Source organism: Novosphingobium sp. (genome assembly GCF_027486195.1).
GTDB lineage: Bacteria > Pseudomonadota > Alphaproteobacteria > Sphingomonadales > Sphingomonadaceae > Novosphingobium.
Window position 1 is genome coordinate 1 of record NZ_JAIXPP010000041.1, and the last position, 55,230, is coordinate 55,230.

Here is a 55,230-nt window from a genome sequence, read left to right on the forward strand (position 1 = left end):
GATGCGGTCAGCACCGCGAACACGGTCTCGACCAACAACTTTCAGGTCCTTACCGCGCAGCTTGCAAATGCCAACAGCGAGCTCTCTGCTGCCCAGGCTGCCTTGAGCCAGGCGAAGTCTGCTGCTGCGGCACAGCGGCTTTATCTGACCACATATGTGCGTCCGTCGCTTCCGGAAAGCCCGGTTGGCCCCGATCGCTGGATGGCCCTTCTGCTGCTGGTTGCGGGCGCAGGCATGGTCTGGGTGGTCGGTCTGCTGGTGCGCAACTCGATCCTGGAGCATAGGCTTTGACCCAGACCTACCCGAGTGGTCGGATGTACGCCGCGGGGCCGCGGCGGCTGGCGCTGCGCGCTCAATTCAATGTCCTTTCTGCGTTGCTGTTCCGCGAAGCCGGCATGCGGCACGGGCAGAACTTCACGCTTGGCTATCTGGCCTCAGGGGTTGAGCCGCTGGTCATAGTTGCCACGATCGGCTTGTTGTTTTCTGCGCTCTCACGAACCCCGCCGTATGGTTCGAGCCTGATGCTGTTTATCGGCACGGGTGTTTTCCCGATCTATCTCTTCATCCATACCTCGCTGCGACTGCGCCAGCCGTTGAACGCGGTGGCGCAGCGCCAGCGATTTCCGATCGAGCGGCCGTTTGACCATATTCTGGTGCATGCGGTTCTGCACCTGTTGAGCAGCGCACTGGTCGCGGTTTTGTTCTTTGGCAGCTTGTACCTGTTTTTCGGCGTCAACGCGGCCATTCCGAGCGACCCGGTCACAGCGGTTGTCTCACTGCTGGTGGTGCTTATGCTCGGCATTGCCACGGGCATCTGCAATTCAGTCATCGCGCGGATCATTCCGGCGTGGGATTTGCTGTGGCCGGCGATTGCTCGAGCATCACTCCATTTTTCCGGTCCTTACTTTGTCGCCGCTTATCTGCCGCCAGATAGCCGTTGGTACTTTGCGCTAAACCCGGTCATTCACGGTGTGAATTGGTTCCGACATGCATTTTATCCGTTTTATCCCAATCAGTTGACTGACCACAGCTACATCCTGGCTTTCACGGCGGTGTTGCTGTTCTTCGGGGTTTTGCTCGAAGCCGGCACACGCCGCTATCTTGAAGAGAAGGACTGAGCGATGATCAGGCTCGACAATGTCAGTTTCGCCTATCAGCGTGGTCGGAACGAACTTGATCGCGTGTCGATCGAGTTGCCTTCGCATCGCCGGATGGCAATTCTGGGCGGGCAGGAAACCGGCAAGACTACGCTGATCGGGCTTCTCGCCGGTGTCATCGATCCAACTGGCGGGCGCATTGAACGGCTGGCTCATCTGTCGTTTCCGGCGGGCTACAATCGTGCCTTTCGCCTTGCCAATACAGTCAGACAGAATGTCATCTTTGCCGCTCGTGTCTATGATGCCGATCCCGGTGAAGTGGTCGATTTCATTTGCGGGATCCTAGATCTGAATGACTGGATTGATCGTCCAATGCGCGATCTCCCGGTTCAGACCCGCCGTTCGGTCGCATATGCGCTGACCTATGCGCTCCCGTTCGATACCTATCTTTTCGACAATATCATCGGTCCCGGCGATCCGGCAACGCGCGATCTCTGGCGCGTGTTGTATGAGGCACGGACGGCGACGGCGGGGGCAGTGCTCGCGACCCGGCAGCCCCGCGTGGCGGAGACCTACTGCGATTGCGCACTCGTGCTGCGGCGCGACGCCCATCCCGTCTTTTTCGAGAATCTGCGTGAAGCGACGGCCCTGTTTGAAGCGGAAGCCGCTGCCGACCAGCGGGCGAACGCCGTCGGCCACGACCAACCCGCGGTTGATACGCCGACATTCGATGAAGGCAGTGTTGGAAATCAAGCCTTGGCCAAAGTCGCAGACTGATGCGGTTTCCACCATCTTTTCCATCCCTGCCAAAGAACCTGAGGCACGCCGTGACAGATCATGAACTTTTGCCGACCGTCGCTGTAATGGGCCGACTTTCGCGTGCAGGTCTTGCCCGATATCTTTTGTCCGGTGCCCTGATGGTTTCGCTTTCGGCCTGCGCGTCGATGCCGATTACCGGTCCGCTTTCAAAGCAGATTTTGGCAGAAGGCAGCAGCGAGGCGCCGCCTTACCTGCTGGTTCCCGTTGATCGGATCACCCTCACGGCACTGTCGCATGCCACCCTTGACGGGCTCAGCCCGCTGGCCAGTCCTGCGCCGCCGCCGGTCGTTACGATCCATGTCGGTGATGCCGTTTCGGTCACGCTTTGGGAGTTCGGGAGCGGCCTGCTCGGCCCGGTCAACGCGGCCACGGCGTCACAGCCGGGTCTGGTCGGCGCGCAGAGTGCGACGGTGCCGGTCCAGACGGTTGATCAGTCGGGTACCATCATGGTGCCCTTCGCGGGTGAAATCCGTGCAGCGGGCCTCACCACGCGCCAGGTTCAGCAGGCGATCATCGCTGCTCTTCGCGGGAAGGCCAACCAGACCCAGGCACTCGTCCAGGTCGTGCAGACGACCGACAATGCCGCGACCATCAGTGGCGACGTCAATCGTCCCGGTCGGGTTCCGTTGATGTGGGCCGGGACGCGCCTGCTTGATGCAATCTCGCAGGCGGGTGGAACCACAGGCAAGGCGCGCGACATGATCGTGCAGCTGACGCGCGGCGGGGTGGTGCGCTCCGTGCGGCTTGTCGAGTTGCAGACCATCCCGACCGAAAACATCTATCTGGTGCCGGGCGATCTCGTCACGTTGTCGCAGGAGCCACAGACCCTGGTCGTGCTTGGCGCGACAAACCGCAATCAGGAGGTGACCTTTGCCAAGGCGAAGGTGAACCTTGCGGAGGCGCTGGGCAATGGCGGCGGGCTCAATGATAGTCTCGCTGATCCCTACGGTGTCTATGTGCTTCGGTACGAACCAGTGGAGGTGGCGAAGTCGTTGCGGACCGAACCCTTGCCTGACTATCTGGCGGCCAATTCGACGGTGCCGGTGGTATATCAGGTCAATCTCAGATCTGCGGACGGCCTGCTCCTGGCGCAAAGCTTCTCGATGCATGACCGGGACGTTGTTTATGTTGCGACTTCGCAGTCGGTGCAGGTGGGCAAGCTGGCGGAGCTGTTCAACCAGATCGCCAACATAGGCAAGAGCCGTTCGACCCAACGCTTTACGTACTGACCGTTATTCGCATGGCAGCACCCCGGTAGCTGGAAACAGACCATGGTGAGCCGGGGAAACTGCCGAATGATGCGGTCACCCGCCTCGGGGGGAAGCATCCAGCGCCAGTGTGCCTGTGGGGCCCTCCGCGGCCTTGATTCGATGGGCACCAGCAAGTCGAGGTTACAAGCTGTGGTAAGCAACGATGCATGATGTTGTGAAAAGGAGTTCGGTGATGGTCAAGGACGGTCCGGCCGCAACGGGATTGGGCGCGGCGGAGCCACATCCTGACGTGGAACCGATGCGCATGGTGCGGTTCAACCCGGCGTTTTCGCGTTTGCTCGGGAATATCAGCCCGACTGCGATGAGAGTTCCATCGATGATGTCCATGCTCGAACGACGTGTGCTGTTCACACTCGCGCGCGAGCGTTATTCAGGGACCGGGGTGATCGTCGATGCGGGCATATTCCTTGGCGCGTCGACGGTGTGTCTCGGCGAGGGGCTTCGGCTGAACAAGGATTTCAAGACGATCTCCAAGCTCTGGAAGAAGCCGATCATTTCGTTCGAACGAGGAATCATCAACCCCGGTATGCCGGCGTTTTTCAAACGCAATAATGTCGAAGGCATGGCAGAGGCGGGCGAGTCGTTTGCTGAAGCGGTCCAGGCCAACATCCGGCCGGTAAGCGATCTGGTCGATCTTCGGTTGGGTGATATTCTCGAGACCGGGCAAGGCATCACCGATCCGATTGAAATTCTGTTTCTCGATGTGCTGAAGCTTCCGGAAATCAGCCGCTTTGTTGTCCGTAATTTCTTTCCGCGATTGATTCCCGGTGTCTCGATCATTGCGCAGCAGGATTATTTTTACGATCGACTGCCCTTCATCAAGACGGATCAGGAGTTTTTCGCAGACTACTTCACCTACATCGGCGAAGTCTGCTCGACCGCGCTGTTCCTTTGCACCAAGGCCATCCCGGAATCTGCGATCAACGCGCTTGAGCAGGGACTTCCTGCGCGTGAGCAGGAACGTTTGGCCAGCGTTGCCATGCAACGTTCATGCGATCCAGCACGCCGGTATATGATGGCGCTTTCCAAGGTACGGCTGGTCAAGCAACTGTACGGCAGCGAGAGCGCGCAAGACTATCTGCAGTTAGTCAGGAACGACTTTCCTGAACAGGTCGCATCCGATCTGCCGCGCCTGAAAGACGCGCTGGTGGCTGTTGAACGCGCGTGCTCAGGTTTGGATGAGTAATTTGATCGTTTGGTGAGGCTATCGGCGGGCTTGACCGGAGCGGACCTTACCGGCCTGGTGCTGGGGACCGAGCCCGCCCAGCCTTACTTCCGGCGTCGCCGTGATCAGATCCTGTCGCTGATTGCGTCAGACTGATCCGGCAATCGGTCAGCGCTCGTTCCCGGCCTCGTCGCCAAACGCGATCGCTGCGATGCGTTGGTTGACCGGCGTTGCGCATGCGCCGCCCTGCTTGGCATAATTGCGCCAGAACATCACCCCGGAGAGGCGATCGCGGATGATCGCCTGACGCACGAAGCGTGCATCATCAAGCGTCGTCCCCGCCAATTCGAAATCGATCAGCAGACGCCGGGTGTCCACCGGTCCGCCCGCTTTGACGATGGCCAGCTGCGCTGCGTAACTTGCGGGGAGCGAGCTTTGCGCATTCCTGCTCCACAAGACCAGCGTGGTCCGGTCGAACAGCGCCACGATCCGGTTCGCGTTCTCGGCGGTGACGCCGGTGAACCGCTGTTGCCCAGGGGAATCAAGCGGATTGATCAGCAGGATGACCTGCTTGCCCGCAGCATGGACCAGCTTGGCATAGGAGGCCAGAAACCGCTCGGTCGTCGGCGGGTCGCGACCGTCCTGCACCTCATAGTCTAGGACAATCCCGCTCGCTTGGGGAGGCAGTTGGCCCGATGCCAGCACGCAGGTATCAGCCGGTGATCGAGGGGCCGTATCGGGCAGCGCTTCTTCGCTGGTCAGCGTGATCCCCGCATCCTGGGCATAGCGACGCGCGCGGGCATTTTTCCCCAGCAGGCTGGACGCCTGCGCCAGAGTGCAGGCATTGGCCCGGTCGATCGAGCTGAACGCCGAGCGATGGCGTCGGTTGCCCGTCCATGACGGTTCGATGTTCAATTTCCGAATGATCTGCCGCCCGTCAGCGCCGACCAGCGGTGTCGCGGCGCGATTGGCCCAGTGGTAGTACCAGGTCCGGATGCCGCTGGGTGCCGATGCGAGGCGGCCCAATTGCCCCGATGCCGCCGCGGACAGAGGATAGTATGGATAAGACCCGTGGCCGCTTGGCGGCGGTGCCTGTTGATAGACTTCGAACCGCAACCGGGCATTGTCCGCTGCTGAGAAACAGTCGGGGCCGGGAACTGTGGCAGCCACTCTCGGGAATGTCACCAGAGCCAGCCCGACAGAGGCAAGTGCGACCATGCCAATCATGCGCGGCCTTCGCATAGCCATCAGAGACCTACCCCTATCAATCCGACCTGGAGCTCAGCTCAGTCAGGCCACAGACTTGCCGGTTCCGGATGCCACGAACCGGACCTTGCATTCGCCCTGATAGACATGATTGGTCTGAAAGCGCGTGAGCTCCGCCGCGCGGGTCATGAAGAAGTTCGCGGTCTGCGTCGCTGGATCATACTTGTTGATCACGATGACGTTGAGCAGGTCTCCCGCAATGACGGCAGAGAGTTCGGTCCGCTCAGGCCAGTAATCGATCGCCCGGTCGAACGTTCCGTTGTTGGTGGGCGCGATGTTGCCGGGATCCGCGAGGATCCGGGTGCGCGGATCGACCGGCTCCGGCTCGTCCTGCGGTTCGGGCGGCGGCGCGGTCCGAACCGGGATGCCGGGCAGTGCAAGCGTCAGCGGGTAGACGGCATCATACTGCAGTTCGGCCGAAGTCTGGAGCTTCTCCGGATCGAAGTTGGTGATGTGCCGCACCGAACAGGTCAGCTGCCGATCGGGCAAGCGCGCCTTCATGTCGTGACCCTCCGTGCCGGAAGCTGGCCGAGGGGCAGCCAGCAGCGGCGACAGGGCCGGGCCTGAGCCCAGCATCGCGACGAGGAGAGCGGTTTTGATCAGCGGTGAAAGGGCATGCTTCATGGTGCGAATGCAACGATTCCTGCCGGGGGCGATAAGCCACCCATCAAGGGAAATTGTGTCAATCAAATGAAACAAAAACTGTTCAGGACCATTGGTCATGGTCTCCGCAAAACTCTCGGTCTTTCCTTGTCATGTTGCGGCACGCGGGTGGGCGGTCCTTGCGCTGCTCGCGGCGGCAGCCGTGCCGCAAGGCGCGCTTGCCGAGGACGGGTTGGAGCAGGCTGGCACGGGCGTACCGGCGCTGACGATTGGCGCCACTCCTGCGCGGATCGGACCGGCCAGCACTCCGTTGTTCGTCCGCAGCGCTCCGGAGCCGGACGCTGCTGCCGCCTACAATCCTCTTTCGTCGTATGCGCCCCCGGCTGTTAGCCAACTTGATGTCGGCAGCCTTCCTGCTGCCGTGACCGCACAGAGCCGCGCGCTCGATTGCCTGACCATGGCCATCGCCTATGAAGCGGGCCGCGAGCCGCTGGCCGGCCAGCAGGCTGTGGCGCAGGTGATCCTCAATCGCACCCGCGTCGCCCGCTTCCCGAGTTCGGTCTGCGGGGTGGTGTTCGATGGGTCCCAGCGCACAACCGGCTGCCAGTTCACGTTCACGTGTGACGGTTCGATCCGCCGCCGCTTGCGCGAAACCACTCTGGAAAGCGCGCGGATGGCCGCGTTGTCGGTGCTGTCCGGTCAGGCGCCCGACCGCGTGAACGGGGCAACCCATTATCATGCCAACTACGTGAATCCCTATTGGGCCTATACCGGCATGCGCGTAGCGCAGATCGGCGCTCATATCTTCTACCGGATGCCAGGCGAAGCGGCCGGGGCCGCTGCCGCGTCGCTCGCCGGCGAAGAGCCCGAGCTTGCAGCGCTTGCGGCTTCGCGCCTGCGGGGGCGACCTGCGCTGCGAACACGCGCGCGCGTGGCACCGGGCGCGACGCAGCGGTTGTTCGCGCCGTGGGGCGTGCCGATCGCCGCCGCAGGCGATGCCAGCCCTGCGCCCGTTGGACAGAACTAGGTGGCTATTCGATTGCGGTACGGCGTCGCTGTGCCCGCTGAGGGACTTTAGATCACCCGCCGCATGACGTAAGGATGGTCGGGCTTCCCGGTCAATTCGACAATCGCCTGAAGGCGGTACCGCCCGCGACCGGGTGTCGTCGCTTCTACCGCTATGGTTATGGGCCGCCCCGTCCACGACACCTGATCGGAAAAGCCGATTGCCGTGCGCTGCCCGTTCAGTTCGCGCTGGCGTTCGATGCCCGCGATGGCACCGCGACTGTCGCCGATTGCCGCAAGGGCCTGGGGCCCGGCATAGCGCGGGGAGAAGGGTACGGCATCGCGCTCCACGGTGACGAAGGAGCGGAGGCGGTCAACGACCGCAGGCGTGAAGCCGCGGATCATGCCCAGTTCGTCGATGCTTTGCACGCCGCCGTTGGGCGGGGTGACCTTCTGCTGCTCGTAGTACGAGGCCTCGGCTCCGTCCGGCAGGGCTTCATCGTCGGAATCCTGCCAATCCAGCAACGAATCGCGCGCAACGTTGCGCGCGTGGCCCTCGAGACCCGCTTCGGTCAGCATGCGCTCGATGACGGGTGCCTCGATCGCATTGATGTTCACCTTGCCGCGCTCATCGATCAGTGTGATGGCGATGTGGGCACCGCCGAAGTCGAGTTCCTGCGCGCGACCATCGAGCAGCGCCAGTGTGGTGGCGTCGCGGTTGATCAGCCCGTGCAGGGCGATCGCCAGCCCGCTTTCCGCTGCCAGCCGCGCCTGCGCGCTCGACAATTCGCCTTGCCCCTTGGCCAGATCGATGCGGGTCGCGCTGATCACGACGAGCGCGATTGCGGCAAAGACGGCCAGGCTGGCGACCGCGGCAATCAGGGCAAAGCCGCGCTCGTGCGCGTCTTGCGGCATGGCTATCATGGCAGCGTGCCGGCGCCCTTGAAGGGTTCGAGCATGCGGATCTTCTGCCGCAGGGAATTGGTCGCAGCCCGGGCATCGTCGGCGTTGGCCAGAACCTTGAGCTTGAGCAGCACGATCAATTCGGTGCGCCTTTCGGTGTTACGGTGCGTTCCGAACAGCCCCCCGATAACCGGGATCTGCGAGATCAGCGGAATGCCGTTCTTGCCGAAGCTTTTGGTGGTGCTGAACAGGCCGCCCAGCGCGATCACTTCGCCGTCGCGCACGGATACTGTCGAGGCGATGCGGCGGGTCGAGATCGTCGGCGATTGGCGCTGGGTGGCTGATGAGCCGGCCGCAGAAGTGCTGATCTGGCTGACTTCCTGCGATACATCGAGCTGAACCAATCCGCTGGCGTTGATTCGCGGGGTGATTTTCAGGATGACGCCGGTATCCTTGTATTCGATCGTGTTGATCACGGCGTTGGTGTTGCCGATCAGATTGGTGGCAGACCCGGTCGAGATCGGCACCTGATCGCCCACCTGCAACGCCGCGCTCTGGTTGTTGAGTACGAGCAGCTTCGGCGCCGAGACGACCTTGACGTTGGTGCGTTCCTGCAGCGCGTTGAGCGTGGCGGTGATGCTGTTGCCGCCGTAGAAATAGGAGAATCCGGGATAGGTCTGCGTCGGCACGGCTGTCGTGCCTTCGGAATAGCCGACCTGGTTCGAGCCGCTGAGGTAGTTCCACTGCACGCCGTAGCGCAGATCGTCGTTCAGGCTTACTTCGGTGATGGCCGCCTCGATCAATACCTGGCGCGGGGCGATATCAAGCTTGCGCAAGGCTGCCTCGATGGTGGCATATTCGCGCTGGGTGCCGAACACGATGATTGCGCTGTTGACCTCGTCCGCAGTGATCCGGATGGCGTTCGCGCCATTCCCGTTGCCCTGTGTGGTGCCATCGGAGGCCGGGGCCTGCCCGAAAGCGGGGCGGGGGAGGTTGCTGCCCGAAACGGTTCCGCCCTGACCCAGCCCGCCCTGACCCAGCCCGCCCTGACCCAGCCCGCCCTGACCGAGTCCGCCCTGACCCAGCCCGGCCGCGCCGCCGCGTGGGCCGCCGGTCTGGTTCGGATCGCCCTGATCGCCAAAGGCATTGTTGCCATTGCCGGCCTGGCCGCCGGTGTCGTTGCTGCCAGTTCCGAAGGCGTTGTTGATGGTCCGCACCAGATCGCGGGCGCGCCCGTTCTGCACCTCGTATACGAACAGCCTGCGCTCATTGTTTTCGCCCTCGCGATCAAGGATCTCGATCCAGCGCTTCACGTCGGTGAGATATTGCGGCTGCATGCTGATCGCGAGAATGCCGTTGAGCTCTTCCATCGAGATCAGCCGCACCAGCCCGCGCGTCGGCGAATCCGGCGCATTGATGAGCTTGTCGATCGACGGAACAATCAGCCGCGCATCGGTGCGATCTGGCACGAAAAGCGCGAAGCTGGTGTTGCGCAGCCAATCGACATCGAACTGCTTCAGCAGATCGCGGGCACTGGCACGCTGGCCGGTGGTTCCGGCAATCGTGATGGTGCCGGTCTGGGGGGCGGTCGCGCTCACCACGCCGGGCAGTATCGAATCGAGCACCTTGCGGACTTCATCGGCATTGATGAAACGCAGCGTGACGACCTCGCTGCCAAAGCCGGTCGCGTTCGCGGCAATGACCGCGCGCGCAGCGGCAGAGTTCTGGATCTCGAAGCCGCCGGCAACCGGCACCATCGCCAGATTGCTTTGCCGCAGGGCCCGCTCGAACAGTTCGAGCAGCGACGACTTTGATACCGGACCCGGTGTGACGAGGCTGACCCGGCCGGTCACGCCGCGAGCGATCGTGTAGTTTCGCCCGAGTATGTCGCGCAGCACCGCCTGGGCAACCACGGCGACATCCGCGTCGGGGAAATTGACCGCAATGTCGCCCGGCTTCGTTTTCGGATCGGCCCATTTCGGGATCACCGGCTGCGGCTCGGTACCCGGGACGAGGGTCGCGCGGACCTTGTAATCAGGGTCGGCAGACGGCGGGAGCAGGGGGAGGGCCTTGGGATCAGCGGGGGCGGTCGTGTTCTGGACGGCACCGGGATCGTCGATCTGCGCCAGTTCCGGAGTTGCCGGAATGGGGAGCGGCGGTGGAGCGGCGGCAAACGCCGTGGTGCCAGTCAGGGCGATGATGAGGCTGGGCTTGAAGCGCACGTGGCGAGAGATCATTGGCCGTCTTCCGGGTCTTCTGGGGCGGGGGCGGCGGGTCCTGTGGGGATGGCGCCATAGGCTGCGTTGAACTGTTCGGAGCCGCGCGTCAGGCGGGCGCTGCTGGGGGTCAGCCCGGAAATGCGCCATCCGGCCACCGTGCCGCCCGGGGCGACATGGCGGATCCGGCCGCCGCGTTCCTGGACGACCGCGTAGAGCCTGCGTCCGTGCATCACGGTTCCGGCGATCACTGCGCCGTCAAGGACATTGGTCGGCGCAGCGGCGCCGGCGGCCGATGTGGCGGCGGGAGCGAACACGCGGCGCCCTTCGAGCGCTGTCGGCACCAGCACGCGCGGCACATCGGGCGGCGGCGCGACCTGCTTCTGGCGCAAGGGTGCGCCGCCGGCTGGCAGCTCATCGCCAAAGGGCAGCGCCAGCTGCAGCAGGGCTGCAGCGACCAGCACCGGCAGGATCAGCGCGGGCAGGCGGGCGCTGCTACCGCTTGGCGGCAGGGCGATAGGGAATCGATGCTTCAATCTGAACATCCAATGCGGAGGCCTGACCGGTCACCAGCGCTTCGTCAGCGCCGACGACCACGGAGGTGATGGTGAGATAGGGTTTGGAATTTTGAACGCTTGCAAGGAGTTGACTGAGCTGGCCCTCCGAAAGCCGCGCGGTGATCCGCACTGCGGCCTCACCGCCCGCTGCCGGGGCGATGTCTTCGCCGCCGCGGAATTCGCCTCCCAGCGCGATGATGCTCGCCTGCAACCGCTGCCGCAGCGCTTCGCCGGCGGTGGCGGCATCGGGCGCTTCGAGCAGAAAGTCGCCCAGCAGTTGCTCGTGCGCGCCCGCCATGCGGCGCAACCGCGGGATGGCGGCGATGTTGCGCACGTTGGCGCTGTATTGCAGGGCGAGCTGCTCGCGCTGTGCTGCGCGCTCCTGGAAGCCCGCGATCAGTGGTCCCACGATCAGGAACGCCACAACAACCAGCATGACGAGTAGGATGAGCACCGCAGCGGTCTGCGATTGCCGGGGGGTGAGGCTGCGCGCGCTCATGGCTTTGTCATCCGCACTGTGACTTCGAAGGGCTGACCCAGCGGGTTCTGCGCCGCCGTTGAGGCATCGCTGTAGCGCTGCACGCTGAGACCGGCGCGGCGAAAGCCCCCCGCTACGTCGGCCTGCTGCGGGCGATAGCCACTGATCCGCAGCGCATCGCCCTGCCACGTATAGCGTTGCACCCAGGCCCCTTGCGGCAAAGCGGCCGCGACGCGCGACAGCAACGCCAGCGGCTCGGCGGTCTTGCGCGCCTCCACCGTGGCGGCCGCAAACTGGTCCGCTTTCGCGATCCGCGCGTTGATCCGACGGACTGCGTTCACCGCTGGCTGCTGCTCGGCGATACGCGCTTCGAGCATGGCTGTGGCGGCCGCGTCACGCCAGACCAGCAGGCCGAGGTTGATGGCAAACAGGGCGCCGACCGCGATCCACAGCGGAATGGCACCCCGGCTTTCGTCTCGCACCAGACCGGACCGCCGGAAAGCGGGGAGAAAGTCGATCGGATCCTCCGCCTGCGACTCCGGCGCGGCAGTGAGGATGGCGACACAGGGCTTCTCGAGCCGTGCCAGGGCCGTCCCAAGGGCCTCAGCTGCGGCGCGCGGCATCGCGGCCACTTCGATCTGCATCCGGACGCTGCCCTCGGTGCGCGCCGCGATCCGGGCAGCGAGCAGCATGCCCTCGGTTCCCATCGGCATGATCCGTGCGGCATCGAGCTGGATCATGCTCGCCGTATCGCGGGGGCTCATGACCGGCCGTTCGATCGTCCGGCTCAGGCAGAACGCGGGGGGAAGGATGATCGTGACCGGGCCGGAGCGTCGGGGATGGGCGCCGTAGCCATCGGGGCGCAGCAGCAATGCGCCGGTTTCGGGATCATAGTCCGCCAGGATCCGCCGTGCATCGCGCCAGAGCTGCAGGCGCTTCGGCGCCAGCGTGGCGAGCTGGTCCAGCCACCACCGCAGGCCATCGGTGATCCAATGCCCGACCGTGTGCATGTCTGCCTGCAAGATGGTGCGTCCGTTCATGGGATAACCCTGCACTCGTCCGTGCGCAGATCGCGCGCGCACGTATCGCCATTTGCGACGCGCAGCCGCACCACGAGATCGGGCCATGCGCGCCTGTCGCCGGGGGGAAACTCGATCCGCAGGCTGACGAGCGAGGGGAGCACGTCCCGGCTGGACCACTGCAGCTGCCATTGCGGCGGCAAGCCTGCGCCTGCAAAACGGCCGTCCGGCGAGCCAAGGTAGCGGACGGACAAGCTTGATACGCCCGAAAGCAGTCGGGTCGCGGTCCAGCCGGTCACGTCAGGCTGGCGCCGGTCGACCGTCTCGTCGAGCGTGCTGATGCGGTAGAGCATGAGATCGCCGCCGCGCTCGAGCCTGAGCCGGTAGCGCTGAAGGGCGTCGGGTGAGGCATTGCCAGGCGGCTTGCCATCGAATTCAAGGCCGAACTGGTTGCCGACGAATTCCACGGTGTTGCCAGTCTGGGGACTGATCGAGGGATGAATGTTGGCGATCAGGTGGCGCAGCGTGAACTGCGCCTGCGCGATCTCGTCGATCTGCGCATCCTTCTGGCCGATCATCCGCTGGCGCAGGTCCATCCTGCCAATCCCCGTGACGAGCACGGCCGAAACCATGCCGAGGATGGCGAGGCAGACCAGCATTTCCACGAGCGTGAATCCGGCGGCAGATTGCGGGCGGTTCATGGCTTGATCCGCACCGTACTGAGCTGAATGAGCTCGCCGCGTCCCGCGCCTGCAAGATCGACGGCGACCGTGATCTGCTCGAGCGGATGGCGATCAAGCGGATCGGCGAGCTGGAAGGGTTGCCGCAGGACCCGCCAGCCATAGCCGCGCCACTGGCCCTCGACCGGGGTGCTGCCATCCGCCATCTGGTCCAGCACTGATTGCGCCACCAGCAGGGCCTCGCGGCGTTGCTGCACGGCAAGCCGCGTCCGCGCATCCTGTCCCACAGTGCCCACCAGCGCGGTGGTCATCGCGGCCACGATGGCCAGCGCGATCAAGAGCTCGATCAGCGTGAAGCCCAGCTCGCTGGCGTCGCATGGCGCCCCCGCCGGGGAATCGGCAGCGGACCTCACGGCGTAAACACGAAGCGCGAGGTGGCAGGGTCGACTGAAAACCGGCTGGCTCGGCCGGCGGCGAGGATGGCGCCGTCGCCGCCGTTGGCGGTGCCATCGGGAAAGAAGGCAAACCCCTCGGCAGGCCATTCGAGATCAGCCGCTTCCGGCAGCGTTTGGGCCGGGCGGCCTGAAGACGATTGCAGCATCCGGCGCGAAGCGGACCATGACACAAGGACGGGGTCAGCCCCGGCGATGGCATCGGCGCGGGCCTGGGTGAGCACCAGCGCCGTGGTCATCCGTGCTTCGGTCTGCGCACTTTGCCCAAGCCGATGCTGCAGTGCCGGAAAGGCGATCCCGGCGACAAGGGCCGCGATGGCCAGCGCCAACAGGAGTTCGATCAACGTAAATCCGTCGTCGCGGCGGGAGCCGCGCCGTCGCTCACCAATTGCTGACATCTTTGGCCTCACCGGTACCGCCAGCGGCACCATCCGAGCCGAAGCTGTAGATATCGACCTCGCCATGATCGCCCGGAGACTTGTAGAGGTAGGGCTTGCCCCATGGGTCGTTGAGGGCGGCAGGATCGGCGATGTAGGGGCCGTTCCAGTTCGGATCGTTGGTCGGCGCCTTGACGAGCGCGGTGAGACCTTCCGTGCCGGAGGGGTAGCGCCCGGCATCGAGCTTGAACAGTTCGAGCGCAGCGGCGATGTTCTTGGTCTGGATCTGGGCAGTCTGTGTGCGCGAGCTGCCGAGATACTTGATCACCTGCGGTCCGACGATGGCGGCAAGCAGGCCGAGTACGGCCAGCACGACCAGCAGCTCGATCAGGGTAAAGCCCCGTTCATTCGGGTTGTTCTTGTTCATCGGGATACCGCCAGTTCATTGAAGCCGAGAATTGCCGACATCACCGCGGCGATGATGACCGCCACCGCAGTGCCCAGCACTATCGTGATGGCCGGCGTCAGAATGGCGACAAGCCGCTCCAGCCGGGTGCGAACATCGCGATCGAGCACCACAGCCAGCCGCGAAAGCATGAGGGCGAGTTGCGAGGTTTCCTCGCCGGTGCGGATGAAACCGATGGCGAGGTGCGGCAGCATGCCGGTCGCGGCGAGCGGCGCGGAAAGACTGCCGCCTTCGCGCACGCCCTCGGCAATCTTGGCAATCGCGCTGGCCATCGCGGAGTTGCTAACGGTGTGTTGGGACAGGGCCAGCGCGCTGGGCAGCGGAACCCCGCCTTCAAGCAATGCGCCCAGCGTATGGGCAAACCGCGCGGTCTCGATGCGCCGCACCAGGTCCCCGATCAGCGGCAGGCCCAGCATGATCTGGTCTAACCGTATGCGGCTGGCAGGGCGGGCGAGCAGGTTGCGTGCGACAAGGCCGATCACTACCAGTCCGCCCAGCAGCCATAGCCCATAGGCGCGCAGGAACTGGCTCGCCGCAATGACGGCCATCGAGGCGAATGGCAGTTCTACCTGATTGTTGTCGAGAAGCCGTTCGAACTGCGGCACGACAAACAGCAGCATCATCAGAATCACGGCAACAGCAATCACCGACAGCGCGATCGGGTAGATCATCGAGGTGATCACCAGCCGCCGCAGCTCGGCAGCTTGTTCGAGCATCTGGGACAATCGCTCCATCGCCTCGCCCAGCTTGCCGTTGGCCTCGCCGGCTTCTGCCATTGCTGCCTCACCGGGGCTGAACAGCGCCGGATTATCGCGCATCGCGCGCGAGATCGGCGCGCCCTCGCGGACTGCGCTCAAGAGCATGCCCATCGCTTCCGCCGCGGCGGGATCATCGATGTTGCCGACCGCCAGCGCGAGCGCCCGGTCCAGCGGGAGGCCCGCCTTGAGCAGGACCGCCAGTTCGGCGATCACGGCGCGGCTGATGGCGGAGTTGCGGCGGGATATGCTCTCGCCGGTTGCGGCAGCCGGGGTGCCGGCGGTGATCAGGCGCAGTTCTACCGGCGTGTTGCCGCTGCGCCGGATCTGGGCCAGCGCATCGCTTTCATTGGCCGCATCAAGCTGTCCGGCGACAATCCGGCCATCCGTGCGCATCGCGCGATAGCGAAAGGCGGGTGCCGCGCTCATTCGCCGCTCGCAACCCTAAGCACTTCCTCGATGGTCGTAAGCCCTTGGGCGGCCTTGGCGAAGCCTTCCTGAAGCAGCGAACGATGACCGGCCGCGTTGGCGCATTCCTCGATCTGACGGGCATCGGCACGCTTCAGGATCAGACGCGCAATCGCCTCATCGACCGGCAGGAAATCGAACAGCGCGATACGTCCACTGTAGCCGGTGCCGTGACAGGCCGCGCAGCCGGCGGCGCGGTGGAAGTGGCTTTCGTCGCCCGCAGCGGCATCGAAGTCGAGCGATGTCAGCAGCGCCTCATCCGGCACAAACGGAACGCGGCATTGCAGGCACAGGCGCCGGACCAGCCGCTGCGCCAGCACCCCGGCCAGCACCGAGCTCAACAGGAAGGGTTCCACTTCCATGTCGATCAGCCGGGTGATTGCGCCCGCGGCCGTGTTGGTGTGGAGCGTCGAGAGGATCATATGGCCGGTCAGCGCGGCCTGCACCGCGATCTGCGCGGTTTCGACATCGCGGATCTCGCCGACCATGATTGCGTCGGGATCCTGCCGCAGAAACGAGCGCAAGGCGGTGGCGAACGTGAAGCCGATCCCGGGCTGCACCTGCGTCTGGACAATTCCGGGCAGGCGGTACTCGATCGGATCTTCCACCGTCAGCAGCTTGCGCTCGACCTGGTTAAGCTCGGCGAGCGCGGCGTAGAGCGTGGTGGTCTTGCCGCTGCCGGTGGGGCCGGTCACCAGCATGATCCCGTAGGGCCGGTGGATTGCCTCGCGGAACTGTTCCACCAACTGGTCATCAAGACCCAGCGCCGCAAACTCGAGCTTGAGGTTGGATCTATCGAGAATGCGCAGCACTGCGCTTTCGCCGTGGATCGAAGGCGCGGTGGCTACGCGCAGATCGATCTCGTGCCCGCGAACCGCCAGCCGGAGACGGCCATCCTGCGGAATACGGCGCTCGGCGATGTCGAGCCCGGCCATGACCTTGATGCGGGCCACGACCGACGCGCGCATGGCCTGCGGCAACCGGGTGACAAGGCGCAGCATGCCATCGATGCGGAACCGCACGACGAGGCTGTCGTCGCTCGGCTCCAGGTGAATGTCAGAAGCGTTCGCATCGACTGCCTCGGCAATCAGGCGGTTGACCGCGCGGATAGCTGGCGCGTCGCTCGTCAGGTCGCGCATCCGGTCGATGTCATCGGACTCGACGGCATCCTCGATCACCGCCGCCTCGGCCCCTTCATGGCAGAGGCGCTCGATCGCCGCTTCGATGTCGCTGGCGCGGGCGATGACCTGATCGACCCGCCGCCTGAACATGAAGCGGAAGGCGTTCTCGATGAAAGGGTCGAAGGGATCACCAACCGCAACGCAGACCCGCTCGTCATCAACCGCAATCGGGACAGCGCGGATATCGCGGAGGAATTCGGCCGTGATCGGTTGTTCGAGGGTGACCGGTTCGCGCAGCAGTTCGGCCGGCGCCATGGGCATCCCGCTGGCATCGGACAGATGTTCGCACAGCGATTGTTCCGACATCAGGCCGAGCCGCGTGACCACCGATTCAATGCGCTCGCCGCTTTCCTGCTGGACGAGGCGTGCGCGGGAGAGGGCTTCGCGCGAGAGCAGGGCGCGGTCTTCCAGCACGGCGGCGATCGAGCCTTGGTCATGTTGCGCTTTCCTGCCGTCGGATGCGCCGGGCATGGTTGAAGCCAGAGACTTTGAAGCAGTGGCTACTGCCTGATCGATGCGCGATACCTGCGGAGAGGCACCAGCCATTGTTGAGAGTTTTGCGTTACCGAGCACGTTAACCCTCGCGGTCAGACCAGAAGCGGCATGGCCCTCGCTTATAATGGCCCAAAACAGCCAACGCTGGATCAACCACCACCCCGTTCCGTCGCCATATGTTGGCAATGCTGCATTTGTGTGACGGGACCGGATCGGTGCGCCGGGGACCGGAAGCCGCTCTCCACAGAGTTTCGCGCCGGGCGATGCGGGCATGGGGAGCCGCGTGGCAGCCCGGAAAACTTCTGCTTTCCCGAGAGCTTTCAGAGCCGGGCATTGGCCCCGCGCAGAACCGAAGCCCGGGGTTGGATGATATTCGGCGACTGCAATAAAAGAATCACGTTGTTGTCATTTGCCGAGTCTATTGACCCTCTCACCAACCATGGATTGGGTTGGGAATCGGGGGCTCAGGAGACAAATTCCACAAATCTGCAGATGTACTTGCTCGACCAGCGCGCTGTTCGAGGCGATCTATTATGCATTCGCCGCGAATCAGTTTTGAATATGTGTCGAGAAATAGAGTCTCAATAATGGGATTTATTTTGAACAATCTGCAGATTTTTTGATTTTGAATCGGCCTAATTATTCTGGTTCAGTATCATTACTGGTTACGATTTCCTTCAGGAGGAATTAACAGATGGTTAACTTGAAGTCTCTGCTCCTTGCCGCGACGGTTGTCGCTGGCTCGGTAGCATCGCCAGCCTTCGCGCAGCAGATCCCGCTGCCGGCTCCTTCGACCTCCGACGGCGCGCTGCGCGGTGCGGGCGCTTCTTCGGTCCAGAACGTCGTCGCACGCAGCTTCAACTGCCTCAGCGCGGTCGACAACCAGCGCGGTACTTCGTCGAGCGCGACCTCGCTGACCACCCTGACCCAGGGCGTGTTCAACGGCGTCCCTGCCGTTAACTGCGCCGTTAACACGGATGCTGTCCAGACCAACGTCCAGGGCAAGTATGTTGCGACCGGTTCGGGCTTTGGCCGTCAGGTGTGGCGCAACTTCCGCAATGATTTCGTCGGCGGCGCGACTGCGACGGCTGGCGTGTTCAACCCCTTCGGGACCTGGAGCAACGTGCAGTACGGCTTCTCCGACGCCGGCATCTCGACTTCGGATCTGACCACCTATAACGCTGGTCTGGCGGCCACGAACGGCGGTGCGGCGATTTCTTTCCCGCTCTACCTGCTCCCCATCGCGGTGGCCTACAGCTCGACCTACGGCACCAATGCTGCTGGCAACCCGATGGTCTTCAATGCGAAGGGCCGCGGCATCGCGCCCGCCGGTGGTACGCCGGCTGCGGTTCTGAAGCTGTCGAAGGCAGCCTATTGCGGCATCTTCAATGGCACGATCACGAACTGGAACAATCCTGCGCTGAAGACGCTCAACAGCAACATCTCGCTGCACGATCCGGTCAACGACACGCAGACCCGCTGGGATGCTGACGGTGCGCCGATCCGTCTCGTCGGCCGTCTCGACCGCTCGGGCACGACCGATCTCTTCACACGCCACCTCGCGGCTGTCTGCAACCCCACCAATGCGCCGGGCGTTCCGGCGAGGACGTCGGCGACCGGCAAGGTGCTCGCTGCTGCCGTACCGGCTTTCACCGGCACGAACCGCTTCAGCAACGCGGCGGAAACGCTGCCTTATGCGACTTCGACCGGCATCGACTTCCGCAGCATCCGTTCGGATACCGGCTACCGTGTCAACAACACTGCCTCGAACCTCGCCGGCACCACGAACTCGATCTCGGGCGACTACTTCGACGGCACCTCGATCGTGAACATCGGTTCGGGTTCGGTCGCCTTCCCGAGCAACCCGGGGCCTTCGTCGACGCCGAGCGGCAATCAGGGCACCGGCTTCTTCATCCTCGCGGATGGCAGCTCGCGCGTTGCTGGTGCGCTTACGCTGGCACCGGATTACCAGCTGGGTACCGTCAAGATCAACGGCAAGGTCGGCTACATCTCGGCCGACTTCGTCAATCCTTCGGTTGACGCGCTCGCCGGTCTGTCTGCAGCCACGCTGCAGGTGGGCGTTTCGACGACTCTCTATGCCAACCCGACCGCCGCCGCCGCCAGGACCGCGATGGGCACCATCCTGCCCCCGCAGTCGGACACGACTGGTCTCTTCAGCACGGCCACCGCGGACAGCCGTCTGGTTCGCCCGACCAGCGGCACCACGCTCGTTGCTGCGACGCGTGACAACCCCCTCGCCTGGACCGACGTCCTCTATGCGGACAGCAGCCAGACGCTGGCAAACCCGACTGTCGGTTATCCGATGACCGGCACAACCCAGGTGCTGCTGTACACCTGCTACGCCGGTGCGAACCGCGAAGCCATGGTGTCCTTCCTTGGCTGGACGCTTGGCCAGTACACGAAGAATGGCAGCGGTGCGGTCGCTCCCAAGGGCCTGCTGAACGGTACGGTTCCGGCCACCCCGGGCGTGCTCTTCCAGAACAACATCGGCGTCGTGCCGGCGAACTGGACGCGCGCGATCGTCAACACCTTCCTTTCGAACCCGACTGCCGAGCCTGCGCTCGGTGCGCTGAACCTGTGGATCCAGGACAAGACGATCCCGGCCTATCAGACGGCGACAGCGGACATCTACTACGGTGAGACAACGAAGGGTGCGCCGGCGGCAACTGCTACCAACCCGGCGACCAAGATCTGGCGGGCTGCCAAGCCGAACATCCGGATCGCGACCAACCCGAACCCGACCTGCTCTGGCAAGACGGGCGCCTGATCTTCCGATCACGGCGTAAGCTGAACGAGAAGGGCTCCGGAGTAATCCGGGGCCCTTTTTGTTTACCTTGTGCCGCACCGGGAATCCGCCAGCCAGCTCATCAACAGACTGTCACACAGATTAAACACTGGCCCGCCAGAGACCATCGAGACAGGTGTCGGGGGAATCAGATTGCGATGGGCGGGCTTACTGCACCTGTTTTACGTGCGTGCTTGCCGCTGGCGTGGTTGCTGACGCCTGGCTCTGCAGCTTGGGCTGCGCAATCGTCTCCGGTCGAGCAAGCTGCTCCCGCCGGGCAAGCTGCTCCTGCTGCTTCCGCAACGCCCGCCGGTGCCGAGCGCGCACCCGACAAGTTCTTTGTCCAGGCCTATGATATCTCAGGCGTGACGGTCTTGCCGGCGAGCGAGATCGAGCGTCTGGTCTATGCGTACTCGGGTCCTGATCGCACCGATGCCGATGTCGAAGCGGCGCGCAAGGCCTTGCAGGATGCCTATGCCGCCCGCGGCTATGGCGCGGCGGTGGTCGAAGTTCCGCTGCAGGAGCGGGAAGCCTTCGCGCAAGGCGTGATCCGAATCGCGGTTAACGAAGTGCCGGTCGGGCAAGTGCGGGTCACCGACAGCCGCTATCACTCGCTATGGGTAGCCCGCAGGCAGGTCCCTTCGCTCGTCGAGGGCAAGCCGCTCAATATTCCGGCCCTGCAGGCTGACATGACTCAGGCGAACCGGTTTCCCGATCGCACGCTCAATCCGATTTTCAAGCCGGGCAGGGCTCCCGGGACGATCGACGTTGACATCAATGTCGACGACCAGCGGCCGCTTCACGCCAGCCTCGACCTGAACAACGACGCCAGCCCGGCCACAACCCAGCTGCGCGCGATCGGCACCGTCAGGTACACCAACCTGTTCCAGACGGGCCATGCTGCAACGTTCACGTACATCGTATCGCCGCTCAAGCGCACGGAAACGGAAGTCTTCTCGGGCTCGTATACCTTTCCGCTGCTGCGCACGCCCTGGAGCTTCGCGATTTCAGGGTACTACTCGAACAGCAATATTGCGGCGCTGGGCGGGACCAACGTTCTGGGCAACGGCTATCAGATCGGCGCACGCGCCATCTATCACCTTGCTTCCTCCGGCAGTCAGCAGCAGTTCAGCTTCGGGTTCGATTACAAGAACTTCAAGCAAAACATCCTTGTCGCCGGCGTTCCCACCAGCACTGCGCCGATCCGGTATCTTCCGATTGAGCTTGAATACACGGTTGCCGGTGGCAGCGAGAAGGTCAATTACGCAGTCACCCTGGGGACGACTATCGGTCTTCGTGCGATCAGGCCCAAGGTTTGCGCCAGCCTTACCGGGCCTTGCGTGCTGGTCGATGCCTTCCGCAACCGGGAGCAGTTCAGCAACGAGAACTTCGTCCGCGGCGATCTCTCGGTCGATCTGTCCTATGCCTTCAAGAACGACATCGTCGCGGCGTTCCGGCTGAATGCGCAGCTGGCGGATTCGCATCTCATCACCAACGAGCAGTTTTCCGCCGGCGGCCTGCGCAGCGTGCGCGGATACTATTCGTCCGAGGCTGTCGGCGACAACGGGATCGGGCCAAGCCTTGAACTGCGCTCGCCGTCGCTGGCGGGAAGCTTCGGCAAATGGCTGACCGAGGCTCGCTTCTTCGCGTTCGGCGATGCGTCTTTCCTGCGCGTGCTCAACCCCCTGCCCGAGCAGACTTCGAGCTTCACGCTCGTCGGTCTTGGCGGCGGGCTGAGAGTGCGGTTGTTCGACCGGATTTCCGGTGAGGTGCTGGGCGCGGTCGCGATGACCAGCGGCCCGGTGACGAAGCGGGGATCGCCCCGAGTAAGCTTCGATGTGAAGGGGGAATTCTGAGTGTATCAGGCAACCGTTAAAACAGCGATCCTGCGCCTGTTGCTGGCGCTCGTCCTGTCCCTGGGGCTCGCCTCTCCGGCTGCCGCTGAGGGTGAGACCGCCGGCTGGTGGAACAAGGAATGGAGCTATCGCAAGGCGGTAACGATCGACACCTCGCCGACCGGTGTCAACGTCAGCGGCGCGATCGGCCGCACGGTGGCGCTTGTGCGGCTGCACAACGGCAACTTCACCTTCACCGATGCGATGGACAACGGTGCGGACATCCGCTTCGTCGATAGCGACGACAAGACCCCGCTGCCCTACCATATCGAGCAGTACGATGCGGCGACGGGCATCGCCACCGTGTGGGTTTCGGTGCCCAATCTGACCGGCGGCGAGAAGAAGAAGATCTGGATCTATTTCGGCAACAAGTCGGCACCGGTTGGCGCGGACGTACCCGGCACGTTCGATCCGGATTACACCGCCGTCTATCATTTTAGCGAAAAGCCGGGCCAGCCGGCCACCGATTCCACCGCCAATGCGAATTCTGCCAAGGCGGCCCCTCCGGGAGTGGACGAGAGCGGGATCGTGGGCCGCGCGGCGCAGTTTCCGGGGCAGGGCGCTCTGACGATCGATGCCAGCGGTTCGCTGGCGATGACCGCAGGCGCGCCGTTCACGTTCACGGCTTGGATCAAGCCGCAGCAACTGGGAGGCCAGCAGGCCATCTTTGCGCGGGGTGGGCTGGTGATCGGGCTGAACGCAGGCGTTCCCTACGCCTCAGGACCGGGGATCTCGGTCGCGGGAAGCACCGCGGTTAAGCAGGGTGAGTGGAGCCACATCGCGTTCGTTTCCGATGGCAAGGCGTTCTTCATCTACGTCAACGGCACCGAGCAGGGCACGGCGGCCGGCGCGATGCCGGCGCTTGACGGCCCGATCAGCATCGGCGGCGAGACCAGCCAGCCCTATACCGGCGCGCTGGATGAAGTGCGCCTTTCGAAGACGGCACGGCCCGCGGCGATGCTTCTGGCGATGGCCCAGGCGGAAGGCCCGGGCGGAAAGCTCGTCTCAGTTTCGGAAACTGCAGAAAAGCAGAGCTCAGGCAGCGGCGTAATCTCGTTCATCATCAGCAAGCTGGAGCCGGTCGATACGGTCATCATCGGGCTGTGCATGCTGCTGCTGGCGGCCGCGATCGCACTGATGACCGCAAAGGTGCGCTACCTCAATGCGGCCGACAAGGCCAACAAGCGCTTCCTCCGCCACTTCGAGGCGATGCGCGACGCGTTCGTGCCGCTGGATGAAGCCGAAGGGGTGGCCCCGCAGGAAGCGGCCCATCTCAACCGCGCTTCCCCGCTGGCCCGGCTCTATGCTGTCGGCTTCGACGAACTCTACGAACGCGTGGTCGCCTCGGGGAGCCGGCCGCTCTCGAGCCAGGCGATCAACTCGATGCGGGCGGCGGTGGATTCGCAGTTCGTCAAGGAAAACCAGAAGCTCGACCATCTCGTCGTGATCCTCACCATCGCGATTTCGGGCGGTCCGTTCATCGGCCTCCTCGGCACAGTGGTCGGCGTCATGACCGTGTTCGGCGGCGTGGCGATGGCTGGCGATGTGAACGTGAACGCGATCGCACCGGGCATCGCGGCCGCGCTGCTCGCCACGATCGCAGGCCTAGCTTGCGCCATCCCCTCGCTGTTCGGATACAACTATCTGAACGGACGCATCAGCGCGCTGGCGGATCAGATGCGCGTGTTCATCGAGCAGCTGATTACCCGCATGGCCGAGGTCCAGGCCAATGCCGCGCTCGCCCTTGAAGAATCGAAATAAGGAAACCGTCCGATGCAGGTAGGTGGCGGCCGCAAGGCCTATGACGACATCAATATCACCCCGATGCTGGACCTCGCTTACGTCCTCCTGGTGATCTTCATCCTGATGGCGACGGCTTCGGTGCAGGGCATCAAGGTCGATCTGCCCAAGGCAAGTTCGGCCAAGAGCCTGGTCCAACCCAAGACCATCGCCATAACGGTGAACAATCAGGGCCAGATCTTCATGGACGCGTTCCCGGTCACGCTCGCCGATCTGGAAACACGCCTGCGCAATGCCAAGGCGTCGAACCCCGACGTGCCGATCGTGCTGAAGGGCGATCAGACCGCGCAATATGGCAAGATCACTGAAGTGCTGGATCTGTGCCGCCAGCTCGACCTGAACAAGGTCGGCCTGGTCACCGGCAAGCCGACCGCCTCCTGATCGCCGGACCGGACCCAGAGCAGACTGCGCCGTGGCCAGACAACCATCCTTTCCGGATCCTGAAGAGCAGGGGGCGCGCCGCGGACTGCTGATCGCAGTCGGCGCGGTGATGGTCATTGCCCTGCTGTGGTTTGCCTATCAGTCGCTGACCGCCACCAAAGGCGTAAAGGTCGAAGCGCCGCCACCGGCCGTCATCTCGATGCTGCCACCCCCGCCTCCGCCCCCGCCGCCGCCGCCACCGCAGCCCAAGCCGCCCGAGCCGCAGGAAAGGGCGGCACCGGTGCCAAGCGTCGAGCCGCCCAAGGCGCCCGCACCGGCCGCGGTTTCTATCAATGGCCCGGCGCAGGCCGGCGGTGATGCTTTTGGCCTGCAATCGGGCAATGGCGGCGGCATCGGCGGCGGCGGCTCCACCGGTGCCTGCGTCGGGCCCAACTGCGGCGGCAGTACGGGCATGAGCGAAGTGTTCTACCGCCGCTATCTGAGCGCCGTCCTGCAGGAGAAGGTGCAGCGCGACGACCGCGTCAACCGGCTGGTTTTCAGCGCCGATTTTGCGATCACCATTTCGCCTTCGGGCCGGGTCACTTCGGTGAGCGTGCTCAAGACAAGCGGGCGCGAGGACCGGGATGCCTCGCTCAAGGCCATCCTGCTTGCCATTTCCAATCTCGATCCGCCGCCCAGTGCGGTCCGGTTTCCGCAGCGGATCACGGTTCGAGGAAGGCGCTCGCTGTGAGCAGCGCCTGTACGCATTCCAGGGGAAGTTTGATGAGACGGTTGAGGTCTTCTTTTGCATCGGCACCGCTGCTCGCAGCGTCGATCTGCGCGGCACTGGCAGCGACGCCTGCGTATGCCGACCAGCAGGCCGGATCGGCGCTTGACGCACCGCCGGCGGCAAAGCCTGCGCCGTCGAGCAACGCGATGATCAATCTCGTCCGGCTGCTTGTCGCACAGGGCACGATCACGCGAGAGAACGGCGACAAGCTGATCGAGGAAGCGGAACGCGAAGCCGCCGAGGCGCGGCTTGCGGCGGCGCAGCCGCCGGCAGCAGCAGCAGCCCAGAGCGCAACCGGCAACCCCGCAGCGGTGGCCGCCGGGCAGTATGCAGCGGGCAATCTTCCCCCACCGGCGCAGGGCACCATCCGTGTGCCCTATATTCCGCAAGTGGTGCGCGATCAGATCCGCGACGAGCTCAGGGACGAAGTGCTGAAGCAGGCCAAGGCGCAAGGCTGGGCTTCGCCGGGCAAGGCCGCCCCGGAATGGGTGAACAACCTCAATGTCTATGGCGATATGCGCATCCGCTCGCAGTCGCACTTCTACAGCAAGGACAATTCGGACTTCGTGCCGAATTTCCAGCAGATTGTCTCGGGCGACCGCAATCAGGGCCAGGTTCCGCTCGATCTGATCAACGATCCGATCCCGCTGCTCAACACGCGGCAGAACCAGTACAACCTGCTGCGCTACCGCTTGCGGGTCGGGGTCGATTTCAAGATCGGTTCGAAGGTCAAGGTCGGGTTCATGCTCGGCGGCGGCAACGACGTTTCGCCGGTCGGCTCGAACGTCAACCTGGCGGGCAACTTCACCGATCGCAATTTCATGATCCACAAGGCCTTTATCGAGGCCAAGCCCACCGAATGGGCGACAATCACCGCCGGACGCATGGGCAATCCGTTCTGGACTACCGAGGCGCTCTTCGACAACGACCTGAGCTTCGACGGGTTTGCTGGCGCATTCCGCTTGCCCGATATGGGCGGCGCGTTCGACAGCAAGCTCGTGCTGGGAGCGTTCCCGCTCGATTTCGGCGCGCTGAACTTCCCGAATACCTCGAACGTCAAGACGGGCGTGCCGCAGCGCTGGCTGTTCTCCGCCCAGGCCGAAACCGACTTCCACCTTGGCGGCGACATTCTCGTCAGGTCGGCGGTCGGCTATCACCACTACGTCAACATGCAAGGCCGCCCTTCGGCGCCTTGCGCGCTCTATCTCGGCGTGACCGAATGTTCGACCGATGGCACGGCAGCGGGCTTCGTGCAGAAGGGCAATACGCTCTCGTTCATCCGGCGCATCGTGTTCGATCCGACCCTGCCGGCGACCGCCGTGCAGCCGCAGCCGCAGCTGCTCGGTCTGGTCCAGCCCTATCACATTCTCGACGCCATGCTTTCGGTGAAGGTGCCGATGGGCGAGAACACCGACGTCACGTTCAGCGGCGAATACATGCGCAACCTCGGCTTCAAACGCAGCAACGCGTGCCGCTACGGGATCGCCGGTCAGCCGGTCAACAATGGCGGTTCGGGTGGCAACGGCAACATCTGCGATCCGGTCGAGGCCAATCGCACGCCCTATGTCGGCGGGAATCAGGGGTTCGACCTGCAAATCGGCGCAGGCTGGGCGCATCCCAACCGCCCGGGCCAGTGGCGGGCCTATGTGGGCTATCGCTATCTTGAGACCGACGCCGTGGTCGATGCCTTCACCAACGATTACTGGCGGCTCGGCGGGACCAATACCAAGGGCTACGTCATCGGCGCCACGGTGGGTCTCTACAAGAATGTCACCTTCGGAGGGCGTTGGCTGAGCGCCAACCAGATTAGCGGCGAACCGCTGGCCATCGATGTCCTGCAACTCGATCTGAACGTGGAGTTCTGATGCGCGCCCTGCCTGTCCTGCTCGCGGTGTTGTTGGGCGCCCCTGTAGCCATGGCGCAGCCGGTCGTTCCGCCGCCACCTCCGCCTGCGCAGACTGCCGCGTCGGTGCAGTCGGGCCAGCCAGCAGCCCCGACAGCTGCCGACATCGATGCGTTGCAGCAGCGCCTGCTTGCCTCGCAGCAGGTGATCGCGACGTTGCAACGCGAACTGGCGGATGCGACGGGGCGGGCGGGTGCGCTCGAGCAGTGCCGCCTGCGCAATGGCCGGCTTGTCTCGATCGGGCGGCAGCTCATCGACGCCTATGCCAGTCGCTATGCCCAGTTGCATCGGCGCGATCCACTCCAGCTCGGTCGGCGGCGTTTCGAGTTCGAGCTGCAGGCCCTGTCTGATGCTGTCTACGACAACAAGGTCGATGTCCCGCTGCGCACCTTGCCGGGCGGAACGGCGATAACCGGCGAGCCGGAAAAGGCGAACTAACCATGGCATTTCGGCGATCAGGCGTAGGTGGGCTGCTCGGTGGGACAAGCCTAGCCGCGATCATGCTCGGGCTCTCGGCCAACCCGGCATACGCGCAGCTTGCCGCGATGCGCGCGGCGGCCGGGACTGTTGTTCCGCCGGTTGCGGTGTCGGCTGGTCAGGGTACGCCGCAACGCTCGCAGACCATGCAGGATGCGCTGGCGCGGCAGGTGCGCCTGCAATCGCGCGCGCAGGCGCTGGCTACGTATGTGACATCGGCGAAGTCCGCCGCTCTGGCCGCGATCAAGACAAAGCCGGTTGATGGCGTTGCCAATGCCGGGCTCAATCCGATCCAGGCGGTCCGCAATGCGACGATCTATGTCGCGGCCGGTGTCGATGCCTCCACCGTAAAGGGTAACAGCGCGCCGCTGTCCGTTGCAGCGGTGAATGACCTTACCGGTCAGAATACCTGGGAAGGTGCGCTGGCACCGGTCCAGAGCACGGGCAGCAATGGCAAGGTTACGGTCCGGATCGATCAGACGCAGCAGCGCGCGCTGCTTACCTGGCAGAACTTCGATGTCGGGGCGAACACCGAGCTGGTGTTCAATCAGAAGCAGGGCGGTGTCGCCCAGAAGAGCTGGAGCGTTGTCAACCGGGTGGCCAATCCGGTCGCGCCGAGCACGATCCTGGGCGCGATCAAGGCCGATGGCACCGTGCTGGTGCTCAATCGCGCGGGGGTCATGTTCGGCCCGACCGCGCAGATCAACCTGCATTCGCTGGTCGCCAGCAGCCTTGAGCTTGGCAACTTTGCCTCGTCGGTCACGACTGTCGGCGCCACTTCGTTCTTCAATCCGACGACAGTCAAGGACCGGATTACCGCCTATCTGCAGAATGGCCTGCTGGTTCAGGGTGCGCCCGGGCTCAAGGGACAGCTGCTGTCCTCGCTGCTTCCTGCCGGCAGCCAGTATGATGTCAATCAGCCGCTGCCCGTGGCGGGCGGCCTCGAAGGGGACGTCCTCGTCCACCAGGGCGCATCGATCACCTCGGACAGCGGCGGCTACATCATCCTCGCCGGCCCGACAGTGCACAACGCCGGGACGCTGACGGCCAGCGAAGGTCAGGTCAGCCTGCAGGGCGGGCGCTTCATCGGCGCGACCACCTCCACCGGTGCAACCGGTAGCGCCGACGAGAACGTGCGCGGCCTGATCCTTTCGAGCCAGATCCCCAACGTGCCGCTGCAGCCGCAGGCGCCGACCCCGGATCAGGGCGTGGTGACCAATTCCGGCCTGATCGTTTCCCGCCGGGGCTATATCTCGATGGGAACGTCGATCTATGGTCAGGTCACCAACGATGGCTTGCTGAGCGCCACGACCAGTGTTTCGCGCAACGGCAAGATCGCGCTGACGGGCGGGTCCGTCATCCTTGCCGGCAATGTCGATCCCGGCAAGGCCAGCGGGATATCGATCCTGCCGGACGACAACGGCGAAACAATTCCGCAGGGCAGCGCCAGCAGCCCGCCAGCGTTCAAGAACTCGCAGATCGTGATCGGTAACACGGTCAACTCCTATCTCAGCACCGACGGCAGCGGCGATACTGCCCTGCTGCCGACGCAGTTCGCGATGGAGCAGAACGCCTTTATCTTCGCGCCCAGCGCGAAAGTCGTGATCGGTCACGATCTTTCGCAAGGCGTCTTCGTGCCGAACCCCGGCATCACCGCATCGGTGTCGATCGCCGACGGCGCGATCATTGATGTCAGCGGCATGAAGGGGGTGGCACGCAAGGTTTCGGACAACAGCGTCAAGATCAGTCCCGCCAAGCAGAACGAACTGCGCGATACGCCAACTTACCGCTCGGTGCGCACCGATGGCGGCTTCACGCTCAACGGCGCGACGCTCTATGTCGATGCCCGCGCCTCCGGGGTGCGATCGGACGGGGTGGCCTGGGTCGGCTCGCCGCTGCTCGAAGCGGGCAGCGCCGTCAGCCAGATTGCCGTCACTGCCGCCGAACTGATGACCAAGGGCGGCAGCATCAGCATCGATGTCGGCACCGCCATCAGCACGATCAATCTGACCGCCACGCAGATCGATGCCTTGGCCAAGGTGTCGATCGCCAAGGGGGCGCTGTTCGATGTTTCGGGTGGCTGGACCACCTACTCCGCCGGGTTCGTGCAGACCACGCAGCTGCTGACCAAGGATGGCCGGGTCGTCAGCATCGATCAGGCCGATCCGAACGACGTGTTTGTTGACATCGTCGACGGGTTCACTGCGGCGCAGACCCGGCTTGGCATTTCGCAAACCTTCAGCTCCGGCTCCCTGCAGGACCAACGCTTCGAGGACGCCTACGACGAAGGTCGCGATGCCGGCGCGCTGCAGATCGGGGGATCCCTGATCGCCTTTGAAGGCACAGTGCATGGGGATGCCTTTGCCGGATCGCGGCAGCTGGCCGGGGCGATCGAACCGACAGCCAAGTCATCGATCACCGGCGATCCGCGAAAGCTGCAATATTCCAAGAACCAGCTGCCTTCGGGCGGGTTGCTGCGGATCGGCTCGTTCAGTGGCTCGTCCGGGACAGGCCTTGGCCAGGACATCGTGGTCTATCGCGGCACGAAGACGGGGCCGGCGAACCAGGCAGAGTTGCTGCTCGATGACCGGATGCTCTCGCAGGCGGGTCTTTCTGGCCTGATGCTGCAGACAAGCGGTTCGGTGACGTTCGCATCAGCTTCCGACCGGCTGCTGACGGACAGCTCGGCGCTTGCGATCACGGGCAATTCCGCGCTGACGCTGGCTGACGGCGGCATACTCGAAGTCGATGCCGGACGGGCGATCCGGTTTGGCGGCAGCGTTCGCATTGCCGGCGGGACGATCGCGGCGCGAACGTACCAGCTGAGCGACATCAGCGCGCCGGGTCTTTCCACCACAGGCAACCCGTTCCGCGACGATGACGATATCGCGATCAGTTATGCCAGCGGCGATACCCTGCCAGGTGGCCGGTTCGACGTTACGGTAAGCGGCACGCTCTCGGTCGCAGGCAAGTGGGTGAACGACTACCGCGGGGTTGCCAGCCCGCAGGGCGCTGGCTGGATCAACGGCGGCTCGATCAGCCTGACGGTCGCGCCCAAGGTGTTCGTGCCGCTGGATGGCGACATCTTCACCGCTTCGCGCGCGGCCGATCTCAGCGGCAGCATCCGGATCAAGTCCGGCGCACTGCTCGATGTCTCTGCCGGCGCCTTTGTGTCCAGTGCGCGCCAGTTCGATCTTTCGGCGAGCGGCGGCAATGTCAGCCTGATCAACGAGACGACCTACGCTGCGGTCGCGGCCGTGCAGAACAATGCCGATCTGGTCGGTAGCCAGGTGCGCGGCCAGACAGTCGCGTTCACGCCGAAGACGGCGCAGTCGACGACGATCGGCGTGCTCCCCTCGTTGGTGCCGACGAGCCAGAATGCCGAAGTGAGTTTCGCGGCCGACAGCATCCGGGGTTTCGGTTTCTCCGGCGGCGGCACGTTCAAGCTCGTTTCGCCCAATATCGCCTTTGCCGGGGCGAGCGCCAGCGCAGGCGAGGGCAACGCCACGGTCGTGCCGCTCGATTTCCTGCAGCGGACCGGCTTCGGTACGCTCGACATGACCAGCTACCGTGCACGCACGGTGCGCGATCTGTTCGACAACGGCAGCGCCCGGCTGTCGAGCTTCTTCGAAACCACGCGTTTTACGGTCGGGTCGGGCGAGACGCTTGATCTGACACAAGTCACGCTGCCTGCCATCCTTGATGCAGCGGCCCAATCGCGCTTGCTCGGCCTCGCCAGCGGCGGTGATCTGGGGACCATTCTGACCCCCGGCGTGCCCAGCGATGTCTGGTATCGCAAACCGGCAAACCTGGTCCTGCGCGGCATGACCGAGCTTGATGTCGAGGCTGGCGGCAAGATCATCGGCGCGCCGGAAGCGTCGATCGTGGCGCCAAAGCTCTACAATGCCGGGGTGATCGATCTGCCGGGGGGCAAGATCCAGCAGATCGCGACCTTGCCGCTGGCGCTTGATCAGAGCGGCACGGGGCTGTTCGATGTTGTGGGCGACACACGCGATTTCGCGGTCGTGTTCGGGGCGCAGGATGCGTCGGGACGCTACGCTGAAAGCGGCCTCAACACCGGCGGGTTCCTCAATGCCGATGGCTCGGTCAAGACCAACAATCAGTTGTTCACTACGGTGGGGGGCGAGCAGTTCTTTTATTTCCTCGGCCGTGTAGGGGCCAACGACGGCATCGTGCTGGCGGAAGGAAGCACGACCAACCTCGCCGGAACCGCGCTGTTCGATCCCGCAGCCCCGCTGCGGGCCGATGGCACGCGCTACCTCTTCGGCCGGATGATCGGCGGCGGCAGCATCACGACTGCAGCCGCGTTCCGTCCGCAAAGCGACGCGAGCCGGGCCCTGTTTCCCAATCCGTCCTATGGCTTTGTCAGCTATCCTGATCCGACGAGCACATCGTCATCGCCGCCGCCGCTGCTCGCCCAGACAGTGGCGCGCCGGTTCGTGGCGCGGCCCGGTGCGCTGCTCGACATCAGTGGTGCCAGCGCCACTTTCGATGTTCCGGTGCAGGACGGTCAGTACGCGCCCAGCCAGCAATGGAGTGATGCGGGAACCGTTGCGCTGAGGTCAGGGGGAACGCTTTCCGGCGCGACGATCAAGGCGCAAGGCGGTGCCGCTGCAGCGACAGGGGGTACGCTGGAATGGCTGCTGCCCACGCTGCGAGCGGCAGACGACGGTTCCGGCGCGGACAACGTGGCGTTTGCGGACGGCATCACGAAGGCCGGCTTCGACAGCCTCATCGCCTACGGTGGCTTGACGCTGGACGGGGTGTTCAACCTCAAGCTGGACAAGGGCCTGCTGGTCCGTTCTCCCGTTTCGCTCGACGGGACGCCGATCGGTCCGAATGCCTCTGTCACGATCTCCGCGACGCAAGGGACGAACGCGACGATCGAGGCTCCCTACATCGCCTTTGCCAGCCGTTCCGGCGCGTTGCGCAATTCTGCAGCCGCGACCGGGGATGCGACAGTCACCTTCTCGGCCGGTGCGCAGGGGATGGACTTTTTCGGAGCAACTCTGTTCGACAGTTCGATCGGCAACACCAATCTGCTCAGCCGTGCGGATGTGCGGCTTATCGGGGTGGACGACCGGACGGACTTGACGTCGGCCCCCGTCCTGAACGGAAGCCTGACCGCCGCCGGCAACCTGACGTTCGACGCGGCGCGGGTCTACGCGACGACCGGAACCGGCAACTTGCAGCGCACCCTTGAGATTGCCGCGGGTGCGAGCGACACGCGGGCACCCTTGCCCTTCCAGATCTCTGCTCTCGGCAACGGGACGATCACGTTCCTCGGCAGCCATATCGATAACCGTGCACCGTTGTCGGCAGGCTCTTTCCTGCAGATCAATGCGAAGAACATCGTCCAGAATGGCTATTTGGCTGCTCCGCTGGGCCGGATCGCCTTCGGTACATCTGAGAATCCGGTAGGGACGATCAGCTTTGGCGCCGGCAGCGTGACCCAGGTTTCGGGTGCAGGACTCAATATTCCCTACGGAACAACCACGGACCTCTCGCAGTACTTCTTCACGCCGGGTTCGGCAGCGCCGCTGACGCAGTTGCCCAGCGGGAATCTGCGGGTCAGCGCGGAAGAGATCGATTTCGCGGAAGGCGCGAAAGTTCTGGGCAGCGGCGGTGGCGATGTCTTCGCCTATGAGTTCGTGTCAGGCACGGGTGGCTCGCGCGATGTGCTGAGCCGTTTCAACACCGATGTCTTCAGCAGCAACGATTTCGACGCAGCGACCGGGCTGGGCTACCAGTATGCCGACCAGCGGCAGGTCTATGCGCTGGTTCCGAGCGAAGTTGCGGCCAAGATCGCGCTGTACGATCCGGTCTATTCGGCCGACTACGGCATCGGCAGCCCGAGCGAGCTTTATGGCACCAGCGCCGGGCTTGCCGTGACGCTGGATGGCGGCGGCGGCCTTGCGGCGGGTCAGTATGTGCTGATGCCCGCGCACTATGCCCTGCTGCCGGGTGCGTACCGGATTGTCGAGAATGTCGGTGCGGCCGCGCCGGCCAGCGGCAGCGTACAAGCCCTGCTTGACGGAAGCGTTGTGCTTGGCGGGGTCTATTCGACCGCCGGGACAAACCTGGCCTCCTCGCAGCGGCGTTCGTTCACGGTGCAATCGCAGGCAAGCTTCCTGCGCTATTCGTCGATCCGGACCACGGGCGGCACCACCACGATCCGCGACGACGCCATCAGCAGCGGACGCATCGTCCCGCGCTTGCCGCTTGATGCGGCGCGGGTCGTGCTGGATCCGCTCAAGGCGCTGCGTGTGGCGGGTGCCTTCGAGATGGCTCCGGCCGCAGGGGGCCGGGGCTCGACGGTCGATATCCTCGGTAGCTCGATCATCATCAGCAATTCGGACACGCCCCGGGCAAACGGGCTGTCGCTGTCCAACAAATCGATCGAAAATCTCAACGCCAACAGCCTGATGATCGGCGGTGAGCGGATCGAGAACACCGACGGGACGACCCGGCTCGGCATCACGGCCACTCGCATCGTCGTCACTTCCGCGGCCGATATCAAGGTGCCGGAACTGATCCTCGCGGTGGCGGGTGCGGGGTCGGCCCTCAACATCAACGACGGTGCGTCGCTGACGGCGACCGGAACCCTCGCGGACGACCGCGCGGGCAACTACCTGATTACGTCGAACGCCTCCCCATCGCCGAGCGATCCGTTCGACCAGACCGGCATCGGCTCGGTTCTGCGCTTGTCCGGCGGACCGCAACGCGCCGTTTCGCGGCTGGGATCGTTTGCGGCCAGCAACGCCGGACGCAGTTCGCTGCTGAATGTGGGCAAGGTCGCGCTCACCGGCAACAGCCTGTTGCTTGATACCAATTTCCGCTTCACGATCGACGATGCTGCGCAGCTTACAACCCCACTGATCGGGATCAGCGCCTCCAACATCGCCTTCGGCGCAGGGGGAACGATAAGCGCCACGCTGGAAAGCCAGCTGGCGAAGGCTTCGGAACTGATCCTGAGTTCTTCCGGCCCGATCTTGTTTGATGCCAATACAACCCACACCTTCAAGGGCCTGACGATCGATGCGTCCGGGATCGCGCTCTCCAATCGGACAGCGGGCACCGACACACTCACGATCAACGCTGCCGACACGCGGATTTCCAACAGCCGCCAGACTGCAAGCAACAATGCTTGCGCGCTGACGGGGCTTCTGGCCTGCGGGACGAACGGCAATGTATTCAACCTCAACGCAGCGACGCTGACGCTGGGTTCCGGCAACTTCAACACCTACAACTTTGATGGCGGCGTCAATCTCACCGCGACAAACGGCACGTATATCACTGGCAGTGGCGCGTTGCAGGCCAACGGCGCGGCACTGACGCTCAACACGCCGTTCCTGATCGACCGCGCTTCGGTGATCGATCTGAACAGCAATACCGGGGTGGCCAGCGACCGGATCACGCCGAAGGGCAACTACACCATCCCGGTCACGCCCGATTACCGGTTCGCGACCACGGGTGCCGTGAAGGTGACCTCTGCCGGAACGGTGAGCAGCACGCCCACCGGGCTGCGCGCGCCGGGCGCGCGGATCAGCTTCGGTTCGACTTCGGCACCGGTTGCCGCGATCACGATCGATGGAGCCGCGCTGACCGCGACGGCGGGCGTGCTCGATATCCAGTCCGCCGGCTCGGTGACGCTGGCCGGGGCTGCCTCGCTGGCCACGCCAGGCTTTTCGCGCAGCTTCGGTGATGCACAAAGCACCACGACGATCTCTGCCGGGGCCGGAACCATCAATCTCGTGTCGCTGACGGGCGATATCATCCTGCCCTCGACGAGCACGCTTTCCGTCGACAACGGCATCGGCAATGCTGGCCGGCTCAATCTTCTGGCCGGCCGGGGGGCAATCGCTTTCGACGCGGTGCTGAACCCGCAGGTGACGAGCGTGCGGACCGCATCGCTGGCCTTCGATTCAGGAACTTCGGCGTTCGATCTTGACCGTTTTGTCAGCACGAATGGCCTGAAGTTCCAGGGCGATCTCTCGGTCCGCTCGGGCGCGGGCAATCTGTCGCTGGGCAGTGGCCGCACCATCCGGGCAACCAGTGCCAGCCTCACGGCGGACGGCGGCTCGATCATTATCGGCGGCAAGATCGACACTTCGGGTGTCTCGGCGGCAGGTCTGACGCCCAGCCAGCTTGCGACTGCGCGGATCAGCGGCGGCGATGTCGCGCTGTGGGGCCGTGACGGCGTCAGGCTGCAGGCCGGCTCGGTGATTGACACCCATACCAGCGGTTATGCCGATACCGATCTGCGTCAGGCCAGTGCAGGCAACGTGCGCATCGGCATTGGCGATACCGGCGGCGCAATCGCGATCGATGCGGGCGCCACGATCGATCTTGGCGCGCGACGTACGCAGGCCGCGCTCGCTGCGAACACGACGGCCAACCGCCTCGTCAGGAACACAGTCAAGGACCCGCTGACGCTGGTCAACAAGGACGTCTACCAGTTTGTGGCGGCTGACAAAGGCGGCACGCTCTCGCTGCGTGCGCCGATCATCGGCAGCGGAATGGACGAGATCGATGTGCGGCTGAAGGGAACCATCGTTGGTGCCGGCGCGCAGCAGATCGAGGCTTACCGCCGCTATGATCTCGATGCCCTGTCGGGCTTGTACGACGGCGTTTCGCCCTCGAGCAATGGCGTCTTCCAGTTCCTCGATTTCACGCCGACCGGGGCGAACATCTTTAGCGATGTGTTTGTCGACGACCTGACCGGGATCCAGTCGCTTCCCTACTTCATCCAGAACTTTGCCGTCCACGCTGCCGACGGCAGCAATCTGGGCGGAATGCGGCTGCGGCCCGGTGTCGATCTGGTCTCGAGCCGTTCGATCTATACGCAGACGGCGTGGAACCTGGCGGCGGGAACGCTGGACGAAGCCGGTGCCCGCGCGGCCGGACTGCTGGTCGATCTGCCCGAACTGGGCCGGCGTGCGACCGATGCGCAGCCGTACTTTGCCCTGAAGCCAGGGTCGGAAAGCCGGATTATGTCCGACTACATCTCGTTCCTCTACCGTGTCGGCGGCAAGGCCAGCGGCGAGGCGGCCGTGGTCAATTTCAAGGCTGCCGGCAGTCTCAACATCACCCGTTCGATCAACGACGGCTTCTTCAGTTTCGCCGACAAGACCGACGCCAGCTACGTGAGCTACCAGCTTGGCGGCGGCGACCGGACGTTCAATCTCGGGCTGCTCACCTCTTGCGGCACCGCTTTCGACTGCAGCAATGTGACGAGCTATTCGGCGGTCGATTCCGGCACCGTGGCGGCAAGCGCCTCCAACACGCTGACGATCAACATATCGCGCTTCCTCACCGGCAATCAGGTCGGCGCTTCGAAGGTCCTCGCGCCCTATAATCCCTTGGCCAATTCCGCGATTGCACTCGGCAACAACTCGGACAACCTGACCGGCGACATTGGTGGCGATGTGCTGGGCTTTGCGCAGCTCTTCCCGAGATTGACCGATGGCAACGTCATTCGTTCCAGCGATTTGCGGCTCGTCGCCGGCGCTGCTGCATCGGTCAATCCGCTTCAGGTCGATCGGGCCAATGTCAGGAACCTGACGGTCGAGGGCGAGACGAGCTATCAATTGACTGCGACACAGGGGCTCGCATTCCTTGGCAATTCGATCGACCTCAAGCTGTCGGTTGCCGGGCTCAGCAATGCGGCGCTTCCGGCCTACTCGTTCGCAGATCTGCTCCGCACCAAGGATACCCGCGGCAACGTCGACGCGCTCGATGACGACTCCTATGCCTCGATAACGTGGGGCACGCTGGAAAGCGGCCAGGCTCAGGATTTCCGCGTTGCGTCGCAGGCCTTCTTCCAGTCGGGTCGTGCGCGGTTCCAGACCAACGCGCGCGGGCTCGTGACGGGTGTCGCGGCACCGCTTTCCGATATGCTTGCGTTCTTGGAGTCGATTACGCCGGACTTCCTGGCCAAGCAGCAGAGCGGCACTTCGGTCGGTTATCCCGTTGGCCGGCCGACGGCGCCCACGCCGATCAACTTCGGCGACCGGTCAGCCTTCGTCCGTTCGTTCGTCCGCACCGGCGATGGTTCCATCTCGCTTGCGGCATCGGGCAATATCGATCTGCGCAACGGCGAGACCGCAACCTATCGCAACGAGAACGGCAGGACCGTGTCGGCCGGAGCCGGCTCGCTGGTGGGCGGCACGGCCGTCTACACAGCGGGTGTGCGGGTTTCGCCCGCGACACTTTCGGCAAGGATGGTCGATACCGGGACCATCGCTGCGATCACACCGGATAGCATCTACATCAAGACGCCGGACCAGGACATCACCTTCCTGCCTTCACCCAAGGGGCTCGACGATCAGGCGGCGGTGATGGCCGACCAAGGCGGATCACTCTCGCTGTTTGCAGGCGGTTCAGTCCTGGGACGGCGGGACGAATGGTCGGAAAAGTTCCTGGGGAACGGCGCCACTGCACCGGGCAATATCGTCACCAGCTATCGCAAGTCGGCGATCGGCGATACCTCGCAGCGCTGGCGGCCGGGCGTGGTCGGCCAGGACACCGAAATCGCGATCGCACCCAAGTACTTCACCAGCGGCATCGGCGCTCTTGCTGGCGGCGATGTAAATCTTGTCACCGGGGGATCGGTCAACGACCTCACCGTGGCGCTCGACGCGGCGGTGACGACCACCACGAACACCGGCGGGATCGGTGATGTGATGCTGACGCTTGGCCACGGGGATCTTTCCGCAACGATCGGCGGCAATCTCGGCGGCGGTCAGATCGATGTTGCCTCAGGCCAGGGGCGGATCAACGTGTCGGGCAGCGTGGTCGGTTTCGGCCGCGAACCGCGATCCTCGACCGGCGAGACCACGCAATTTCTGCGCGTGCGGCTCGCCGGCGCCAATGTGGCCCTCGCCGCGCAAGGCTCGATTGCCATGGCAGGCGTCTCCGCGCTGGGTGCATCGCGCAGCGACGAGAGCGTTGATCGCTACAACGAGGCCGGGTTCTTCACGCCTTCCGCCTCGTTCAGTGCCATCGCGACCGGCGGCCTGCGCTATGTCAACAACCGCTTCGAACAGACGGTGCCCTTCCAGGTCGGCACTGGCGGCGCTGGCATTTTCGGCGGTTCGGTGTTGCCGCCCACGCTGACGCTTGCCGCACTCACCGACACGCTGGTTGCGCCGAGCGTGCCCTTGATGCTCTACCCGTCCAAAACGGGGAACTTGCAGCTGTTCAGTGCGGGCGACATTTCCTCGCTCGTGATCGCGATGAGCGATAGCGATCCATCGCTTCTGGCAGGCGCATTCTCGGCGGCCAGCTTCAGCCTGACCTCGATCAACGCCACCGGCGGCGGCATCGTCTCGGCGTCGGTCGGGCTCGGTTTCGGCATCCCCGGCATCCAGCAAACCACCAGCGAATACCTGCTGCGGCTCTATCACAACGAGCAGCTGACCCATGCCGGCGATACCGACCCGGTCCGGATCTTCGCGGGCCGGGACATCAGTCAGTCGTTGATCAACCTCCCCAAGGCGGCGCAAATCACCGCGGGTCGGGATATCACCAATCTCATCTTCACCGGCCAGAATGCCAATGCGCAGGATACCACGCTGATCAGCGCCGGGCGCGATATCACCTCCACCACGGCCACCTCGACGATCGACAACCTGCCCTACATCGTGGGCAACAACTTCGTGCTCGGGGGAATGGGCAACCTCGTGGTTCAGGCCGGACGTGACATTGGTCCGTTCATCAATTCCGCGGTCGTTGACAATGTGAGCTATGCGGGCGGCATCCAGACCGTCGGCAATTTCTTCAATCCCTGGATCGGCGAAGGCGGCGCCAATCTGGCGGTGCTGTTCGGCGTTGCCGGCGGCATCGACTATTCCGCTATGCGGGAGACCTATCTCAATCCGGCCAATGCCGACAATCTCGACAAGGCACTGTTCGTGCAGAACGCCGACAGCCTCGGCATTCGCCGCCCGGACCGGACGAAGCCGATCTACGCGCCGATCCTGGCAAAGTGGCTCAGGAGCAACGATCCGACCGGCTTTGCCGCCATTTTCGGGACGGCAGACTTTCCCGATACGACAGCGGGACAGCAGGCGCTCGCCAATGCCGCCTATCCGCAGGCCGACAAGCTCTACAGCGCGTTCACGAAGCTTGATCCGTTGCTGCAGAACCAGTTCCTGCGCACGGAAGTCCTGTTCAACGAACTGCAGCAGCCGGCGCTTCCGGACGGTCCTTCGTATCTGCAGTACTATCGCGGCTACCGCGCGATCCAGACACTGTTCCCGGTCAGCAAGGGCTACACCGACAACCTTGCCGTCTACACCACGGATGCGGCAACGGTATCGGCCGACAGCCCGCAAGGCATTCCGACGCGCAACCTGGTGGACGGCCAGCCCCAGAAGGCCGAGCTCAAGTCGACCGGCAATGCGGACTTGCGGCTTGCCACGCTGCAGACCCTGAATGGCGGCGATCTGGCGATCATCGGCCCGGGCGGCAACTTCATCGCCGGTTCGGTGGTGCGCACGTCGGAGCAGGCAGCGTCGCGCGTGACACGCTTCGGGGTCGATCAGTCCGCCAGCCTCGCCTATGGGCAGCTGACCAATCAGAACACCAATCGCATCAGCGCGATCCCGATCGGCTTCGAAGGCGTGCTCACGCTGAACGGCGGTTCCGTGAGCTCCCTCACGGACGGCAACTTCCTCGTCAACCAGAGCCGTGTGTTCACGCAGGCAGGCGGTAACATCACCATGTGGTCGTCGAACGGAGACCTCAACGCGGGGCAAGGTCCGCGCAGCGCCTCGAACTTCCCGCCGGTCACCGTGCGCTTCAATCTCGACGGCTACAGCCAGGTCGATAGCGCAGGGAGCGTATCGGGTGCGGGTATCGGTGCCTTCCAGCGCCGTCCGACAGATCCGACCTCGTCGATCATCCTGCTCGCACCGGCTGGCGAAGTCGACGCGGGTGATGCGGGCGTGCGCGCCACTGGCAACGTGCTTGTGGCGGCAGCGCGAGTCGCCAACTCCGATGGGTTCAGCGCCGGTGGCTCGATCTCGGGTGTTCCGAGCCTGGCGGCGACTCCGGCGCCCGTGGCTCCGTCCTCGGCTGCTTCAGCGGTGACGTCGCAAAGCAGCGGTTCGAACAGTGGCAGCGACACGTCGAATCGGCGCTCGATCATCTCGGTCGACGTGGTCGGCTTTGCGGGGAATGCCGCGCCTTGCGAACCAGGTTCAACCGATCCCAAGTGCAAGCCGTAGAGGGCATTCGGACCAGTCTGGGGGGCAGCCAAGCAGCTCTGGACTGGCCGGAAGATGCATCGGGCAGCCGATACGGGTTGGACCAATGCGGGGGCGGCCACGCGACGCGCGTGGACCACTGTTTGCCTGAACTGGCTGGTGACCCCTACGGGAATCGAACCCGTGTTTCAGCCGTGAGAGGGCCGCGTCCTAACCGCTAGACGAAGGGGCCTCGCCGTGAACCGGGTCGGCGGTCCCGCCCCGGTCGTATTCTTCTTGCCCGCGCCCATTGGCAGGAGTTGGGCGCCTGGCATTCAGTTGGTGACCCCTACGGGAATCGAACCCGTGTTTCAGCCGTGAAAGGGCCGCGTCCTAACCGCTAGACGAAGGGGCCACTCGCTGAGGCCGCGTGGCAGGCCCGCGCGTCTAGGACGGTGTATCGGATTGGTCAACCCCCTCCCTGTGGAGACGCAAACGCCTGTCCCAAGGGGAAGGTCTCAGTCGGCAAAGGCCGCGTCCTCGACATGGAGTTCGGCGGCAGGGCGGCTGCCCCAGTCATCGATCTTGGCACGGCCGGCAAGCCAGAACTGGCGCCCGCGCGCGCCGTGGAGGAGGACCTGGCCCATCTCGCTCTCACCCGCGCGGAAAGCCATGGCCTTGAACGAGCGGCCGTCCTGCCCGCCTGCGATCATCCGCACATGATCCGCGCCGACAATGTCGCACTTGATCAGGCGCACCGGCCCCACGGCCACGCGGGGGCCGGGCCAACCCATGCCGAACGGGCCGGCAGCCTCGAGCCGCTCGACGAGATCGGGAGTGAGACCGCCGGGCGCGAGGCTGAGATCGAGCAGCAGCGACTGGCTCTGCCGCGCTGCCGCGACATCACGGGTGAGGCGCTCGTCGAGCCAGTCGGCAAGGCGCTCGGTGCCGCCCGCGGCAACGGTCAGCCCGCAGGCCATGGCATGGCCGCCGCCCGCGATCAGCAGCCCCGCCGCCCGCGCGGCAATGATCGCCGCGCCCAGATCGACGCCGGGGATCGAGCGGCCCGAGCCTTTGCCGTTGCCTTCAGAATCGCCATCCTCGGCGATGACCAGCGTGGGCCGGCCGGTCTTTTCCTTGATGCGGCCGGCCACGATGCCGATCACCCCCGGATGCCAGCCCGCGCCGTGCACCACGACCACGCTGCGGTTGTGTTGCGCCAGAACCTGCGCTTCGGCGGCTTCCTGCACGACCTGCTCGATGGCCCGGCGCTCGTCGTTGAGTTCGGATAGGCGCGCCGCAATGGTGCGGGCTTCCTCCGCATCCGAAGTGGTCAGCAGCCGCACGCCGAGGCTCGAATCGCCGATGCGCCCCGCCGCATTGATGCGCGGACCGAGCGCGAAACCGAGATCGCTGCAAGTGGGCGCGCGGGTCAGGCGGCTGGCGTCGATCAGCGCGGCGAGGCCGACATTGGCGCGGCGCGCCATGATCTTGAGGCCCTGCGCCACGAATGCGCGGTTCACGCCCCGGATCTGCGCCACATCGGCCACCGTGCCGAGCGCGACGAGATCGAGCAGGCCCATGAGATCGGGCGCCGCCGAAGCGCCGACCAGGCCGCGCGCGCGCAAGGTTCGCAGCGTTGCGACCGCAAGGAGGAACGCAACGCCGACTGCGGCCATGTGGCCATGGCTGGCGGCCTCGTCGCTCTCGTCGAGCCGGTTGGGATTGACCAGCGCGGCGGCGGGCGGAAGCTCCGGATTGCACTTGTGGTGATCGACGATGATGACATCGACACCTTCCGCGCGCGCGGCCGAAAGGGCTTCATACGCCATCGCGCCGCAATCGACCGTGACGATGAGCTGCGCACCCTCGCGCGCCAGTTTGACGAGGCCCTCGGCCGAAGGGCCATAGCCTTCGAGCAGGCGGTCCGGGATATGGGGCCGCGCTTGAACGCCAAGGCTGGCGAGGAAGCGGATCAGCAGCGCGGCGCTGGTCGCGCCATCGACGTCATAGTCGCCATAGACCGCGATCGCCTCACCTCTGGCGATCGCATCGGCGAGGCGCACGGCAGCTGCATCCATGTCGTTGAAGATCGAAGGGTCGGGCAGGAAATCGCGCAAGGTGGGGCGGCGGTGGCGCTCCAGATCGTGGCGTTCCACGCCGCGCGCCAGGAGCAACTGATCAACAAGGCCATCGAGCTGGCCGAGAGCGCCGCCGGCAAGGTCCATATTGCCGCCGCGCCAGCGCCAGGCGAGGCCGGACAGCGAATGGGTGATGGCGGTGACCGGGATCATGCTGAAGGCGCTAACCGATCGCGGCGGCGCGGGGAAGGGCGGGGCAGATGCTGCCCACATTCCGCTGCATATCTGTGCGCCAGATCATCGCATCACCGCAGCGCGATTGACAGAAGGCCTGCGGATATGGTCGCATCAAGCAAAAGGGTAATCCGGTCGCGCCATACGAACAGGCAGAGGGGGGCACAGGCACCGCTCTTGCAAAAGGGGTTTGAGCCGATGACCAAGAGCAGCATCCGTCTTATCGTTGCCGCAGGGAGCGCGAGTGTCGTGCTCGTCGGCATCGGCGTGGCGCAGACGTCCGCACCGATCGCCCGCTATGAAATGCGCGCCGGCACCACCTCCGGCCTGATGGGCGGCATGGCGGGCATGCGTGGCGGAGGGATGGGCGCGGCGATGAGCATGGCCTTCGGCGGCGGCAATCGCAACGCACCGCAGCACGAACTGTGGCTCGATCTGGGTTCGAGCCGGGTTCCCGCCGGCGGTCCGCCCAAGGCCGACCACTTCATGCCCGCCGGTGCCAGGCTCGGGCTTTCAGTGCCGCTCAAGACACCAGTGAAGGGACCGGTCGGCCCCGAGGAACCGGTCGAGAAGCGCGACTTCAAACGGCCAAAGGGGCGCATGCTGATCTTCTGGGGCTGCGGCGAGCATGCGCCCGCCGGTCAGCCGGTGGTGATCGACTTCGCGAAGATCGCCGCAGGGCAGATGCCGCCGGGCCTGTGGACGAGCAATGTGCCGATGGAGCGCCGCGTCTCCTATTCGAGCAGCAAGACTTATGGCTCGTGGCCCAACGATGAGGGCAAGACGTCGGTCCGGACCGACAGTTCGCTGATTGGCGCGCACAAGATTGCGGGCAATTACTCGCCCGAGATGAATTTCACCCTGACCAAGGACTTCATGGGCGCGCTCAGGACTTCGAGCGCTCCGCAGCCCAGCGGGGCGACCTTGCTGCGCTGGAACGCGCTGCCCGATGCGACCGGCTATCACGCCTCGCTGATCGGTGGGAAGATGGATAAAGGCAGCGAGATGAGCGACATGGTGTGGTGGTCTTCGAGCGCGACGCGCGAGTTCGGCGGCGGGCTTTCGGACTGGCTCTCGCCTGCGACGGTGGCCAAACTGGTGGCCAGCAAGACCGTGCTGGCGCCCGCGACGACCACGTGCACTGTCCCTGCCGAGGTCAAGGCAGCCGCACCGCAGTTCCAGATGGTCACGCTCTATGCCTATGGGCCTGAGGAAAGCTTCGTCTATCCCCCGCGCCCAGCCAATCCCAAGACACCGTGGAAGCCGGAATGGACCGCCGATATCCGCCACCGTTCGATGACCGGGTTCCTGCTTGGCATGCCGGGCATGGACGAGGCCGATGCCGGCAACGGTCGCAATCAGGGCCAGCAATCGCAGCAGCAATGCCAGCCCAAGCCGAAGAAGCGCGGGCTTGGCGGGCTTGGCGGCCTGATCGGCGGCGCGCTGGGCGGCGCGGTGAGTGGTGCTGGCGGCAGCGGGGATGGCTGCTGAACCGGCCATGCTGCTGATCATCTGGCACAGCCGCACCGGCGGCGCCCGCGCCATGGCCGAGGCTGCGCTGCGGGGAGCCGCCGGCGAGGGCGATGCGCATTTGCTTCCCGCCGGGGAGGCTGACACGGAGCAGCTTCTCGCCGCGCAGGGCTATCTGTTCGTGTGCCCGGAAAACCTCGGCACGATGAGCGGGGCGATGAAGGAATTCTTCGATCGCTGCTATTATCCGATGCTCGGGCAGATAGAGGGCCGCCCCTTTGCGACGGCAATTTCGGCCGGATCGGATGGATCAGGCGCCGAGCGCCAGATCGAGCGAATCGTCACCGGCTGGCGGCTGCGCCGAATCGCCGAAGGGCTCATCGTGAACCTCGAAGCGCAGACGCCGGAGGCCATTCTTGCACCCAAGACGGTGCCTGCGGCGGCGCTGAAAAGATGCTACGATTTGGGACAGTCTTTTGCAGCCGGGTTGGCGATGGGCCTGTTCTAGGGGGCTTGCGCAGCGGATTTATCCGATTCCGTTCCGTTTTGGCTGCACGGGACTCGACGGCTGCATAACATTGGTGTCTCTGCTGATCAGAGTGAGGGAGCTTATCTGGTGGTGATCGAGCGTGCCGCAGGGCGTGAGCCTCTTGCCGCGCTGCTGTTCGGTCGGGATGACCGGCCGGCTGCGGATGCTGTCGCCGATCTTGCCGTCGGGCCCGACGGGTTCTCGATCCTCAATGCCAGGCAGGCACCACAAGGGCAGGCGGAACTGCTGCGGGACGGGTTGACCTTCGACCTTGCCGGGCTCGCCCCCGCGCCGAAGCAGGACCTACCGGCTGCGGTGCACCGCGTCGCTTTGTCCAATGATTTCAATTGCGATTCGCTGGAGGCCACATCGTTTCGGGTGGGGCCGCACCTTGCGGGTGCCGAGCATCTCCTGCCGGTGCTGCGGGTCGCGGCAGCCATCCTGCGCCACTTGACCCAGTTGAAGGGCCTGCAGGCGATCGTCTGGCGGCCTGCCCGGATCGTGATGTCGCCGGCATGGTTTGCCGAAGCGGTCGGCGTCTGGCTGGCCGGCGGTCCGTTCCCCGCTCTCGCGCTGACTGCATTGGTGCGCAATCAGAGCGGGATCGAAAGCGAAGGGTTGGGCTTTCTCACCGGCCAGGAATTTACCCTCCATGCGCGGGCAGGCGGGCCGAACCGCGAGGACAGCCGCATCGCGGTGCGCCTCACCGATTGGCTCGTCACGCATGGGCGCGTTGATGCCGCGCGCGAAGTCGTTCTCGCCGGCGTGGGGGCGGTGTGGATCGAGCCGGACGGGGGCAGCAGGCTTAACGTGGCGCCGCGTTAGGTAAAGGAAGCTTGCTGGCAGCAATTAAAGCACGCTTACGAGCGCGGCATTAATGTACCTGCGCAAACATGGGCGCATGGTTCCTGCTGGACAAAAAGCCAGGGGAAGAATCCCCTTCCGCTCGGTGAATGTACCGGGCAAATCCGGCTATTCACCCGGTCTGCAGCGCCATCACCTGCTGCCCCGCGCCCTCCTCAATCGCCGCGCGTTCAACCGCATGATCGGTGCACTCACACCCGATCGCATCGGCTTTCACGACTTTCGCGCCAACGGGCTGCTGCTGCCCGCGACCGAAAGCGGCGCGCAGCGGATCGGCCTGCCGTTACACCGCGGGCCGCACGGAACCTATTCGGAAATGGTTACCGAACGGGTCGGCCAGATCGAACTCGGCTGGAGCCGCACGCGCCAGTATGACATCGAACTGGCGAGCATGGAGGCGCTGATGCGGCTCGACCTGCTGCAACGCGCGCTGCGCCGCCGCTTATTGAGCCCGCCCAAAGGCGAGGAAATCGTGCTCAACAAGCACGATCCCGCTCTGGACTACAGCCATCTCGACCGCATGGCCGAAATGCTGTGGGAAGCGACGGAGAGCAGGCTTTAGAGGAAGGGCGCGCTGTCGGCGCTGAGGCCGGCGGCGGCCTCGCGGTACTGCGCGGTGAGCGTGGCGACACGCTCGGCCACGGTCTCGACCTTGTCGACCGCGCCGATGCCCTGGCCCGAACCCCAGATGTCCTTCCACGCCTTGGCTTCGGTGTTGCCGCCCGAGCCGAAGTTCATCGCCGAAGGATCGCTTACGGGCAAGTTATCGGGATCGAGCCCGGCCTTGACGATCGAGCCGCGCAGGTAGTTGCCGTGAACGCCGGTGAAGAGGTTCGAATAGACGATGTCCTGCGCGCGGCTGCTGACGATTTCCTGCTTGTAGCCTTCCGCCGCGCGGGCTTCCGTCGTGGCGATCCAGGCCGAGCCGATATAGGCGAAATCGGCGCCCAGCGCCTGCGCGGCGAGGATCGAGCGGCCGTGGGCGATGGCGCCCGAAAGCGCGATCAGGCCATCGAACCAGGTGCGGATTTCCTGCATCAGCGCGAACGGCGAAAGCGCGCCGGCATGGCCGCCAGCCCCTGCGGCGACGGGGATAAGCCCGTCCGCGCCCTTTTCGATGGCCTTGCGGGCGAAGCGGTCGTTGATCACGTCATGCAGCACGATGCCGCCCCAGCGGTGCGCGGCCTGGTTGATATCTTCCCGCGCGCCCAGCGAGGTGATCAGCATGGGCACCTGCCACTTTTCGCAGAGTGCCATGTCCTCATCGAGGCGGTTGTTGGTCTTGTGGACGATCTGGTTGACCGCGAAGGGTGCGGCCGGGCTTTCCGGATGATCGCGGTTGTGCGCGGCCAGCGTCTCGGTGATTTCATGCAGCCATTCGTCGAGCTGGCTGATCGGGCGCGCATTCAGGCTCGGGAAGCTGCCGATGATGCCTGCCTTGCACTGCGCGATGACGAGTTCGGGGCCGGAAATGATAAACAGGGGCGAACCGATGACGGGGAGGCGCAGGTTCTTGAACAGCGGGGGAAGCGGCATCCGTGAAGCTCCGATTTAAGCGGGCGGTTAAACCGAGGTTTAGCAGGAGAAGCGGCGCTGTCAAACGCCAGCGCCGCTCCCTTTATGGCTAGGCGGCCAGCAGGTGCTCGATGCCGTAAGTCCGCGCCGCGTTGCCGGCGAAGAGCGCGTGCTTCTCTTCCGCCGAAGCGCCATGGGCGAGGCGCTTGAAAGTGTTCCAGAGCACCGGGTAGGTCGCGCCCCAGCGGTCGACGGGGTAGTTGCTTTCGAACATCCCGCGTTCCGGCCCGAAGGCATCGATGCAGGTCTCGATATAGGGGCGCCACATCGCGGCGAGGGTTTCGGAAGCCGTGCCGGCAGCCGGGCCTTGCTCGGGCATGCCGCAGAAGGCCATGGCAAGGCCGCCCAGTTTAACCGAGACATTGGGGCACTTCGCCAGTTCGCGGATGCTCTCGCGCCAGACGTCGAAGCGTTCGTGGAGCTTGCCCTTGTAGCTCGCGGTGCCGAGCGGGGTGCCGCAGTGATCGAGCACGATCGGCTGATCGGGGAAGGCGCGGGCGAGGCTGATGACATCGGGCAGCTGCGGTTCGAGCAGCCATGCATCGAAGGTGAGGCCCATCTTGCCAAGGTGCTTGAATCCGGCGCGGAAGGCGTCGCTGTTGTAGAGACCGGCAGGCGCATGGAACGGAGGCCCGAGCACTTCGGGATCGGCATCCCAGGCTGCGGCATGGCGTATGCCCTTGAAGCGGCCGTTACCCGCAGCGACCAGCGCTTCGAGCACCGGCACAGCGCCGTCGCCCAGCGTCATGTCGGCATGGCCGATGATCGCGGCGCAGGGGCGGTAGCTGCCATAAAGTCCGCTGGCGCCCTGTGCGGCGACGCCATTGACGAATTCGACCTCGCCCACCGGCTTCATCGCCGGATCGGCCCCGCTCCGGTAGAACGCGCCGCATTCCATAAACACCGTTCCGACGATGTTGTGCCCGCTGTGCGTGTCGGCATGGAGCGTGTCGAAATTGTAGTAAGCCGCCGGAGCCAGCGTTTCGACAAAGGGATGCAGCGGAGTCGGGAACGAGGCGACCAGCGGGCGCAGATCCCACAGGTGATGGTGCGGGTCGATGATCGGCAGGTCGGGTTCGATGATCTCTTCAGGCATGGCTCTCTCTCAGGCTCGGCCTCTGACGGGCTCGCCGGGGGAGTATGCAGATGGCTGGGGGAAAGGGAAGGGGGCCAACTACCCTTCGTCATTCCCGCGAAGGCGGGAATCCAGAGCGGCAGGCGCGGCGTGGGAGGCCCTGGATTCCCGCCTTCGCGGGAATGACGAAAGTTGGGAATGGGCCGGGTGAAGTTGACACAGTTGACACTGTCCAGAGAGAAATGCGGATTCCCGGAGGTTTGGGATTTAATACACTCATTTAGAAGGGTAATCGGCGAGAATGCGTCCAACACGCCTCGCGGAATAACTGACGCGCGTGTCTGTTATGATTTTCGCGCACAGGCCGGGGCCTCCGCTCGCTGAAACGGTAGCGGATGGAACAATCAGCTGGATCGGAAATACGGTTCAAAGAGCAGCGTGAAAGATGCTGCAGGTTGGCGTGTGTAGGAAAGGGATTTGTGGGCAGCATGGCACCCGCACAAACATGGCATTCAGCGGGCCGTTCGCTTCATTCCCCACTTGCGCGCAAGATAGCTCTGCAGCTTGCCAGCCTCATCTGATCCCCGGAAGGAATTGTAGTAGAACCTCACATGAAATTCTGCTTCCGAGGTGGCGTTGATCAACCTGACAAGGGTTGTGCGACCGCAGGACGAAATGCGGCTTATGGGCCGTACTCCAAACGAGTCTGATGCCATCATCGACTCCATTCTCAGTACGGTGCCGTCTCTGTTCGCGAAGGCCGACAAATCAGTGAGCAGTGGGCCAAGCCGATCCTTGCCAAGCACCAGAATGCCAGAACCACTTTCAGCGTAGAAGATGCCGCAGGTGTTACGAGATCCGGCGAAGTAGCCGGCAAAACCGATGACCGTCAGCGCGGCAACCACTGTTTTGATGCCGACTTTCCTTGTCGAACGCATGATCTTTGCCCCTCTCCCAACCCTCTCCCCTCAAGGGGAGAAGGGTTCGGCCCGTTGCCATAGCGGTGCACCGGAAAGGTTTCGGGATGCAAGGGCGATGGCACTTGCCCGCCGGAGGCATCTTTCTTTGGCGGTTGCGAAGCAATCCGGCGCGGCGTTTGGCCGCTCTGGATTGCTTCGCTACGCGCGCAATGACGAGAGTGGGGGGAGTTATCCCGCCGCGTTCGCTGCGCTGAGGATCGCTCGGACGCTGGCGGTGGCGACGTCTTCGTCGATGCCGACGCCCCAGATGACTTTGCCATCGGGGCCGGTGCATTCGACGTAGGCGGCGGCGCGGGCGTCGCTGCCGGCCTGGAGGGCATGTTCGGCGTAGTCGCGCACGTCGATGCTGATGCCGAAGCCGTCCTTGAGTGTAGCGACAACCGAGGAGATCAGGCCGTTACCGCGCCCGGAGACCGAGCGGACTTCGCCATCGACAGCGATCTTGCCGGCGAAGACGCGGGTGCCGTCGGGCGCGCGGGCCTCCTCGTAGTCGACGAGGGTGAAGCGCTGCTCGCCTTCGAGGTGGTAGGTCTTCTGGAACACGGCCCAGATATCGCCGGCCTGCAGTTCGCGTCCGACTTCATCGGCGAGGTCCTGCACGTGGCGCGAGAAGTGGGCCTGCATCTTCTTGGGCAGCTTGAGGCCCTGATCCTGCTCGAGCACCCAGGCGAAGCCGCCTTTGCCGGACTGCGAGTTGACGCGGATGACCGCTTCGTAGCTGCGGCCGAGATCGGCGGGGTCGATTGGCAGGTAGGGGACCGCCCACAGTTCATCGTTCTGGGTCTCGCGCGCGGCAAAGCCCTTCTTGATCGCGTCTTGATGGCTGCCGGAGAAGGCGGTGAACACGAGATCGCCGCCATAGGGGTGGCGCGGGTGGACGGGGAGCTGGTTGCAGTACTCGACCGTCTGGATGACCTTGTCGATGTCGGAGAAATCCAGCTCCGGATCAACACCTTGCGTGTACAGGTTGAGCGCGACGGTGACGAGGCAGCAATTGCCGGTGCGCTCGCCGTTGCCGAACAGGCAGCCCTCGACGCGGTCCGCACCGGCCATGAGGCCCAGTTCGGCGGCAGCGACGCCGGTGCCGCGATCGTTGTGGGTGTGGAGGCTGATCACCGCGCGGTCGCGGTTCGGCAGGTTGCGGCAGAAGTATTCGATCTGGTCGGCGTAGATATTGGCCGTCGCCGCCTCGACCGTCGCGGGGAGGTTGAGAATGATCGGCTTTTCGACTGTCGGCTGCAGGACTTCCATCACCGCCTCGCAGCATTCGATGCTGAAATCGAGTTCGGCGGTGGAGAAGGTCTCGGGGCTATATTCGAAATGCCAGTCCGTCTGCGGGAAGCGGGCGGCCTGATCGCGCAGGAAAGTCGCACCTGCGCGGGCGATTTCCTTGATCTCGGCCGGTTCCATGCCGAACACGACCTTGCGCCACAGCGGCGAGACCGCGTTGTAGACGTGGACGATGGCCTGCTTGGCGCCGGCGAGGCTTTCGAACGAAGTCTTGATCAGGTCTTCGCGCGATTGGGTGAGGATCTGGACGAAGACATCATCCGGAATGCGGCCGGAATCGACCAGCCCGCGGATGAAATCATACTCGGTCGCGCCTGCGCTGGGGAAACCGACTTCGATTTCCTTGAGGCCGAGGCTGAGCAGCAGATCGAAGAAGCGCGACTTCTTGTCCGCATCCATCGGATCGATCAGCGATTGGTTGCCATCGCGCATATCCGTTGAGAGCCAGCGAGGGGCCTGCGTGATCGTGCGCGACGGCCACTGGCGGTTTTCCAGCGGGACCTGCGGGAAGGGGCGGTACTTGACCGAGGGATTCTTCATCATGGACATGGGATGGCTTTCGGATCTGGCAATTGCGACTTCATGACGGGAGACCCTTGGGCGCTGAAGGCGCGCCTATCGGCCGCCTTGCTTCACGCCCAAGGGCGGATAAGTCGCAGGGTAAGGTCCAGAGCGCGGATCATGTGTTTAGCCTATGGTGAAAGGCGCTGCGCTTGTCCAGAATGAATGCAAAGGGAGAGCATGATGTCTGAAGCTGTCGAGCCGTTTGAATACCGCGTCCCGCAGGCGGCGCTGGATGATCTGCATGCGCGGCTCGATATGGCGCGCTGGCCGGAAAAGGAAGCGGTGGACGACTGGACGCAAGGCGTGCCGCTGGCGGCCTTGCAGGATTTCGTGCGCTATTGGCGGCATGAGTATGACTGGCGCAAGTGCGAGGACTGGCTGAACGGGCTGGGGCTCTTCACCACAACCATCGATGGGGTGGCGATCCGGTTTCTGCATGTGAAATCGAAGCATGCGGATGCTGCGCCGCTGATCATGACCCATGGGTGGCCGGGCTCTATCCTCGAGTTTCGCGGCGTGATCGACGCGCTGACTGATCCGGAAGCGCATGGGGGGAAGGCTGATGATGCCTTCCATCTGGTGATCCCGTGCCTGCCGGGCTTCGGGCTTTCGGGGAAGCCGGAGAAGCACGGCTGGGGCGTCGAGAAGATCGCGCAGGCCTGGGGCGTGCTGATGGCGCGGCTGGGCTATGCGCGGTGGTTTGCGCAAGGGGGCGACTGGGGCTCCATCGTGACGACGCAGATCGGCATTCAGGCGATCGAAGGCTGTACGGGCATCCACCTCAACATGCCGATTTCGCGGCCGCTGCCGGAAGATATGGCCAACCCTTCGCCGGCGGAGCTCAAGGCGCTGGGCGCGCTGAAGTACTATCAGGATTGGGATTCGGGCTATTCCAAGGAGCAATCCACCCGGCCGCAGACGATCGGCTATTCGCTGGTCGATTCGCCAGTGGGGCTGGCGGGCTGGATCTATGAAAAGATGTGGGCCTGGACCGACAACGACGGCATGCCCGAAAGCGCGCTGAGCCGGGACGCGATGCTCGACAATATCATGCTCTATTGGCTGCCGGCGGCGGGCGGTTCTTCGGCGCGGCTCTATTGGGAGAGCTTTGGCAGCGCGGGTGGCGGGGATATCGCCATGCCGATGGCGGTAAGCGCATTCCCCAAGGAAGTGCTACCGACGCCGCGCAAGTGGATGGAGCGGCACTGCGCGAATATCGTCCACTGGGGCGAGATGGCCAAGGGCGGGCACTTCGCCGCGTGGGAGCAGCCCGCAGCTTTCGTGGGAGAACTGCGGACTGCGTTTGCGCTGATGCGGTAGCGCGGCGCACCCTCACCCAGCCTCCCCCGAACGGGGGAGGGGCCGGTCGGGTATCTGGGCAGCGGTTACTTCTTCTCGAAGGCGATGGTGATTTCGAGCTTCACTTCGTCGGCCACCAGCGGGGCGAAGAAGCCGAGGCCGAAATCGCTGCGCTTGATCGTGGATTCGCCGTGGAAGCCGATTGTGGCTGCCTTGTTGAAGAAATTGGTGCCTGCGCCGCTGAACTTCGCGGTGAACGTGGCGGGCTTGGTGACGCCATTGAGTGTGAGGTTACCCTCGATCGTAGCGCTCAGGCCGTCTGCGCCGGGGATCACCTTGGTCGAGACGAAGACGGCGTCCGCCGCGTTGGCGCCAAAGAAATCGGCCTTGCCGCCATCGGCACCGGGCTTGAGGAGGTGCGCGGTGAGCGCCTGATCGACCGTGACGACCTTCGAGACCGGGATCGTCGCGGTCAGTTTCGCGGCTGCGGGATTGGCGGGATCGAACGTCATCGAACCGCCGAGCTGGCCGAACAAGCCGAAATAATCGTTGAAACCGAGATGGTTCACCCGCCACGCGATCATCGAGTGGGTGGCATCGACGGTGTAGTTACCGGCGGTGACGCGCGACTTGTCGAGCGTGCCCGGGGGCGTGCTGGGCATCTGCGAGAGCGACGGCGCGGCGAGCGCGGCCAGCGCGAGGGGCAGGGCGAGCGTCAGGGTGGTGCGTGCGGCGCGGGGGAAGCGGATCACGGGCGATCTCCGGTGCGAGTGTGCCGGAGTGGCTGCCACAGCAGGATGGCTGATGGCAAGCGCGTCGCGATCAGCCGCAGCGCATGACGGCTATGCGCCCGGTCTCGTCGATGATCACATTGAGCCGATCGGGATTCTGATCGAGCGTGATGGCCTGCCCAGGGGCGATCCAGCGGACGGGGTGAGGGCGGGCAACCTGGCCCACGGTGCTGCGCACCTCGGCAATGGCCCGTGCGCCCACAAAACGGGCGGTGAGAGCAAGGCTGCAGGTATCGGGGGCTACGGGTTCTGCCTTCAGGGGCAGGGCTGATGCGGCGCACAGCGGCAGCAATGCGAGCGCCGCCGCGCCAGACCGAAACGTCATTTCTGTGAATTCCCCGATACTTCGAAATTGCCCGATACTTCGAAACTGGAGGTATCGGCTTGGGGGTAAATCCACAATCGCCGGTGGGCGGTTTCCTTATGTCGTTCGTCGAAGGGCGGACCGTATGGGTCCGCCCTTCCGCATTTTCGGATCAGTTCTTGGCCTTGTCGACCAGCTTGTTGGCGCCGATCCACGGCATCATCGCGCGCAGCTGGGCACCGGTCTTCTCGATCGGGTGGGCTGCCGCGGCCTTGCGGGCGGCCTTCAATTCCGGCTGGCCGGCGCGGTTGTCGAGCACGAACGACTTCACGAAGCGGCCCGACTGGATGTCGGCCAGAACGCGCTTCATTTCGGCCTTGGTCTCGTCGGTGATGATGCGCGGACCCGTGGTGATGTCGCCGTATTCGGCGGTGTTCGAGATCGAGTAGCGCATGTTGGCGATGCCGCCTTCATAAAGCAGGTCGACGATCAGCTTGGTTTCGTGGAGGCACTCGAAATAGGCCATTTCGGGGGCGTAGCCGGCTTCGACCAGCGTCTCGAACCCGGCCTGGATCAGGTGGGTGATGCCGCCGCACAGCACGGCCTGCTCGCCGAACAGGTCGGTCTCGCACTCTTCCTTGAAGTTCGTCTCGATGATGCCTGAACGCCCGCCGCCGACGCCGCTCGCATAGGCGAGGCCGACATCATGCGCGTTGCCGGTTGCGTCCTGATGGACGGCGATGAGGCAAGGGACGCCGCCGCCGCGCACGTATTCGCTGCGGACGGTGTGGCCGGGGCCCTTGGGCGCGATCATGATCACGTCGATATCCGCGCGCGGCTCGATCAGGCCGAAGTGGACGTTGAGGCCGTGGGCGAAGGCGAGCGCGGCGCCGGGCTTCATGTTGGCATGAAGGTCTTCGGCGTAGATCGCTGCCTGATGCTCATCGGGTGCGAGGACCATGAGGATATCGGCCCAGGCTGCGGCTTCGGCGTTCGAGAGGACCTTGAAGCCGGCGGCTTCGGCCTTCTTGGCAGTGGCCGAACCGGCACGCAGTGCGATGGCGACGTCCTTGACGCCGCTGTCACGCAGGTTCTGGGCATGGGCGTGGCCCTGCGAGCCATAACCGAGGACAGCGATCTTCTTGTCCGTGATGAGGTTCAGATCGCAATCGGCGTCGTAATAGACCTTCATAGTATGCTTCCCTCGCGTCTTGGGCGTCATGCTGAACTTGGTTCAGCATCCATCTTTCCGCCCGCGCTGTGGCCTTCCGTAAGAAGACCGTGCTTGCGGCACGATGGACCCTGAAACAAGTTCAGGGTGACGGGTGTTTGGTGGTTCGGTTGCTGTTGGTTCTCGAATTTCCGTAATCTCTAAGCCGCCTGAGCGCCGCGGATCATGCCGACGATGCCGGTGCGGCCGACCTCGACGAGGCCGAGTTCCTTCATCAGGCTGACGAAGCTGTCGATCTTCTCGGGCGCGCCGGTCAGTTCGAAGACGAAGCTGCCGGTGGTGGTGTCGACCACCTTGGCGCGAAACACATCGGCAAGGCGCAGCGCCTCGACGCGGTTCTCGCCCTTGCCCGCGACCTTGATGAGCGCCAGCTCGCGCTCGACGTAAGGGCCGACTTCGGTGAGATCGACGACCTTGTGGACGGGCAC

At 64.4% G+C, this 55,230-nt stretch carries 42 protein-coding genes and 2 tRNA genes; 19 read left to right on the forward strand and 25 right to left on the reverse strand.

All coding sequences use genetic code 11. The features are described 5' to 3' along the window. The 5 genes from Q0071_RS08025 to Q0071_RS08045 all read left to right on the forward strand — a co-directional run. Nucleotides 1-291 (forward strand): hypothetical protein (locus Q0071_RS08025; protein WP_298167151.1); only part of this gene is annotated, 291 nt, incomplete at its 5' end. Further along, entirely contained in the window at nucleotides 288-1,118 is an 831-nt protein-coding gene (locus Q0071_RS08030) for an ABC transporter permease (RefSeq protein WP_298167154.1), read from the forward strand. The genes Q0071_RS08025 and Q0071_RS08030, both read left to right, overlap by 4 nt. A gap of 3 nt (nucleotides 1,119-1,121) precedes the next feature. Further along, nucleotides 1,122-1,874, forward strand: coding sequence for an ATP-binding cassette domain-containing protein (locus Q0071_RS08035; protein ID WP_298167156.1), 753 nt, complete (start codon nucleotides 1,122-1,124; stop codon nucleotides 1,872-1,874). Between the two features lie 140 nt (nucleotides 1,875-2,014). Continuing rightward, nucleotides 2,015-3,145, forward strand: coding sequence for a polysaccharide biosynthesis/export family protein (locus Q0071_RS08040; protein WP_298167159.1), 1,131 nt, complete (start codon nucleotides 2,015-2,017; stop codon nucleotides 3,143-3,145). A gap of 214 nt (nucleotides 3,146-3,359) precedes the next feature. Next, nucleotides 3,360-4,373: a hypothetical protein gene (locus tag Q0071_RS08045; protein WP_298167162.1), complete on the forward strand. Its 1,014-nt coding sequence runs from the start codon at nucleotides 3,360-3,362 to the stop codon at nucleotides 4,371-4,373. A 147-nt stretch (nucleotides 4,374-4,520) separates the two neighbouring features. On the opposite strand, the gene Q0071_RS08050 is transcribed toward Q0071_RS08045, so the two are convergent. Next, the gene (locus tag Q0071_RS08050) at nucleotides 4,521-5,378 is read right to left on the reverse strand and encodes a hypothetical protein (RefSeq protein ID WP_298167165.1); all 858 of its coding nucleotides are present in this window, start codon (nucleotides 5,376-5,378) and stop codon (nucleotides 4,521-4,523) included. 264 nt (nucleotides 5,379-5,642) lie between these two features. Continuing rightward, a complete protein-coding gene (locus Q0071_RS08055; RefSeq protein ID WP_298167168.1) occupies nucleotides 5,643-6,242 on the reverse strand; it encodes a hypothetical protein in 600 nt (199 codons plus the stop codon). Nucleotides 6,243-6,339: 97 nt separating this feature from the next. Between Q0071_RS08055 and Q0071_RS08060 the strand changes: the two genes are divergently transcribed. Beyond that, nucleotides 6,340-7,248, forward strand: coding sequence for a cell wall hydrolase (locus Q0071_RS08060; protein WP_298167171.1), 909 nt, complete (start codon nucleotides 6,340-6,342; stop codon nucleotides 7,246-7,248). A gap of 47 nt (nucleotides 7,249-7,295) precedes the next feature. Here the strand turns inward: Q0071_RS08060 and Q0071_RS08065 are convergent, their stop codons facing one another. From Q0071_RS08065 to Q0071_RS08115, 11 genes are read right to left on the reverse strand one after another with little or no spacing between them, the layout of a single operon-like run. Next, nucleotides 7,296-8,150: a type II secretion system protein GspK gene (locus tag Q0071_RS08065; protein WP_298167174.1), complete on the reverse strand. Its 855-nt coding sequence runs from the start codon at nucleotides 8,148-8,150 to the stop codon at nucleotides 7,296-7,298. Next, the gene (gene gspD, locus Q0071_RS08070; RefSeq protein WP_298167177.1) at nucleotides 8,147-10,366 is read right to left on the reverse strand and encodes a type II secretion system secretin GspD; all 2,220 of its coding nucleotides are present in this window, start codon (nucleotides 10,364-10,366) and stop codon (nucleotides 8,147-8,149) included. Before gspD ends, Q0071_RS08065 begins: the two co-directional genes overlap by 4 nt. Continuing rightward, a complete protein-coding gene (locus Q0071_RS08075; RefSeq protein ID WP_298167180.1) occupies nucleotides 10,363-10,881 on the reverse strand; it encodes a hypothetical protein in 519 nt (172 codons plus the stop codon). The genes gspD and Q0071_RS08075 overlap by 4 nt, the downstream gene beginning before the upstream one ends. Then, the gene (gene gspM / locus Q0071_RS08080) at nucleotides 10,841-11,401 is read right to left on the reverse strand and encodes a type II secretion system protein GspM (protein WP_298167183.1); all 561 of its coding nucleotides are present in this window, start codon (nucleotides 11,399-11,401) and stop codon (nucleotides 10,841-10,843) included. The genes Q0071_RS08075 and gspM overlap by 41 nt, the downstream gene beginning before the upstream one ends. Continuing rightward, nucleotides 11,398-12,420 carry a PilN domain-containing protein gene (locus tag Q0071_RS08085; RefSeq protein WP_298167186.1) on the reverse strand — a complete coding sequence of 341 codons (1,023 nt, stop codon included), beginning with the start codon at nucleotides 12,418-12,420 and terminating at the stop codon, nucleotides 11,398-11,400. The genes gspM and Q0071_RS08085 overlap by 4 nt, the downstream gene beginning before the upstream one ends. After that, nucleotides 12,417-13,100 (reverse strand): prepilin-type N-terminal cleavage/methylation domain-containing protein, encoded by a 684-nt coding sequence (locus Q0071_RS08090; RefSeq protein WP_298167188.1) that lies wholly within the window; start codon nucleotides 13,098-13,100, stop codon nucleotides 12,417-12,419. Before Q0071_RS08090 ends, Q0071_RS08085 begins: the two co-directional genes overlap by 4 nt. After that, nucleotides 13,097-13,492 (reverse strand): type II secretion system protein, encoded by a 396-nt coding sequence (locus Q0071_RS08095; RefSeq protein ID WP_298167191.1) that lies wholly within the window; start codon nucleotides 13,490-13,492, stop codon nucleotides 13,097-13,099. Before Q0071_RS08095 ends, Q0071_RS08090 begins: the two co-directional genes overlap by 4 nt. After that, nucleotides 13,489-13,995: a prepilin-type N-terminal cleavage/methylation domain-containing protein gene (locus tag Q0071_RS08100; protein WP_366886247.1), complete on the reverse strand. Its 507-nt coding sequence runs from the start codon at nucleotides 13,993-13,995 to the stop codon at nucleotides 13,489-13,491. The genes Q0071_RS08095 and Q0071_RS08100 overlap by 4 nt, the downstream gene beginning before the upstream one ends. After that, a complete protein-coding gene (gspG, locus tag Q0071_RS08105; protein WP_298167198.1) occupies nucleotides 13,913-14,335 on the reverse strand; it encodes a type II secretion system major pseudopilin GspG in 423 nt (140 codons plus the stop codon). The genes Q0071_RS08100 and gspG overlap by 83 nt, the downstream gene beginning before the upstream one ends. Continuing rightward, a complete protein-coding gene (locus Q0071_RS08110; protein ID WP_298167201.1) occupies nucleotides 14,332-15,558 on the reverse strand; it encodes a type II secretion system F family protein in 1,227 nt (408 codons plus the stop codon). The genes gspG and Q0071_RS08110 overlap by 4 nt, the downstream gene beginning before the upstream one ends. Continuing rightward, a complete protein-coding gene (locus Q0071_RS08115) occupies nucleotides 15,555-17,249 on the reverse strand; it encodes a GspE/PulE family protein (RefSeq protein WP_298167204.1) in 1,695 nt (564 codons plus the stop codon). Before Q0071_RS08115 ends, Q0071_RS08110 begins: the two co-directional genes overlap by 4 nt. A gap of 718 nt (nucleotides 17,250-17,967) precedes the next feature. Here Q0071_RS08115 and Q0071_RS08120 point away from each other — a divergent pair. The 5 genes from Q0071_RS08120 to Q0071_RS08140 all read left to right on the forward strand — a co-directional run bounded on the left by Q0071_RS08120 (nucleotide 17,968) and on the right by Q0071_RS08140 (nucleotide 24,885). Further along, entirely contained in the window at nucleotides 17,968-20,061 is a 2,094-nt protein-coding gene (locus Q0071_RS08120) for a substrate-binding domain-containing protein (RefSeq protein WP_298167207.1), read from the forward strand. A 227-nt stretch (nucleotides 20,062-20,288) separates the two neighbouring features. Next, nucleotides 20,289-21,935, forward strand: a complete 1,647-nt coding sequence (locus Q0071_RS08125; RefSeq protein ID WP_298167210.1) for a ShlB/FhaC/HecB family hemolysin secretion/activation protein — start codon at nucleotides 20,289-20,291, stop codon at nucleotides 21,933-21,935. Next, a complete protein-coding gene (locus tag Q0071_RS08130) occupies nucleotides 21,936-23,735 on the forward strand; it encodes a DUF2341 domain-containing protein (protein WP_298167214.1) in 1,800 nt (599 codons plus the stop codon). 12 nt (nucleotides 23,736-23,747) lie between these two features. Then, on the forward strand, nucleotides 23,748-24,155 hold the full coding sequence (locus Q0071_RS08135; RefSeq protein ID WP_298167217.1) for a biopolymer transporter ExbD: 408 nt from the start codon (nucleotides 23,748-23,750) through the stop codon (nucleotides 24,153-24,155). Nucleotides 24,156-24,186: 31 nt separating this feature from the next. Then, the gene (locus Q0071_RS08140; RefSeq protein ID WP_298167219.1) at nucleotides 24,187-24,885 is read left to right on the forward strand and encodes a TonB C-terminal domain-containing protein; all 699 of its coding nucleotides are present in this window, start codon (nucleotides 24,187-24,189) and stop codon (nucleotides 24,883-24,885) included. Here the strand turns inward: Q0071_RS08140 and Q0071_RS08145 are convergent. Further along, nucleotides 24,857-25,078 (reverse strand): hypothetical protein, encoded by a 222-nt coding sequence (locus Q0071_RS08145; RefSeq protein WP_298167221.1) that lies wholly within the window; start codon nucleotides 25,076-25,078, stop codon nucleotides 24,857-24,859. The two genes, Q0071_RS08140 and Q0071_RS08145, sit on opposite strands and share 29 nt — an antisense overlap. Between Q0071_RS08145 and Q0071_RS08150 the strand changes: the two genes are divergently transcribed. The 3 genes from Q0071_RS08150 to Q0071_RS08160 are packed head-to-tail and all read left to right on the forward strand — an operon-like array spanning nucleotide 25,071 to nucleotide 40,557. Then, a complete protein-coding gene (locus Q0071_RS08150) occupies nucleotides 25,071-26,789 on the forward strand; it encodes a putative porin (RefSeq protein WP_298167223.1) in 1,719 nt (572 codons plus the stop codon). The genes Q0071_RS08145 and Q0071_RS08150 overlap by 8 nt on opposite strands. Further along, nucleotides 26,789-27,265, forward strand: coding sequence for a hypothetical protein (locus Q0071_RS08155; protein WP_298167226.1), 477 nt, complete (start codon nucleotides 26,789-26,791; stop codon nucleotides 27,263-27,265). The genes Q0071_RS08150 and Q0071_RS08155 overlap by 1 nt, the downstream gene beginning before the upstream one ends. A 2-nt stretch (nucleotides 27,266-27,267) precedes the next feature. Beyond that, nucleotides 27,268-40,557 carry a filamentous haemagglutinin family protein gene (locus Q0071_RS08160; RefSeq protein WP_298167229.1) on the forward strand — a complete coding sequence of 4,430 codons (13,290 nt, stop codon included), beginning with the start codon at nucleotides 27,268-27,270 and terminating at the stop codon, nucleotides 40,555-40,557. 136 nt (nucleotides 40,558-40,693) lie between these two features. Here Q0071_RS08160 and Q0071_RS08165 read toward each other — a convergent pair. The 3 genes from Q0071_RS08165 to recJ form a co-directional block, all read right to left on the reverse strand. Then, nucleotides 40,694-40,768, reverse strand: a tRNA-Glu gene (locus Q0071_RS08165). Nucleotides 40,769-40,855: 87 nt separating this feature from the next. Continuing rightward, a tRNA-Glu gene (locus tag Q0071_RS08170) sits at nucleotides 40,856-40,930 on the reverse strand. Between the two features lie 103 nt (nucleotides 40,931-41,033). Beyond that, nucleotides 41,034-42,809: a single-stranded-DNA-specific exonuclease RecJ gene (gene recJ / locus Q0071_RS08175; protein ID WP_298167231.1), complete on the reverse strand. Its 1,776-nt coding sequence runs from the start codon at nucleotides 42,807-42,809 to the stop codon at nucleotides 41,034-41,036. Nucleotides 42,810-43,028: 219 nt separating this feature from the next. Here recJ and Q0071_RS08180 point away from each other — a divergent pair, with 219 nt between their 5' ends. The 4 genes from Q0071_RS08180 (at nucleotide 43,029) to Q0071_RS08195 (ending at nucleotide 46,255) form a co-directional block, all read left to right on the forward strand. Beyond that, the gene (locus Q0071_RS08180; protein ID WP_298167234.1) at nucleotides 43,029-44,321 is read left to right on the forward strand and encodes a hypothetical protein; all 1,293 of its coding nucleotides are present in this window, start codon (nucleotides 43,029-43,031) and stop codon (nucleotides 44,319-44,321) included. Further along, nucleotides 44,311-44,808, forward strand: a complete 498-nt coding sequence (locus Q0071_RS08185; RefSeq protein WP_298167237.1) for an NAD(P)H-dependent oxidoreductase — start codon at nucleotides 44,311-44,313, stop codon at nucleotides 44,806-44,808. Before Q0071_RS08180 ends, Q0071_RS08185 begins: the two co-directional genes overlap by 11 nt. Nucleotides 44,809-44,916: 108 nt before the next feature. Continuing rightward, entirely contained in the window at nucleotides 44,917-45,654 is a 738-nt protein-coding gene (locus Q0071_RS08190) for a hypothetical protein (protein WP_298167239.1), read from the forward strand. Between the two features lie 124 nt (nucleotides 45,655-45,778). After that, nucleotides 45,779-46,255, forward strand: coding sequence for an AHH domain-containing protein (locus tag Q0071_RS08195; RefSeq protein WP_298167242.1), 477 nt, complete (start codon nucleotides 45,779-45,781; stop codon nucleotides 46,253-46,255). On the opposite strand, the gene Q0071_RS08200 is transcribed toward Q0071_RS08195, so the two are convergent. From Q0071_RS08200 to leuA, 4 genes are all read right to left on the reverse strand, one after another. After that, nucleotides 46,252-47,229, reverse strand: a complete 978-nt coding sequence (locus Q0071_RS08200; protein WP_298167245.1) for a nitronate monooxygenase family protein — start codon at nucleotides 47,227-47,229, stop codon at nucleotides 46,252-46,254. The genes Q0071_RS08195 and Q0071_RS08200 overlap by 4 nt on opposite strands. Before the next feature lie 88 nt (nucleotides 47,230-47,317). Beyond that, the gene (locus Q0071_RS08205) at nucleotides 47,318-48,364 is read right to left on the reverse strand and encodes an amidohydrolase family protein (protein WP_298167249.1); all 1,047 of its coding nucleotides are present in this window, start codon (nucleotides 48,362-48,364) and stop codon (nucleotides 47,318-47,320) included. 491 nt (nucleotides 48,365-48,855) lie between these two features. Further along, nucleotides 48,856-49,281 carry a hypothetical protein gene (locus tag Q0071_RS08210; RefSeq protein ID WP_298167252.1) on the reverse strand — a complete coding sequence of 142 codons (426 nt, stop codon included), beginning with the start codon at nucleotides 49,279-49,281 and terminating at the stop codon, nucleotides 48,856-48,858. Nucleotides 49,282-49,491: 210 nt separating this feature from the next. Then, complete coding sequence (gene leuA, locus Q0071_RS08215) at nucleotides 49,492-51,162, reverse strand: 2-isopropylmalate synthase (protein WP_298167255.1); 1,671 nt, start codon at nucleotides 51,160-51,162, stop codon at nucleotides 49,492-49,494. 195 nt (nucleotides 51,163-51,357) lie between these two features. On the opposite strand from leuA, the gene Q0071_RS08220 reads away from it, so the two are divergent. After that, nucleotides 51,358-52,497, forward strand: a complete 1,140-nt coding sequence (locus Q0071_RS08220) for an epoxide hydrolase family protein (protein ID WP_298167258.1) — start codon at nucleotides 51,358-51,360, stop codon at nucleotides 52,495-52,497. Nucleotides 52,498-52,562: 65 nt separating this feature from the next. Here Q0071_RS08220 and Q0071_RS08225 read toward each other — a convergent pair whose 3' ends face one another. The 4 genes from Q0071_RS08225 to ilvN all read right to left on the reverse strand — a co-directional run. Next, nucleotides 52,563-53,228, reverse strand: a complete 666-nt coding sequence (locus Q0071_RS08225; RefSeq protein ID WP_298167261.1) for a YceI family protein — start codon at nucleotides 53,226-53,228, stop codon at nucleotides 52,563-52,565. Nucleotides 53,229-53,298: 70 nt separating this feature from the next. Beyond that, nucleotides 53,299-53,592 (reverse strand): I78 family peptidase inhibitor, encoded by a 294-nt coding sequence (locus tag Q0071_RS08230; RefSeq protein ID WP_298167264.1) that lies wholly within the window; start codon nucleotides 53,590-53,592, stop codon nucleotides 53,299-53,301. A 151-nt stretch (nucleotides 53,593-53,743) separates the two neighbouring features. Continuing rightward, nucleotides 53,744-54,763 (reverse strand): ketol-acid reductoisomerase, encoded by a 1,020-nt coding sequence (ilvC, locus tag Q0071_RS08235; protein ID WP_298167267.1) that lies wholly within the window; start codon nucleotides 54,761-54,763, stop codon nucleotides 53,744-53,746. Nucleotides 54,764-54,942: 179 nt separating this feature from the next. Continuing rightward, nucleotides 54,943-55,230, reverse strand: a 288-nt coding sequence (gene ilvN, locus Q0071_RS08240) for an acetolactate synthase small subunit (RefSeq protein WP_298167271.1), incomplete at its 5' end; no start/stop codon positions are given.

Excerpts from the sequence above, each read along its gene's own strand:
- Q0071_RS08035 (WP_298167156.1), top strand. The coding sequence starts at position 1,122 with ATGATCAGGCTCGACAATGTCAGTTTCGCCTATCAGCGTGGTCGGAAC.
- Q0071_RS08040 (WP_298167159.1), top strand. The coding sequence starts at position 2,015 with ATGGTTTCGCTTTCGGCCTGCGCGTCGATGCCGATTACCGGTCCGCTT.
- Q0071_RS08045 (WP_298167162.1), top strand. The coding sequence starts at position 3,360 with ATGGTCAAGGACGGTCCGGCCGCAACGGGATTGGGCGCGGCGGAGCCA.
- Q0071_RS08055 (WP_298167168.1), bottom strand. The coding sequence starts at position 6,242 with ATGAAGCATGCCCTTTCACCGCTGATCAAAACCGCTCTCCTCGTCGCG.
- Q0071_RS08060 (WP_298167171.1), top strand. The coding sequence starts at position 6,340 with ATGGTCTCCGCAAAACTCTCGGTCTTTCCTTGTCATGTTGCGGCACGC.
- Q0071_RS08065 (WP_298167174.1), bottom strand. The coding sequence starts at position 8,150 with ATGATAGCCATGCCGCAAGACGCGCACGAGCGCGGCTTTGCCCTGATT.
- gspD (WP_298167177.1), bottom strand. The coding sequence starts at position 10,366 with ATGATCTCTCGCCACGTGCGCTTCAAGCCCAGCCTCATCATCGCCCTG.
- gspM (WP_298167183.1), bottom strand. The coding sequence starts at position 11,401 with ATGAGCGCGCGCAGCCTCACCCCCCGGCAATCGCAGACCGCTGCGGTG.
- Q0071_RS08085 (WP_298167186.1), bottom strand. The coding sequence starts at position 12,420 with ATGAACGGACGCACCATCTTGCAGGCAGACATGCACACGGTCGGGCAT.
- Q0071_RS08090 (WP_298167188.1), bottom strand. The coding sequence starts at position 13,100 with ATGAACCGCCCGCAATCTGCCGCCGGATTCACGCTCGTGGAAATGCTG.
- Q0071_RS08100 (WP_366886247.1), bottom strand. The coding sequence starts at position 13,995 with ATGGCGAGGTCGATATCTACAGCTTCGGCTCGGATGGTGCCGCTGGCG.
- gspG (WP_298167198.1), bottom strand. The coding sequence starts at position 14,335 with ATGAACAAGAACAACCCGAATGAACGGGGCTTTACCCTGATCGAGCTG.
- Q0071_RS08110 (WP_298167201.1), bottom strand. The coding sequence starts at position 15,558 with ATGAGCGCGGCACCCGCCTTTCGCTATCGCGCGATGCGCACGGATGGC.
- Q0071_RS08115 (WP_298167204.1), bottom strand. The coding sequence starts at position 17,249 with ATGCCCGGCGCATCCGACGGCAGGAAAGCGCAACATGACCAAGGCTCG.
- Q0071_RS08120 (WP_298167207.1), top strand. The coding sequence starts at position 17,968 with ATGGTTAACTTGAAGTCTCTGCTCCTTGCCGCGACGGTTGTCGCTGGC.
- Q0071_RS08135 (WP_298167217.1), top strand. The coding sequence starts at position 23,748 with ATGCAGGTAGGTGGCGGCCGCAAGGCCTATGACGACATCAATATCACC.
- Q0071_RS08150 (WP_298167223.1), top strand. The coding sequence starts at position 25,071 with ATGATCAATCTCGTCCGGCTGCTTGTCGCACAGGGCACGATCACGCGA.
- Q0071_RS08155 (WP_298167226.1), top strand. The coding sequence starts at position 26,789 with ATGCGCGCCCTGCCTGTCCTGCTCGCGGTGTTGTTGGGCGCCCCTGTA.
- Q0071_RS08160 (WP_298167229.1), top strand. The coding sequence starts at position 27,268 with ATGGCATTTCGGCGATCAGGCGTAGGTGGGCTGCTCGGTGGGACAAGC.
- recJ (WP_298167231.1), bottom strand. The coding sequence starts at position 42,809 with ATGATCCCGGTCACCGCCATCACCCATTCGCTGTCCGGCCTCGCCTGG.
- Q0071_RS08180 (WP_298167234.1), top strand. The coding sequence starts at position 43,029 with ATGACCAAGAGCAGCATCCGTCTTATCGTTGCCGCAGGGAGCGCGAGT.
- Q0071_RS08185 (WP_298167237.1), top strand. The coding sequence starts at position 44,311 with ATGGCTGCTGAACCGGCCATGCTGCTGATCATCTGGCACAGCCGCACC.
- Q0071_RS08200 (WP_298167245.1), bottom strand. The coding sequence starts at position 47,229 with ATGCCGCTTCCCCCGCTGTTCAAGAACCTGCGCCTCCCCGTCATCGGT.
- Q0071_RS08205 (WP_298167249.1), bottom strand. The coding sequence starts at position 48,364 with ATGCCTGAAGAGATCATCGAACCCGACCTGCCGATCATCGACCCGCAC.
- Q0071_RS08210 (WP_298167252.1), bottom strand. The coding sequence starts at position 49,281 with ATGCGTTCGACAAGGAAAGTCGGCATCAAAACAGTGGTTGCCGCGCTG.
- leuA (WP_298167255.1), bottom strand. The coding sequence starts at position 51,162 with ATGTCCATGATGAAGAATCCCTCGGTCAAGTACCGCCCCTTCCCGCAG.
- Q0071_RS08220 (WP_298167258.1), top strand. The coding sequence starts at position 51,358 with ATGTCTGAAGCTGTCGAGCCGTTTGAATACCGCGTCCCGCAGGCGGCG.
- Q0071_RS08230 (WP_298167264.1), bottom strand. The coding sequence starts at position 53,592 with ATGACGTTTCGGTCTGGCGCGGCGGCGCTCGCATTGCTGCCGCTGTGC.
- ilvC (WP_298167267.1), bottom strand. The coding sequence starts at position 54,763 with ATGAAGGTCTATTACGACGCCGATTGCGATCTGAACCTCATCACGGAC.